The 50,243-nt window shown below is 60.5% G+C and carries 43 protein-coding genes, 1 tRNA gene and 1 pseudogene (1 of these 45 only partly in view); 21 read left to right on the top strand and 24 right to left on the bottom strand.

The window, feature by feature from the left end; all coding sequences use genetic code 11:
- Nucleotides 1-119: 119 nt before the first annotated feature.
- The 3 genes and pseudogenes from SM766_RS18455 to SM766_RS18445 form a co-directional block, all read left to right on the top strand.
- A pseudogene (locus tag SM766_RS18455) lies at nt 120-473 on the top strand (integrase core domain-containing protein); the annotation flags it as partial.
- A 31-nt stretch (nt 474-504) separates the two neighbouring features.
- Nucleotides 505-714, top strand: coding sequence for a hypothetical protein (locus SM766_RS18450; protein ID WP_368948731.1), 210 nt, complete (start codon nt 505-507; stop codon nt 712-714).
- Nucleotides 711-1,085, top strand: coding sequence for an HNH endonuclease (locus tag SM766_RS18445; protein WP_368948730.1), 375 nt, complete (start codon nt 711-713; stop codon nt 1,083-1,085). The genes SM766_RS18450 and SM766_RS18445 overlap by 4 nt, the downstream gene beginning before the upstream one ends.
- 186 nt (nt 1,086-1,271) lie before the next feature.
- Here SM766_RS18445 and SM766_RS18440 read toward each other — a convergent pair.
- The 10 genes from SM766_RS18440 to SM766_RS18395 all read right to left on the bottom strand — a co-directional run bounded on the left by SM766_RS18440 (nt 1,272) and on the right by SM766_RS18395 (nt 12,380).
- Nucleotides 1,272-1,346, bottom strand: a tRNA-Gln gene (locus SM766_RS18440).
- A 106-nt stretch (nt 1,347-1,452) separates the two neighbouring features.
- The gene (locus SM766_RS18435; RefSeq protein ID WP_368948728.1) at nt 1,453-2,457 is read right to left on the bottom strand and encodes an NADPH:quinone reductase; all 1,005 of its coding nucleotides are present in this window, start codon (nt 2,455-2,457) and stop codon (nt 1,453-1,455) included.
- A gap of 200 nt (nt 2,458-2,657) precedes the next feature.
- Nucleotides 2,658-4,325 carry a transcriptional regulator gene (locus tag SM766_RS18430; RefSeq protein WP_368948727.1) on the bottom strand — a complete coding sequence of 556 codons (1,668 nt, stop codon included), beginning with the start codon at nt 4,323-4,325 and terminating at the stop codon, nt 2,658-2,660.
- Between the two features lie 292 nt (nt 4,326-4,617).
- On the bottom strand, nt 4,618-5,478 hold the full coding sequence (locus SM766_RS18425; RefSeq protein ID WP_237028386.1) for an MBL fold metallo-hydrolase: 861 nt from the start codon (nt 5,476-5,478) through the stop codon (nt 4,618-4,620).
- A 284-nt stretch (nt 5,479-5,762) separates the two neighbouring features.
- Nucleotides 5,763-6,923 carry an ABC transporter substrate-binding protein gene (locus tag SM766_RS18420; RefSeq protein WP_368948726.1) on the bottom strand — a complete coding sequence of 387 codons (1,161 nt, stop codon included), beginning with the start codon at nt 6,921-6,923 and terminating at the stop codon, nt 5,763-5,765.
- 47 nt (nt 6,924-6,970) lie between these two features.
- On the bottom strand, nt 6,971-8,860 hold the full coding sequence (locus SM766_RS18415; protein WP_368948725.1) for an AMP-dependent synthetase/ligase: 1,890 nt from the start codon (nt 8,858-8,860) through the stop codon (nt 6,971-6,973).
- Between the two features lie 17 nt (nt 8,861-8,877).
- On the bottom strand, nt 8,878-9,651 hold the full coding sequence (locus SM766_RS18410) for an ABC transporter ATP-binding protein (RefSeq protein ID WP_065272845.1): 774 nt from the start codon (nt 9,649-9,651) through the stop codon (nt 8,878-8,880).
- A complete protein-coding gene (locus SM766_RS18405) occupies nt 9,651-10,418 on the bottom strand; it encodes an ABC transporter ATP-binding protein (RefSeq protein WP_065272844.1) in 768 nt (255 codons plus the stop codon). Before SM766_RS18405 ends, SM766_RS18410 begins: the two co-directional genes overlap by 1 nt.
- Nucleotides 10,415-11,500, bottom strand: coding sequence for a branched-chain amino acid ABC transporter permease (locus tag SM766_RS18400; protein ID WP_065272843.1), 1,086 nt, complete (start codon nt 11,498-11,500; stop codon nt 10,415-10,417). The genes SM766_RS18405 and SM766_RS18400 overlap by 4 nt, the downstream gene beginning before the upstream one ends.
- 4 nt (nt 11,501-11,504) lie before the next feature.
- Complete coding sequence (locus SM766_RS18395; protein WP_065273757.1) at nt 11,505-12,380, bottom strand: branched-chain amino acid ABC transporter permease; 876 nt, start codon at nt 12,378-12,380, stop codon at nt 11,505-11,507.
- Nucleotides 12,381-12,696: 316 nt separating this feature from the next.
- Here SM766_RS18395 and SM766_RS18390 point away from each other — a divergent pair, with 316 nt between their 5' ends.
- Nucleotides 12,697-13,308 (top strand): TetR/AcrR family transcriptional regulator, encoded by a 612-nt coding sequence (locus tag SM766_RS18390; protein WP_368948724.1) that lies wholly within the window; start codon nt 12,697-12,699, stop codon nt 13,306-13,308.
- Here the strand turns inward: SM766_RS18390 and pcaQ are convergent.
- Complete coding sequence (pcaQ, locus tag SM766_RS18385) at nt 13,305-14,219, bottom strand: pca operon transcription factor PcaQ (protein WP_368948723.1); 915 nt, start codon at nt 14,217-14,219, stop codon at nt 13,305-13,307. The genes SM766_RS18390 and pcaQ overlap by 4 nt on opposite strands.
- A 93-nt stretch (nt 14,220-14,312) precedes the next feature.
- On the opposite strand from pcaQ, the gene pcaC reads away from it, so the two are divergent.
- The 5 genes from pcaC (at nt 14,313) to SM766_RS18360 (ending at nt 18,201) form a co-directional block, all read left to right on the top strand.
- Entirely contained in the window at nt 14,313-14,720 is a 408-nt protein-coding gene (gene pcaC, locus SM766_RS18380; protein WP_368948721.1) for a 4-carboxymuconolactone decarboxylase, read from the top strand.
- A gap of 13 nt (nt 14,721-14,733) precedes the next feature.
- Nucleotides 14,734-15,474, top strand: a complete 741-nt coding sequence (gene pcaH / locus SM766_RS18375; RefSeq protein ID WP_274835099.1) for a protocatechuate 3,4-dioxygenase subunit beta — start codon at nt 14,734-14,736, stop codon at nt 15,472-15,474.
- Complete coding sequence (gene pcaG, locus SM766_RS18370; protein ID WP_065272838.1) at nt 15,474-16,094, top strand: protocatechuate 3,4-dioxygenase subunit alpha; 621 nt, start codon at nt 15,474-15,476, stop codon at nt 16,092-16,094. Before pcaH ends, pcaG begins: the two co-directional genes overlap by 1 nt.
- A 12-nt stretch (nt 16,095-16,106) precedes the next feature.
- Nucleotides 16,107-16,937 carry a 3-oxoadipate:acetyl-CoA acetyltransferase gene (locus tag SM766_RS18365; RefSeq protein WP_274868894.1) on the top strand — a complete coding sequence of 277 codons (831 nt, stop codon included), beginning with the start codon at nt 16,107-16,109 and terminating at the stop codon, nt 16,935-16,937.
- Nucleotides 16,938-17,280: 343 nt separating this feature from the next.
- Nucleotides 17,281-18,201: a PHP domain-containing protein gene (locus tag SM766_RS18360; RefSeq protein WP_368948720.1), complete on the top strand. Its 921-nt coding sequence runs from the start codon at nt 17,281-17,283 to the stop codon at nt 18,199-18,201.
- A 34-nt stretch (nt 18,202-18,235) separates the two neighbouring features.
- Here the strand turns inward: SM766_RS18360 and cueR are convergent, their stop codons facing one another.
- On the bottom strand, nt 18,236-18,649 hold the full coding sequence (gene cueR, locus SM766_RS18355) for a Cu(I)-responsive transcriptional regulator (protein ID WP_274830189.1): 414 nt from the start codon (nt 18,647-18,649) through the stop codon (nt 18,236-18,238).
- Between the two features lie 357 nt (nt 18,650-19,006).
- Between cueR and SM766_RS18350 the strand changes: the two genes are divergently transcribed.
- A complete protein-coding gene (locus SM766_RS18350; protein WP_368948719.1) occupies nt 19,007-20,122 on the top strand; it encodes an S-(hydroxymethyl)glutathione dehydrogenase/class III alcohol dehydrogenase in 1,116 nt (371 codons plus the stop codon).
- Nucleotides 20,123-20,259: 137 nt separating this feature from the next.
- Nucleotides 20,260-20,922: a GntR family transcriptional regulator gene (locus SM766_RS18345; RefSeq protein WP_368948718.1), complete on the top strand. Its 663-nt coding sequence runs from the start codon at nt 20,260-20,262 to the stop codon at nt 20,920-20,922.
- A gap of 39 nt (nt 20,923-20,961) precedes the next feature.
- Here SM766_RS18345 and SM766_RS18340 read toward each other — a convergent pair whose 3' ends face one another.
- Nucleotides 20,962-22,056, bottom strand: coding sequence for a M24 family metallopeptidase (locus SM766_RS18340; protein ID WP_368948717.1), 1,095 nt, complete (start codon nt 22,054-22,056; stop codon nt 20,962-20,964).
- Between the two features lie 475 nt (nt 22,057-22,531).
- Between SM766_RS18340 and SM766_RS18335 the strand changes: the two genes are divergently transcribed.
- The 4 genes from SM766_RS18335 (at nt 22,532) to SM766_RS18320 (ending at nt 30,638) form a co-directional block, all read left to right on the top strand.
- On the top strand, nt 22,532-25,642 hold the full coding sequence (locus tag SM766_RS18335) for an Ig-like domain-containing protein (protein WP_368948715.1): 3,111 nt from the start codon (nt 22,532-22,534) through the stop codon (nt 25,640-25,642).
- Between the two features lie 87 nt (nt 25,643-25,729).
- Nucleotides 25,730-27,028 (top strand): TolC family protein, encoded by a 1,299-nt coding sequence (locus SM766_RS18330; protein WP_274830193.1) that lies wholly within the window; start codon nt 25,730-25,732, stop codon nt 27,026-27,028.
- A 140-nt stretch (nt 27,029-27,168) separates the two neighbouring features.
- Entirely contained in the window at nt 27,169-29,469 is a 2,301-nt protein-coding gene (locus SM766_RS18325; protein ID WP_368948713.1) for an ATP-binding cassette domain-containing protein, read from the top strand.
- Entirely contained in the window at nt 29,466-30,638 is a 1,173-nt protein-coding gene (locus SM766_RS18320; protein ID WP_065272830.1) for an HlyD family type I secretion periplasmic adaptor subunit, read from the top strand. Before SM766_RS18325 ends, SM766_RS18320 begins: the two co-directional genes overlap by 4 nt.
- Before the next feature lie 166 nt (nt 30,639-30,804).
- On the opposite strand, the gene SM766_RS18315 is transcribed toward SM766_RS18320, so the two are convergent.
- The 5 genes from SM766_RS18315 to SM766_RS18295 form a co-directional block, all read right to left on the bottom strand.
- A complete protein-coding gene (locus SM766_RS18315; RefSeq protein WP_274832862.1) occupies nt 30,805-31,518 on the bottom strand; it encodes a trypsin-like serine peptidase in 714 nt (237 codons plus the stop codon).
- 440 nt (nt 31,519-31,958) lie between these two features.
- On the bottom strand, nt 31,959-33,071 hold the full coding sequence (locus SM766_RS18310) for an ABC transporter ATP-binding protein (protein ID WP_065272828.1): 1,113 nt from the start codon (nt 33,069-33,071) through the stop codon (nt 31,959-31,961).
- A 10-nt stretch (nt 33,072-33,081) separates the two neighbouring features.
- Nucleotides 33,082-33,969, bottom strand: coding sequence for a carbohydrate ABC transporter permease (locus tag SM766_RS18305; RefSeq protein WP_274830197.1), 888 nt, complete (start codon nt 33,967-33,969; stop codon nt 33,082-33,084).
- Nucleotides 33,962-34,834 carry a carbohydrate ABC transporter permease gene (locus SM766_RS18300; RefSeq protein ID WP_368948733.1) on the bottom strand — a complete coding sequence of 291 codons (873 nt, stop codon included), beginning with the start codon at nt 34,832-34,834 and terminating at the stop codon, nt 33,962-33,964. Before SM766_RS18300 ends, SM766_RS18305 begins: the two co-directional genes overlap by 8 nt.
- A 112-nt stretch (nt 34,835-34,946) precedes the next feature.
- Nucleotides 34,947-36,203: an ABC transporter substrate-binding protein gene (locus tag SM766_RS18295; protein ID WP_368948712.1), complete on the bottom strand. Its 1,257-nt coding sequence runs from the start codon at nt 36,201-36,203 to the stop codon at nt 34,947-34,949.
- 205 nt (nt 36,204-36,408) lie between these two features.
- On the opposite strand from SM766_RS18295, the gene SM766_RS18290 reads away from it, so the two are divergent.
- Both SM766_RS18290 and SM766_RS18285 read left to right on the top strand, forming a co-directional pair.
- Nucleotides 36,409-37,107, top strand: coding sequence for a response regulator transcription factor (locus tag SM766_RS18290; protein ID WP_368948711.1), 699 nt, complete (start codon nt 36,409-36,411; stop codon nt 37,105-37,107).
- Nucleotides 37,108-37,110: 3 nt separating this feature from the next.
- The gene (locus SM766_RS18285; RefSeq protein ID WP_368948710.1) at nt 37,111-38,541 is read left to right on the top strand and encodes a sensor histidine kinase; all 1,431 of its coding nucleotides are present in this window, start codon (nt 37,111-37,113) and stop codon (nt 38,539-38,541) included.
- A gap of 2 nt (nt 38,542-38,543) precedes the next feature.
- Here the strand turns inward: SM766_RS18285 and SM766_RS18280 are convergent, their stop codons facing one another.
- The 4 genes from SM766_RS18280 to SM766_RS18265 form a co-directional block, all read right to left on the bottom strand.
- Nucleotides 38,544-41,369 (bottom strand): Hint domain-containing protein, encoded by a 2,826-nt coding sequence (locus SM766_RS18280; RefSeq protein ID WP_368948709.1) that lies wholly within the window; start codon nt 41,367-41,369, stop codon nt 38,544-38,546.
- A gap of 293 nt (nt 41,370-41,662) precedes the next feature.
- Nucleotides 41,663-43,420 (bottom strand): methyl-accepting chemotaxis protein, encoded by a 1,758-nt coding sequence (locus SM766_RS18275; RefSeq protein WP_274832856.1) that lies wholly within the window; start codon nt 43,418-43,420, stop codon nt 41,663-41,665.
- A gap of 199 nt (nt 43,421-43,619) precedes the next feature.
- The gene (locus SM766_RS18270) at nt 43,620-44,348 is read right to left on the bottom strand and encodes an amino acid ABC transporter ATP-binding protein (RefSeq protein WP_368948708.1); all 729 of its coding nucleotides are present in this window, start codon (nt 44,346-44,348) and stop codon (nt 43,620-43,622) included.
- A gap of 107 nt (nt 44,349-44,455) precedes the next feature.
- A complete protein-coding gene (locus SM766_RS18265; protein WP_065272820.1) occupies nt 44,456-45,118 on the bottom strand; it encodes a GntR family transcriptional regulator in 663 nt (220 codons plus the stop codon).
- Between the two features lie 181 nt (nt 45,119-45,299).
- On the opposite strand from SM766_RS18265, the gene SM766_RS18260 reads away from it, so the two are divergent.
- From SM766_RS18260 to SM766_RS18250, 3 genes are all read left to right on the top strand, one after another.
- Nucleotides 45,300-46,109 (top strand): ABC transporter substrate-binding protein, encoded by an 810-nt coding sequence (locus SM766_RS18260; RefSeq protein WP_368948707.1) that lies wholly within the window; start codon nt 45,300-45,302, stop codon nt 46,107-46,109.
- A 94-nt stretch (nt 46,110-46,203) separates the two neighbouring features.
- On the top strand, nt 46,204-46,875 hold the full coding sequence (locus tag SM766_RS18255; RefSeq protein ID WP_368948706.1) for an amino acid ABC transporter permease: 672 nt from the start codon (nt 46,204-46,206) through the stop codon (nt 46,873-46,875).
- A gap of 64 nt (nt 46,876-46,939) precedes the next feature.
- Entirely contained in the window at nt 46,940-48,088 is a 1,149-nt protein-coding gene (locus tag SM766_RS18250) for an aminotransferase class V-fold PLP-dependent enzyme (RefSeq protein WP_368948704.1), read from the top strand.
- A gap of 61 nt (nt 48,089-48,149) precedes the next feature.
- Here the strand turns inward: SM766_RS18250 and SM766_RS18245 are convergent, their stop codons facing one another.
- A complete protein-coding gene (locus SM766_RS18245; protein WP_368948703.1) occupies nt 48,150-48,647 on the bottom strand; it encodes a hypothetical protein in 498 nt (165 codons plus the stop codon).
- Nucleotides 48,644-49,333, bottom strand: a complete 690-nt coding sequence (locus SM766_RS18240) for a helix-turn-helix transcriptional regulator (protein WP_082996106.1) — start codon at nt 49,331-49,333, stop codon at nt 48,644-48,646. Before SM766_RS18240 ends, SM766_RS18245 begins: the two co-directional genes overlap by 4 nt.
- Before the next feature lie 711 nt (nt 49,334-50,044).
- Between SM766_RS18240 and SM766_RS18235 the strand changes: the two genes are divergently transcribed.
- Nucleotides 50,045-50,243 carry the 5' end (the start) of a hypothetical protein gene (locus SM766_RS18235; protein ID WP_065272815.1) on the top strand. 1,259 nt of this gene lie beyond the right edge of the window, so the window shows 199 of its 1,458 coding nt (coding positions 1-199); it begins with the start codon at nt 50,045-50,047; the stop codon falls past the right edge of the window.

Here is a 50,243-nt window from a genome sequence, read left to right as displayed (position 1 = left end):
TGTGGTTTACGCAAAACCACTGTTGAGACCTGAGACCCGGTTATGGCCACCCGCTGCGCTATTTTGGGGCTGCGCGCGTGGCCATAACCTCTCAGCGGCGCTTCTTCCCGACGTGCTACGGCACGGAATTCACCAGCCAGGCAATCCTGAAGTGGGCCGACAGGAACGGCGTGAATTGGCATTACATCGACCCAGGAAAACCGCAGCAGAATGCCTTTATCGAGTCATTCAACGGCAGCCTGCGGGACGAGCTTCTCAATGAAGAGCTGTTCGACACCCTGGACGATGCCCGTCGAAAGCTGGCGCTGTGGCGCTACGATTACAACAACGTCAGGCCGCACTCTTCGCTGGAGAACAGAACGCCAAAGCAAGCGCGGCAGGCGCTTGAGCTATTTGAGGGCTCCGCGCCTGCCGCGCTTGCCAAACCCGAAACCGACGACTACCAAAATCAAACCCGCAGACTCTCGTCATGAGCGAGGGACCAGCGGGGGGCAGGTCACAAACATGAACCAAACCAAGCATCTCATGGATGACCTCGAATGGGAGAAAACCAAGGTCAAATGGGGTGGCAAAGACTTTTCGCGAGCGATCTGGGTCAAGCCTGGCTACTGGATCGAGCGTGGGAAGATCTATGGGCCTGACTTCGAGCCGGTGCGCGTCAGCGACTATCTCGACGGCAACGGTCCATTCGGAGAAGTGGAGATCATCGAATGAAGGATGTGTACTTCGAGCTTCAAGACGATAGCGAGCTTTGGCTGCTGGACGTCATCAACAATCACTACGAGGAGGCCCTTGCGAGGGCCAACTCCCTCCTAGCGCAGACGGTGGAGGATGAGAACGGGTGCTGGGTAAAAGCCACTCAGGGACGGCCCAAGATGCGGTTCCGGGGGCGGCAGGTGGCGGCGGCGAGGTTCGTCTACTGCGTCGTCAACGGGGCGGTTCTCGACGAGAGGACGATGGTTCGCCATCGCTGCGGGAACGAGCTGTGCTGTCGTCCTGAGCATCTGGTTGAGGGGTCGGCGGCAGACAACAAGCGCGACGACTGGGATCACTGGGCAAACGGTGTGGACTACGACCTGCTCTAACCTGTGGCGATGGCCTCCAGCGGCTAACTGGGGGCCTACCGCTCCACCCTGAACACCCGACGCAAACCATGGGCAACCGCCCTCGTCAGCGACCAGCCAGCGAGCCAACCGACTGGGGCCGAAACCGGGGCGATCTGGGGCCTATGAAACCCGTCGTATGCTTGTTTTCTTAAGGAAAAGGACCGATGGCTGGGGTGGTAGGATTCGAACCTACGATACACGGTACCAAAAACCGCTGCCTTACCACTTGGCTACACCCCATCGGTGAGGCGCTGTCTAAAGTTAGTTGCGGGGGGGTGCAAGAGGGTTTTTGAAAAAATCTGACATCCTTTTTCCAACACCACAGACGCCCCCCCCTTCTCGCCCCTTATTTCATTGGATTTTCAGAAGTTTGCAGCAAAATCACGCCTTTGCGATCACCATCCTCAACGGCTTCATGCGCTGCGGCGGCCTCGGCCAGAGGAAAGATTTTCGCCACGGGAACCGACAGGGCCTCAGCCTCCAGGGCGCGATTCAAACGGGCGATCGCCGCCTCGCGTTGGGTCGGCGTCAGCAGGTAGACCAGAGCCATCTCCAACGTGACCGCCTTGAACATCAGCGGATAGAAGGGCAAGGCGGGTTGCATCGCCTTTGCCGAGCCATAAGCCGTGATCCGGCCGTTCGGGGCGATCACTGCCGCGTCCACCTCGGCGTTGGCGCCAAACTCCACCTCGACGATCAGATTGACGAGCTGGCCGTGATTTGCGGCGATGATCTGGTCGCTGAGGTCCGTAGCGTTGTAATCCAGCACCGCGTCGGCCCCGGCCGCCAGAACACGGTCTCGCGCAGCTGCGGAACAGGTCGCGATCACCCGCGCACCGCCCCATTTGGCCAATTGTACAGCCAGAAGACCTACGGTCCCTGCCCCGCCCTGCACCAGAACGGTTTTGCCGGAAACCTCGCCACCGGAGAACACGGTATGACAGGCGGTCAGCCCCGGAATGCCAAGCGCGGCACCGGTTTCAAAATCGACCGTGTCAGACATGGGCACCGCCTGCTCCTGCGGCAGGCAGATCTCGCTTGCGGCGGTGCCATAGGCGCGCTGCCACTGACCGTTCCAGATCCAGACCCGCTGCCCGACCCGCGCCGGATCCACGCCTTCGCCGACTTCGGTGATGACGCCCGCGCCATCGCTATGAGGAATGATTGCGGGAAAGGGCAGTTCGGTGACACCCGCCCGTGCTCCGGCCCGCGCTTTGACATCGGAAGGATTGACGCCGGAATAGGCCAGCGCGACGCGTACCTCGCCAGAGGCAAGTTCGGGTGCTGGCAGGGTTTCAAGGGACAGGACCTCTTGGGCAGGTCCGAAGGCGCGGTAAACGACGGCTTTCATGATGGGGCTCCATTTTCTGTGTCAGCCCGGAACGACGTCGGCCCGGACCTTTGACAGACAAGGAGCCTCAAGACGGCCACAGACACAAGGCGGTTCCCACAAAAGCGCCGCCCCGATGAACAGAGACCCACAGATTTGCCGGGTGGCAGGCAGCAAGCGCCTCCTCTCGCTTCAGCGTGGTGCTCTGGATCAGAGAAGTATCAGTCCGGGACACCCGCCATTTTCAGCGCATGCCCCCATTCCTCTCCGGCGGGTCCTGCCGCAAGCGGCGTGTAGTTGTGATACCGGCTCATATTGAACATTGGCGCGGCCTTCAGAAGATCCTGAACCGTATCGCGGGCTTCAGAGGTGCGCCCCGACATCTGCAAAGCAATGGCCTTGGTCCCCAGACTGGTCGGATAGGAGGCATTTGCCTCAAGCGACCGGTCCGCAAGCTCAATCGCACGCCCATAATTTCGCGCGGTCAGGTTCGCGACTGCGGATTCCGCGTCGAAATAATAGCGTTGCGGCCCCAGTGGGGACAGCCGCCGCGCAGCATCAGTCAGTTGTACCGCCTCGTCCGGGCGGTCCTGATAGGCCCGGGTGGTACCTTTGAGCAGCAGGGCCAAGGCTTCGTTTGGATTGTCCTTCAAAGCCAGATCATAGGAAGTCTGCGCCAGATCGAAATGGAACAGCAGATGGCTGGAAATCACGCCCTTCAGCGTATGCGCCAACGAGAAAGACGGATCCGCGCTGAGCGCCGAGGTCGCAAGCTGTTCCGCAAGATGGATATCAAGCTGTCGATCGTTGGAAAAACCCTTCTGGATCCGCAGTACATGCCAGAACCCCATCCATGTCAGAGCAAGCGGATGCTGCGGGGCCCGGCTCAGCAGCACGTTCAAAATTTCACGTGCCTTTTCAAAGGAAGCGGGGTTCATGTCCTGCATCAGGGAAATCGCGCCCATTAACAGCGTGTGCCCCTCCAGCCCTGCCAGCGGCTTAAAGCCGATAAGGCGGATCGATTCGCCCACAACCGTTTGACCGATTTGGCGCGTGGCATCTCTCAGGGCCGCGCTTTGTCCCGCCATCAGGTCCGACAACGGCCCCTGGAAGCTGCGCGACCATATCACCTTTTCGCGCACCGCATCGTGCAACTCGATATCCGCATTCATCATCTGCCCGCGCACATGCACCACACCAGACACCAAATAGTTCACCCCAGCCACCTGCGAGACCTCGATCGGGCGGATCCGGTTCGGGTCGAATTGCCGCGAGGCCAGATAAGATGTCACGGTAAAAGCCTGACTGCGTGCAAGGCAGCGAGACAGTTCTTCGGACAGCAATGAGCCCAAGGGCGAGGTGTCCTCGCCCGGGGTGTGTTGCACGAAGGGCAAGACCGCGATCGGAGGCAGAAGATCATTATACTGCATCCGACCGGTTTGCCCGATTTGCCCAGCGCCACCGGTGGGCTGCCCTGTCTGCTTTGCCTCGAAGTCCGCGCGCATCTGGGCCAGCCAGCTTTCGAACCGGGTCTCATGCGGCAGTTCGAAACCCTCCATGAACTCGGCCTGATCCTCGGGCTCAATGAACTCCACCCGTGACAGGTCCAGAGTAACGCGTTCCCGGTTAGCTGTGATCGCCTGGGCCGCTTCCGGTCCCAGATGGCGTTTTAGCGTCGATAATGCCGTCCTCAGGCTGGCCTTTGCTTGTTCAGGTTGAGCAAGGCTCCACAAAGTGTGTTCCAAAAATGCTCTTGTTCGGATACCCGATGCTGAGGTCGCCAAAAGGGCCATCAAGGCCTGATGCTTGGCCCCTAGGGGTACGCTGCTGCCATCCGACAGAAATACACCGAACGCGCCGAACTGATTCAACTTGATCAAATTACACATTAATCCACCTAATCGACCGTGATCGCAGGATCAAATTACAACAATGCGACGCAAAGATGTAGTGAAAAATCACCTTTTCAAATAAATAAAGATAATTGAATTGAAATTTACATGTATCAAGTTTCTTTAAACACGCATAGGAATAGTAACGGAATGAATTGCCGCCAGGCCAATAAGCTGGATTTTCCGAAAAAATTCGGATTTTCCGCCTTTAACCGCGCCCCAGACGACGCTGGGCGCGGCTTCTCTTAAAAACATAGTTTAACTTAGGCCAAATTTACAAGGAGGCAAGTTACAACGGGATAAACCGGTAACCGTCCCCCTTGCGCGCGACCTGACCCAAACCACCCTCTGGTAGATGGTAGCCAATCACCCGCGTCTGCTCGTGAGCCAACTGATCCAGCAAGCTCATGCGGGCGGCAGCGGCCATGGCTGCATCCTGGTCGGATCCCACGTGCCAATCGGGCCTTTCAAAGCTCACGTGGGAATTGCCGATGGCATCGCCAAGCACCATCACGCTCTCGCTGCCGGACCTGAGTTCAAAGGACATATGGCCCGGCGTATGACCATAGGTCGCCCGCGCCGCGACACCGGGCAGGATTTCTTCGCCATCGCGGAACCGGGTGATCTGGTCCTCCAGGATCTCCATCCGCCGAAGCGCCCCGGCGGCCATGGTAGCGCGGGCCTCGCCGATCGTGTCAATGGTGCTGGGGTCGAACCAGAAATCCCATTCCTGCTGTCCGATGAAATGTTCGGCATTGGCAAACAAAGGATCATCGAAATCGTCCAGAACGCCCCACAGGTGATCCGGGTGGCAATGGGTGAACACCACATGGGTGACGTCCTCGGGGGATACGCCTGCCGCCTCCAGCGCGGCGGGCAGTTGCCCCGCGCTGGCCTGGAAGGCCGGGCCGGAACCGGCATCGAACAGCACGACGCGGTCGCCTTGACGCATCAGCGTGACGTTCAGCGGAGGTTCCATCGGATCCTGGGCAACGCCGTGCCGTGTCAGGATGGGCATCAGCTGCTCTGGCGACTGCTCGGGAAACAGGAACCCCTGAGGCAGCACAAGGTTGCCATCAGACAGGGTTTGAAGGGACATATCGCCAATCATCAGCTGATCGCCGCCCGAGGCTGCAGCAGCCGATGCCATACCAGCAGCAGATCCTGCCAACGCCATACTGGCCCCTGCCCCTGCCCCTTGCAGAAATTCTCTTCTGTTCACACCCATTGCACCTGCCTCCCAATAATGCATCTGCGCAAATATCCGGCCGCCATGGCACAGTTATATTCACGTACGCGAATTTATATAATTTGGGGTTTGGCAATGTAAAGCCGGGCGCAGAACACCGGGCAAATACAGACGCGGCTGACAAACAGAAAACCGGCGCGGGTCACCCCGCACCGGTTCATATCAGAATAACTAAAGAGCGCGCGTTACTGGCGGCTCAGTTCTTTCCATTTGCCATCTTCGACAACCGAGATCACGATATCGTCCGCACCACGGTGATCATCAGCCGCATAGGTGATCTTGCTATCGGTCAGCTCATCATAGAAATTGAGGCTCTCCATCCCCTTGATAAAGCTTTCCTGCGTCAGATCCTGCCCCGCGGCCTCAAGCGCGCGAATGACCGTATCCGCTGCGGAATACCCCAGCATGGCAAAGCCACCGGCCGGCTGACCGAACTTTTCCTCATAGGCCTTCATGAATTCGGCCGGCACCGGATCTTCGGCGCGGGCGATCAGGCTGACCCAGCCAGCCGCCGCGTAAAGACCATCGGTCACACCACCAGGAACGGCAGCAACCACATCAAGGAACCCGGCCGACGTGTTGAGGAATTTCACATCGGTCCAGCCCAGTTTCTTGGCGGTGCCGACAACGGTGATGCCCTGCCGCACGCCCAGCGCCAGTGTCACCACGTCACAGCCAGCGGACTTCAGCTTTGTGAGCGAGCCGACAAAATCCAGCTCATCCGGCTTGTGCGAGGTTTCCGCCGCATAGGTCAGGCCCAGCTCTTTGCTTACATCCTCGGTGCTTTCCTGAATTTCCTTGCCGAAATCCGACGGGATATACATCGAGCAGACTTCCTTGGCCTCGAATTCACCGGCCAGATATTTCACGCCCACCTGCACCTGATCGTAGTAGCTGGAGAAGCCGATGAATTTGTTGTGCATCGGGTCCTGAAGCATCTGACGCGCGGCGGACAGCGGGCTGATGTTCGGAATGCCCTTGGGGTCCAGCAGCTTGAAGCCAGCCACGTTCATCGGTGTGCCCAGCGACAGAAGCATGGCAAAGGCCTTGTCGCGGTTCAGCAGCTTGTTGTAGCCCTGCATCGCGCGCGGGATCTGATAGCCGTTGTCCTCGACGACGAACTTGATCTGGCGACCATGCACACCGCCTGCGGCGTTAATTTCATCAAAGCGCAGGTTGGCGCCATTGACCGCCGGCACGCCCACCGCAGCAAAGATACCGCTGAGGTCATTGACCGAGCCGATTACGACTTCGCTGTCCGTAACCCCCTGGGTGTCGGCCTGAACAGCCGTGGCCCCGGCAAGGGCTACAGCCGCCATCGTCAGCGCAGATGTCAGTTTTTTCATTTTCGCTTCCTCCCTAAATAACTGTCCGGCGTTCCTTGTCGCCGCCGCTAGTACATGTCGTCGATTAGTGCCTTGTGCTTCTTCTCCACAAAACTGCGTTTCAGTTTCATCGTTGCGGTCAACTCGTCGTCCTCGGCCGTCAGAAGAACGTTGATCAGGCGGAAATCCTTGATCTGTTCGACCCGTGCAAAGTCCCGGTTCACAGCTTCGACCTCTGCTCCGATCAGCTGTACCACCTCCTCCGCGGCACAGAGCGATGCAAAGTCGCTAAAGGGTATCTTGCGGTCCTGCGCGAATTTCTCAACATTTTCCTGATCGATCATGATCAGACAGGTGAGATATTTGCGCCCGTCCCCGATCACCACCGCATCCGAGATATAGTGGCTGAACTTCAACCGGCTTTCGATTTCGGCCGGGGTGATGTTCTTGCCGCCTGCGGTGATGATGATGTCCTTGATCCGGCCGGTGATGGTCAGATTGCCCTTGTCATCCAGCCTGCCGACATCACCCGTGCGCAGCCAGCCATCGGTGGTAAAGGTCTCGGCGGTCTTTTCATTGTTGCGCCAGTAACCCTGGAAGTTGTTGAGCCCCTTGGTCTGGATCTCCCCGTCTTCCGCGATACGTACCTCGACCCCCGGCACCGCGTGCCCCACCGTTCCCGGCGCGTTGGTGTCGAAAGTGTTGATGGTGGACAGGCCGGCGTTCTCGGTCATGCCGTAGCCTTCGATCAGCGGCACACCGATGGACCAGTACCATTCCAATAGCTCGGGTGAGATCGGCGCGGCGCCGGTTCCGCCGCGGCGCATCTTGTCCATGCCCAGCATCCGGCGCAGATTGCGCAGAACAGCAAAATCCCAGAAGGCATAAGACGCCGCCACGCCCGAAGGGACGGGTTTTCCGTACATCACGTATTGCGCCCGCTTGCGCCCGGCCTTGACCGCCTGATGGAAGGCCATACGGCCAATCGGCGTGGCTTCCTGCGCCAGAACCAGGACCCGGGAGTAGATCTTTTCCCAGACCCGCGGCACCGCGAAAAAGGTCGCCGGAGAGACCTCCTGCATATTGTCGAACACGGTTTCCGGGCTTTCGGCGAAGTTCACCGTGCTGGAAGCGGCGAGCGGGAAATAGACCGACACGTTGCGTTCAAGGATGTGGCACAGCGGCAGAAAACACAGCTGATCGTCTGTCTTGTAGACTTCCAGCGCCCGCGCCCCTGCCTCGGTCGAGGCAAGGATGTTCTCATTGCTGAGCATAGCGCCTTTGGGCATGCCCGTGGTGCCCGATGTATAGATCAGAAGCGCAGTGTCCTCGGGCTGGGATTTGGAAATTTCAGCCTCGAAGGTGCCGGGATGGCGCGCTTCATAGGCTTTACCCAGCTCGTACAGATCCTCGATGAAGAGGCATTTTTCATGATCCAGATCATGCAGCCCTTCGCGTTCATAGATGATGACCTTGGCCAGCCCCGGAACCTGATCGGCGATCTCAAGGTATTTGTCGAGCTGTTCGTCGTTTTCGACAAACAGGAACCGGCTGTCGCTGTCATTGACCAGATAGGCCAGCTGCGAGGCGGAATCCGTGGTGTAGACGCCAGAGGCAATCCCGCCGACACCCTGGATACCCAGGTCGGAGTAAAGCCATTCGCGCCGGTCCTCACTTAAGATCGACACCACCTCGCCGCGTTTCAGACCCAGCGACATCAGGCCAAGGCCAATCCATTTCGCGTGATCCCAGTAATCGTTCCAGGAAAAGGCCTTCCAGATGCCCATATCCTTTTCGCGGTGAGCAGTTCGGTCACCCAGCGCCTGACAACGCAGCTGAAACAGTTTCACGATGGTGTCACAGCCGTCCACCAACACAGGGCGCTGGCCCGGCTCTGCGTTGAACGAAACGCCGTTGAGAACCACCTGCGGGTGTGCGGTCTGTCCAAGGTTTTGCATGTTCATCCCTTCCCCCCTCATCGCCACGTCTTCTTGCGTTTCCAGCGTTTCTCTCCGCGCTGGCCTTCTTCCTGGTGGCCCAAATAAAAGGCCTGGATGTCCTCGGACTGCATCAGGCGGTCGGCGGTGCCGTCCATCACGATACGGCCGATCTCCATCACATAGCCCACATCCGCCAGTTCCAGCGCGATGCGGGCGTTCTGTTCCACCAGCATCATGGTCACGTGTTCCTCGGCGTTGAGCCGCCGCAGAATGGCAAAGATCTCCTGCACCAGAAGCGGCGACAGGCCGAGGCTGGGTTCATCCAGCAGCATGATCTTGGGCCGCAGCATCAGCCCACGCCCGATCGCCAGCATCTGCTGCTGGCCGCCGGACAGCGTCCCGGCCTCCTGGTCGCGCCGTTCGGCGAGGATCGGGAAATAGTCGAACACCATCTCCCGGTCCTTTTCGATCTCGGCCCTGTCCGACCGGGTGTAAGCGCCAAGGCTCAGATTTTCATTCACCGTCAGCAGCGGGAAGACCTCGCGGCCTTCGGGCACGTGTACGATGCCCTGACTGACGATCTTGTGCGGCTCCTGCCCCTGAATCGGTTTGCCATCGAACAGCACTTCGCCCTTTTCAGGATCCATGATGCCCGAGATCGTTTTCAGGAGGGTGGATTTCCCGGCGCCATTGGCACCCAGAACGGTGACGATCTGCCCCTTGTCCACCTTCAGCGACACGCCCCGGATTGCCATGATCGGCCCGTAAAAGCTCTCGAGGTTCTTGATTTCCAGCAAAGGCTCTCCCATCAGACAGCCCCCGCGCCAAGATAGGCCTCGATCACGGCCGGGTTCGACTGCACCTCAGCCGGGGTGCCTTCGGCCAGCTTGGCCCCATCCGCCAGCGCCAGAACGCGGTCGGACACGCCAGAGACCAGCCCCATGTCATGTTCCACCATCAATACGGTGATCCCCATCTGTTTGCGGATATCATCAATCCACCAACGCATGTCCTGCGTTTCCTCAACCGAAAGTCCCGAGGCAGGTTCATCCAGCAACAAGAGCCGCGGCCCCGAGGCCAACGCCCGGCCCAGTTCGACCACCTTGCGCACGCCATATGGCAGGCCAGCGATCATCTTGTTCCGGTAGGGCTGCAGGTCGAGGAAATCGATCACCTCCTCCACGGCCTCGCGGTGGCGGTGCTCTTCGCGGCGCACACGCGGGGCAAAGAACAGCTCTTCGATCAGCGTGGACTTGCGGTGGCGGTGCCGCCCCACAAGAAGGTTCTGCAATACCGTCGCGTGATCAAAGAGTTCAATGTTCTGAAAGGTCCGCGCAATGCCAAGATCCGCCACCTCGTCCGGTTTGCGATCCAGCAGGTTCTGCCCGTCGAAGGTGAAAGAGCCCGCATAGGGTTCGTAGAACCGCGAAATCAGGTTGAACACGGTCGACTTCCCTGCCCCGTTCGGGCCGACGATGGCATAGACCTCGCCTTCCTCGACCGAAAAGGACAGATCGTTCACAGCCACAACGCCACCGAATTTCAGCGTTGCATTCTTGATCTCCAAAAGGCTCATCTCAAACGCTCCGTCTTCAGGTAGGTTTTCTGGCGACGGAACATGTCCTTGCGCGCAAAGGGGAACAATTCGAACCAGGTCCGTATCTTCAGCCAGCGACCGTAGATGCCCATGGGTTCGAACAGGATGAACAGGATCAGGATCATGCCGAAGACGCCGGTTTCCAGCCCCGGGATGGCGACGCCGCCACCGATCACGCTGTCTTTGAGGATCGAAAGACCCTGCGGCAGGAAGGCAACCACAACCGCGCCGAAGAAGGCCCCGTGAATGGAGCCGAGGCCGCCAATCACGATCATCATCAGCAGGGTGATCGAAATCACGATCGAAAAGGTCTCGTTGTTGAAGGTTCCCGCATAGTATCCCATCAGCGCACCAGCCCAGCCGGTGATCATGCAAGACAGGCCAAAGGCGGTCGCCTTGGTGCGTGCAATGTGAACGCCCATAGCAGTCGCCGAGACCTCACTGTCACGCACCGCAGCAAAGGCACGGCCCAAAGGCGAGCGCAGCAGGTTGCGGTAGAACAGTGTGCAGATGATGGTGACGACAAGCACCAGATAGTAGAACCGGGTCGGCATCGACCAGCGTTCAATCTCGAACCCGAAAATGGTGATCATGTCCGGGAACTTGCCCGACACGCCGCCAGTCCAGGGCTCCAGAAGGACGATAATGTCATCGGCAAGGATCGACAGGGCAATGGTCGCAATCGCCAGATAGATCCCGTGCAGCCGCAGGGCCGGAATGGCGATCACGGCGCCGACGATCCCGGTGATGACCCCGGCCAGCGGGAAAGCCAGAATGAACGGCAGCCCCTGTTCGATCAGGATCGTGTTGGTGTAGCAGCCGATGGCCAGAAACGCCGCATGGCCAAGGCTGGCCTGACCGGTCTGACCGGTCAGCAGCATCAGACCCAGACCGGCAATCGCCCAGATCAGCACGTTGGTGACTTCGCCAATATAGAACTCGTTGATCAGGAACGGCAGGCCAAAGGCAATCAGGATCAGAAGGCCATAAACGCAGGCCGTCCACATGTCGGGGAACAGGCGGATATCCTGCTCATAGGTGGTTTTGAAATGAATGCGCATGGGATCAGACCTTCTTCACTCGGACCTGGCTGAACAGGCCGTGCGGACGGAACACCAGCACCGCCAGAAGCAGCGCATAAGGCGCGATCTGCGAATAGCCCGCCGCAAGATACCGTGCCGCGAAGGGCTCGATCACACCCACGATCAGACCACCAGCCAGTGCACCGGGGAGCGAGCCGAAGCCGCCGATGACAGCCGCCGCAAAGGCCTTGATGCCCAAGAGGCCGGCGTTGGGATCAATGGCGCCCTTTGAGGCAAAAAGGATCCCGGCCACGGCAGCGGTTGCACCCGCCAGACCCCAGATCAGCCCCTGCACCCGGCGCACCGGAATGCCCATGAAATAGGCCGCCATCTGGTTTTGACTGGCCGCCTGCATGGCAAGCCCCAGCTTGGTGCGCTGGAAGAACTGGTAAAGCGACCATGTGAGCAGGAAGGTCACCACGATCACCGCGACATCCGCCATGCCCAGCACGACGCCGCCCAGTTGTAGATCGCCCAGCGCGAGCGGGCTTTCCAATGTCTGCGGCTCGTGCCCCCAGATCAAACCAGCCACGAAGCGCAGCACAAAGCCCAGCGCGATGGTCAGGATGACAACCGCAGTCTGGCTCTGCCCGAACAGGTGCCGCAGAATGAAAAAGTCGAGCAGATAGCCAAGAACCGCCATGATCGAAATCGCCAGCGGTGCTGCGACCCAGAATGGCAGGTCCATATATTCTGCGTTGGTAAGGCCAAGGGTCACAAATGCCCCCAGCATCATGAAATCGCCCTGAGCGAAATTGACCGCTTCAGTCGCTTTGTAGATCAGCACAAATCCGAGCGCGATCAGGCCGTAGACACAGCCATTCGCGAGCCCGCTGACCAGGAGCTGCAATACTTCCAAATTTTCCTCCCCCCGCCCGTCATGAGCGGTTCCTAACCCGGTCATTGCCGGGCGAATGCGCCTTATTTTACTGGGTTTTCGCTGCGCCTCCTCAAGCGGCGGAAACCCTTGGCGTCTAAAAACAGACTACTGAGTATGTTTTTCCCCTGTCAATTGCTAAGACCCAGCGTCAAAATGGCAAAATGCGGCTATATTTTGAGCATATGCCCCCCTATTGTTCGCTCCGCGCCCGATGGTGTGCGGCAGCGATCAAGGATGCTAAAATGGCTCAGCCATTCGCGCCGCCCCGCAAGCAGACGACATCAGGCGATGCATCATGTTAGAACAGATCAGCGCATCCAAAAGCGAAATTCTTGATGCAGCGGCCCATTGTTTCATGACGATGGGCGCCGATTCCGCGTCCATCGACGATATCGCGGCCAGCCTTGGATCGACCAAAGGACGGATTTATCACCATTTCCCCTCCAAAGGTGCGCTTCTGGCTGCGGTACAACTGCGCGCAGCACGGTTTACCTATCAAGCGGTGCGCGCGGTGGCAGATGATGCCCTGCCTCCGCAGCTTTGTCTGGAAAGGATGGCCCGCGCCCATGTGATGGAGGTGCTGCGCTCCCTGCCCTACCACAAGGTGATTCTTCAGACCTACACCGGCGCGCGCGCCAAGACCTCCAACGCGTTTGAACGGGGCATGCAGGCGCAGGTGCGGGCAGAGCACCGGCAGTATGCCGAACTCTTCCGCGACCAAATCGCCCGGGGTATCGAGGCAGATATATTCCCGGAACGCAACCTGACGGTCACGGTTGCCGGGCTGATGCTGATGCTCAATTCCCCGGTCTTCTGGTATCAGCCGGATCGCGGCGCCGGGCAGGAGTTCCGCAACACCATCGCAGACGATCTGGCAGAAATGGCGCTGGCCAGCCTGCGCGCCTAAGCCTCGCAAATCTCCCGCAGGGCTGCGCAGAACCGCGCGGCGGCGGCAGAGAGCTGGTGTTCACTGCGGATACACAGCCCCACCGGACCCAGCGTGCTGTCCGTGTTCAGTGGCAGCAATGCCAGAACGCCCTCCTCCAGATCGGCACGCACCACACCATGGCTGATGATCCAGATCGCCCGATGCTTCAGCGTGAACCGGCGCCCAAACGTGGCAGAGACGGTTTCGATCGGGAAACGGGGCACCGTCATCCCCTGCTCCAGAAACATGCGGTCCACCAGCGGCCGGATGATCGACCCTTCCGAGGGCATCAGTACCGGGAACCCCTCAAAGGCCTCACTCGGCACATGCGGCAGCGCCGCCAGCGGATGGTCTTGAGCAACCACCGCCACCACCCGTTCGCGGAACAGCGGGTCGAAATCCAGCCCGACCATGTGATCGGGCGCGGGCAGACGTCCCACCACCACGTCCAGATTGCCCCGCCGCAGTTGATCCAGCAGATATTGATTGTCGCCGGTGCGCACGGAAAACCGGCTGTGGCTGCCTTCGGTCCGCAGCGCCGCCAGGGCATCCGGCACCACCGTTGCCGACACCGTCGGCAAAGCGCCAATAGCCACCCGTGGCCCTTCTGCCTCGTCCAGCCCCTGCAGCATTGCCACCCCGTCCCGTGCCAGCGCCAGACTGCGCCCGGCGTGGTCGCGGAACATCTCACCATAGGCGGACAGGCGGATACCGCGCCCGTGCCGCTCGACCAAGGGCTTGCCGACAACAGCCTCCAGCTCCCGCAGCGTGCGGGTCACCGCAGGCTGGGTCATGCCCAATGCCTCGGCCGCCTGGGTGACGCTGTCCTGCCGGGCGACCTCGACGAAGACCTCAAGATGGCGCAACTTCAGCTGTGACGATAGACGCATACCATTTCCAATATGAAATCATGCAATTCACAGCATTATACAGTCCAATTTAGATATGCGATAGTACACGCCATATGAAAGAGGGAGGACCGGATGACCGACAGCCGTTATGATCAGGGCATGGCCGTGCGCCGCAGCGTGCTGGGAGATGCCCATGTGGATCGCGCCGAAGCTGCCAAGACCGATATGGACGTAGCTTTTCAGGCGCTGATCACCGAAGGCGCCTGGGGCACCGTCTGGGCCTCAGACGGGATCGGCCAGCGCGAACGGTCGATGCTGACCCTAGCTCTGCTGGCGGCGATGGGAAATTTCGAGGAAATCCCGATGCATATCCGCGCCACCGCGCGCACCGGCGCCAGCCGCACCGATGTGATCGAGGCGTTTCAGCACGTGGCGATCTACGCCGGGGTGCCGCGCGCCAACCATGCGCTGAAACTGGCCAAACAAACCTATGCGGAAATGGATGCCGAAGCCGCCGCGTCCCCGGCATCCAAGACCTGAGGAGGATAGGACAATGACGAAACCGACACAGAACATGGCTGAATTCTACCAGCGCGACCGCCGCTGGCACCCGCCAGCCTATGACAAGGACTACAAAACCTCGGTGGCGCGCTCGCCCAAGTTTTCGCTAATCAGCCTGGAAAACACGCCGAGCGAAATCACCGGCCCGCGCTTTGGCCACAGCGATCTCGCCGCCACCGACAACGATCTGATCTCGAACTACGCCAAGCCCGGCGAAAGCCCCATTGGCGAACGGATCATCGTGCATGGCCGGGTGCTGGATGAAAACGCCCGACCGGTTCCGAATACTCTGGTGGAAATCTGGCAGGCCAATGCCGGTGGACGTTATCGTCACAAGAAAGACACCTACCTGGCGCCGATCGACCCGAACTTTGGCGGCTGCGGGCGCACCATGACGGATGAGGATGGCTACTACTATTTCCGCACCGTGAAGCCCGGTGCCTACCCGTGGCGCAACTGGGTCAACGACTGGCGCCCGGCGCATATTCACGTTTCGGTCTTTGGCAGCGGCTTTGCCCAGCGCCTGATCACCCAGCTCTATTTCGAGGGTGATCCGCTGATCAAAACCTGTCCCATCGTGGCGACGATCCCGGATCCGGACGCCATCGACCAGCTGATCGCGCGACTGGACCGCAACGCGACCATTCCGCTCGACACCATCGCATACAAATTCGACATCGTGCTGCGCGGTCGTCGTTCGACCCTGTTCGAAAACCGTCTGGAGGGGAACTGATGCAACAGAAGCTTGATTATCTGAAAGAAACCCCGTCGCAAACCGCAGGCCCCTACGTCCATATCGGCCTTGCGCCGGGCGCTGCCGGTTTCCAGATCTACGATCAGGAACTGGGTCAGGACATCGCAGGCCCCAATGCCGCAGGCGAGCGGATCCGGATCGAAGGACTAGTCATCGACGGCATCGGATCGCCGGTGAAGGACGTGCTGCTGGAGGCTTGGCAGGCCAATGCCGCCGGTGTCTATGCCCATCCCGAACATCCCGGCGAGGTCGAAGAGGGTTTTCGCGGCTGGGGCCGCGTGATCACCAACTTCGAAACCGGTGAATGGGCGTTTGAGACCGTCAAGCCCGGCCCGGTCATGGGCCGCAACGGTCAGATGATGGCGCCGCATATCAACCTCTGGATCGTGGCGCGCGGCATCAATATCGGCCTCAACACTCGCCTTTACTTTGACGACGAGGCCGCAGCCAACGCGACGGACCCGGTGATCAACCTGATCGAGTGGGAGAAACGTCGCGAAACCTTGATCGCCAAGCGCAGCGAACGTGATGGGCAAACGGTTTATCGTTTTGACATTTGCCTGCAAGGTGACGATGAAACCGTATTCTTCGACATCTGAGGAGGGACAGAGTTGAGCAAACCCTGCATTATCTGCGTGGCCATTACCGGCTCGGTGCCGCGCAAAGAACATAACCCGGCGGTGCCGATTACCATCGCCGAGCAGATCGAAAGCACTCAGGAAGCTTTTGAGGCAGGCGCCTCGATCGCCCATTGCCACGTGCGCAACGACGATCAGACGCCGACCTCGGACCCGGAGAAATTCGGCCGTCTGCTGGAAGGGCTGAACAAACACTGCCCCGGCATGATCGTGCAGCTGTCCACTGGTGGCCGCTCCGGCGCAGGCAAGGAGCGCGGCGGTATGCTTTCGCTGCGTCCCGACATGGCGTCGCTGTCGGTGGGGTCCAACAACTTCCCCACCCGCGTCTACGAGAACCCGCCGGATCTGGTCGACTGGCTGGCCTCCGAAATGCGCACCTATGAGGTAAAGCCCGAGATCGAAGCCTTCGACCTCAGCCATATCCATCAGGCGGTGAAGATGAGCCGTGAAGGCGCCATTCCGGGCAAGCTCTATGTGCAATTCGTCATGGGCGTGAAGAACGCGATGCCCGTGGACAAGGAAACCTTTGATTTCTACGTCCAGACGGTCAAACGTCTTGCCCCCGATGCCGAATGGTGCGGTGCCGGCATTGGCCCGGGTCAGATCATGCTGAACGAATGGGCGATTGCCGCAGGCGGTCACACCCGCACGGGTCTCGAAGACAACCTGCGCATTGATCGCAACACCATGGCGCCGTCGAACGCGGCCCTGGTCAAACGCGCGGCTGACCTGTGTGAGAAGTACGAACGCCCCGTTGCCACCTGGCAGCAGGCGCGGGAAATTCTGGAACTGCGCCCGGCCTGAGCCTGGCGCAGCCTGTTCACGCGGAGTTGTTCTTGAGGTCTGTTTCTCGCAGGCCCGCTTCATACCGCATATACAATAGGCAACGGTCCGGTCTGATCAGGCCGGACCGTTGCGTCACCTCTGCCGCCCCCCTTGCGGGTCCGGCGTCCTCGGCCTACATCCCCCCCTGCGCGCGGCACCCCGTTTCTCTCGAGCCGCTCCTCCCTCGGCGCTGCCTATTCTTAGGCAGGGGGTTGCCGCGCGCGTTCCTTCTCCTTCTGGTGTCACCATCCCTGCTCTCCCCTGTCACAAAACCATTGCCAAAGGCCGCTACCAGCCGGGGAACACGGACAGGAGACACCCCATGCTGCACCCCGCTTTTGCCGCCCCCGGAGAGTTTTTCCGCGGCAACCTGCATTGCCATTCCAACAGGTCGGACGGGGTTCTTGACCCAGCAGAGGTCTGCCGCCGCTACAAGGCGGAAGGCTATGATTTCGTTGCGCTGACTGATCATTTCGTCGGGCGGTTTGACTATCCGATCACCGACACGCGCGACTTCAGGGACGCGGTCTTCACCACCCTGCCCGGCGCCGAACTGCATTCCGGCGCCATGGAAAACGGTGAGCTGTGGCACATTCTCGCCGTCGGCCTGCCTGCGGATTTTGCGCCGTCCCACTCGCCTGACTTTCACCCCGTCGAAGGCCAGGAAACCGGGCTGCAGATCGCCCGGCGTGCGCGTGAGGCCGGGGCTTTCGTGACCATTGCCCATCCCCATTGGTCGGGCATGACATTGACAGATGCGCGCAGCATCGAAGCGGCCCATGCGGTGGAAATTTACAATCATACCTGTGCCGTCGGCACTGATCGCGGCGAAGGCAGCCATGTCGCCGACCTTCTGCTCTCTGATTGGCGCGACCTGAACCTCATCGCCACCGATGACGCCCATTTCGCTGGCCCCGATCATTTCGGCGGCTGGGTCATGGTCAAGGCAGAAGCCAACGAGCCTGATTTGCTGCTGGAGGCTCTGAAGGACGGAAATTTCTATTCTTCACAAGGGCCCGAGCTGAAGGCTGTGGCGCTGAACGGCGGGCATATCGATGTGGCCTGCAGCCCGGTCTCTTCGGTCATCGTGCAGGGGCATGGCTCTGCCGCAACTCTGCAGCATGGCACCGCGCTGACACAGGCGCGTATTCCGCTCGACCGTCTGAAAGACAGCCCATGGCTGCGGGTTACCGTGATTGACCGGTCTGGCAAGCGGGCCTGGTCCAATCCGATCTGGCGCTGACGGGGATCGCACCGACAACGCGCAAGAACCGGCGCTACTCCGCGCCGGTTTCCTTTGCACAGAATTCGCCGGACAGATCTTTCAGAATTGGACAATCTGGCCGGTTGTCCCCAGCGCAGCAATGCACCAGTTCGGTCAGTGTATCGCGCATCGCCTGCAAATCGGCGATCTTGGCTTCGATCTTGCCGAGATGCTCCTGCGCCAGATGTTTCACATCGGCGCTGGCGCGGCTTTCATCCTCATAGAGCGCCATCAGCATACGGCAGTCTTCGATGGTAAAGCCCAGAGCCCGCGCCCGCCCCAGGAAGGCCAGCTTATGCAGGTCGGTTTCGGCAAAACTGCGATAGCCGTTGGCGCTGCGCATGGGTTTGATGAGGCCGATATCCTCGTAATACCGAATGGTTTTGGCAGGCAGCCCTGAACGGGCTGCAACATCTCCGATATTCATGCTGGTGCCTCCTTCATCCCGGTGTCGCATAGGGCGCTACCGCAGTCACCCCTTTCATCTATAGTCGGTCATCGCCCGTACAAGCATCACCAGACAGGCAGGCGTAAAAGGCATTGCAGATCTTCCCCTCCGAAACGGCCGCACAAGCCCGGATGACGCAGAGCTACACGCAAGCGCCGGTTTTCTACAATACGCCCTCTTGCCGGTGAAAATCCGTGCAACAGGGGTGCTTGCGCCCATAGGGTGGCGAATGTAACGCTGGCAAAAGCAGGGCCAAAAGGTCCGCCAGCGCATGACACCCCATGCCACAGAACACCCGGCCCGTCGGCCGCCAGACAGAAGCGAAGGAACCCAAACATGATCCGCACCCGTGCCGCCGTTGCCGTTGCTCCCGGCAAACCGCTTGAAATCATGGACGTGAACCTCCAAGGCCCCAAAGCGGGTGAGGTTCTGGTAGAGATCAAGGCCACCGGTCTATGCCACACCGACGAATTCACCCGCTCGGGCGATGACCCCGAGGGCATCTTCCCCGCCATCCTGGGCCACGAAGGCGCAGGCGTGGTGATCGAAGTCGGCGAAGGCGTCACCAGCCTGGAAGTGGGCGATCACGTGATCCCGCTTTACACACCTGAGTGCCGCGAATGCGAATACTGCCTCAACCCGAAAACCAACCTCTGCCAGTCGATCCGCACCACACAGGGCGCCGGCCTGCTGCCCGATGGCACCACCCGCTTCTCGATGCTGGATGGCACCCCGATCCATCACTACATGGGCTGCTCGACCTTCGCCAACCACACGGTTGTGCCGGAAATCGCGCTGGCCAAGGTGCGCAAGGACGCGCCCTTTGACAAGATCTGCTACATCGGCTGCGGCGTCACTACCGGCATCGGCGCGGTGATCAACACCGCCAAGGTCGAAATCGGCTCCACCGCCATCGTGTTCGGTCTGGGCGGCATCGGTCTCAACGTGATCCAGGGCCTGCGGCTCGCGGGCGCCGACCAGATTGTCGGCGTGGACCTGAACCCCGGCAAGGTGGAGATGGCCACGCATTTCGGCATGACCGATTTCGTCAACCCCGCCGAAGTTGAGGGCGATCTGGTCGCGCATCTGGTCGAACTGACCGGCGGCGGCGCCGATTACACCTTTGACGCCACCGGCAACGTGCAGGTCATGCGCACCGCGCTGGAAGCCGCACACAAGGGCTGGGGCGAAAGCATCATCATCGGCGTGGCACCTGCCGGAGCCGAGATTTCCACCCGTCCCTTCCAGCTGGTCACCGGCCGCAGCTGGCGCGGCACCGCATTCGGTGGCGCCTCGGGCCGTACCGATGTGCCGAAGATCGTCGACTGGTACATGGACGGCAAGATCGAGATCGACCCGATGATCACCCACAAGCTGTCGCTGGACGAAATCAACCACGGCTTCGACCTGATGCACGAAGGCAAATCCATCCGCGCCGTCGTGGAATTCTGAGAAAGGCCAGCCCAACCCGGTTACCAATCAGCGCCGTGGGTCCCTTGGGCTCGCGGCGTTTGCTTTGCGGCTTTCACAGCTGAGCAGAAGCCCTGTATAGAGAGGCCGGTTCACCGCAAGACAGATGAGGCAGAGGCGTGAAGTTTCAGGCCACGGATATTTCACAGACAGCCAGTGCTGCGACGGTCATCTTTGACGCGCTGCGCAAGGCCATCATACAGGGCGATCTTGCCGATGGCGACCCGCTGCGCCAGGAAGAGATCGCCAAGGCGTTTCACACCTCCCGCTTTCCGGTGCGCGAGGCCCTGACGCGGCTGGAACAGCAGGGGCTGGTCAGAACCCAGCGCTACAAGGGCGCGGTGGTCGCCACCTTGTCGATGCAGGAGGCGGGCGAGGTTTTCGATCTGCGGGCCAAGCTGGAAGCCGATGTGATCCGTCAGGCGGTTCCAAACATGACACCGGTGACCCTGAATAACGCCGAGGCCTGTCTGGAGCAGTTTGCCACCTCGGACGATCCTATGATCTGGGGGCAGCTGAACCGGAAATTCCACGGCGCGCTTTATAGTGTCAGCGGCATGCCCTACCACATTCAGGTCATCGAAAACGCCATGGACCGGGTAGACCGCTACCTGCGCGCCCAGCTGGTGATGAGCGGCGGCGTTGATCGCAGTACCGAAGAACACCGGGCCATCCTGCAGGCCTGCGCGGCAGGAGAGGCCGAGACCGCTGCGCGGCTGACCTTTGCCCATATTCAGGATGCCAAGGCCTCGCTTCAAGCGCAGCTGCAATCGGCAACCTGAGACCGGGTTGGGGCCTCCCCCAACCCAAGAGTTTCCCGATCAGCCGACGATCATCAGCTCCTTGGGGAAGGAGGTCAACGTACGGCAGCCGTCCTCGGTGATCAGCACGTCATCCTCGATCCGCACGCCAAACAGGCCCGGCCCGTAAAGGCCCGGCTCATTGGTGTAGACCGTGCCGGCGGGCAGCTCCTGATGATTGCCACGCATGATATAGGGTGCTTCGTGGACATCGCGGCCAAGCCCATGCCCGGTCTTGGTGCGGATCCGGTCGGCATAGGGCGAGGCTTCCAGCACGCCGGTCACCACATCATCAATCTCATGCGCCGTGACCCCGGCCCGCGTCACCTCCAGCCCAGCCAGATTGGCGCGCAGCACCGTGTCATAGACCGCGCGACCGTCTTCACTGACCTCGCCAACAAAAACGGTGCGGGTGATATCAGCGCAGAAGCCGTCCTTGCGGCCGCCGAAATCGAACAGCAGAGCATCACCGGACTGAACCTTGTAATCGGCGCGCGCGTGCGCGTGGGGGCGCGCGGAATTGTCCCCGGCCGCAACGATAGGAGTAAAGGCCAGGTCGTCGGCGCCTTCGGCAAACAGAGCCTGGATCAGCGCACTTTCGATCTCTTTCTCGGTCTGGCCGACACGCACGCCTTCCAGAACCCGATGCAGCGCACGCTCTGACAGGCTGATAGCCGCCTCAAGCGCAGCGATATCAGCCGCCGTCTTGATCATCCGTAGTCCCGAGATCTGACGTTCGGCATCGATGATTTCGACATCGGGCATTGCCTGTTTCAGCGCGTGATGCACAAAGACCCGCATCACCTGCCCTTCGACGGCCAGCCGGGTCATCGGCAGATGCGCCGCCAGCGCCGCAAAGGCCCCGGCATAGCCATCCTGATCGCGCCAATCAAAAACCGCCCCATCAAAGCCGACCTGCTCCCAGGAGCCAAGTTCAAGGTTCGGAACGATCGCGGCCGGTTTGCCTTCGGCGGGTATCACCAGAACGAAAGGTCGTTCATGGCTCATGAAACTGTGACCGAGGGCCCGCGTGAAATTCGGCCCGGGCACCAGTGCGATGGCCTCCACCTTTAAGGCAGCGGCAAGTTGACGGTAGTCAGCCAAGAGTTGCGTCATCGATTTCGGACCTCGCGCGTTGATGATGTCAGACCAGTGGGGGCTGTTCGTTGCAGCAATGCCTCCGTGATAACATCGAAAATTTGACATTGGAAACAAGGCGTTCCCCGCTCGCCCGTTTTCGGTATCAAACTGCGCCCCCGTCCCCGCCCCTGCATCCTCGCGCCCAGAGACATGAGACCGCCTCGGGACTGCCAACATCCTGCAAACGCCTCACAAAGCCGTTAACCATTTGGTAAGAACTGGCGCAAAAACGCTACAAAGTTTAATAGAATTGAGCCAAATGCGGCGGCAAAGCCACTATTCCCACCGCTTGAAAGAGTTTCATGTTACTTAAAATGTAGACATAAGACCCAAAATTGACGCATTATGCCCACAATAAGGCCGCAAAGACGGCCATTGGGCAAGACGATACAGGCAATGAACCAGGTGACCCGCTTTGGCGGCGTTGTCCGGTCTATAAGCGAGCAAAAAAATGAGTAGTGTTGGATATATTTCCCGCGATATGACGGGAACGACCGTACAGGGTGTGTTTGCTGAAGGTACGCCGGCCCACCTGAACGTCTCTCAAACAAAAGACATTTCACTGAACCTTGGCCGATCCGCGGTCGAAAGTTACGCACGGCATGGCGCCGATCTGCATATCGTGCTGGCCGATGGCCAGACCCTCGTGCTGGACAACTTCTTCAGTTACGGCGCGACCGGTGGCAAGAACCTGTTCCTCAGCGCCGATGGCCAGTTCATCGAGGTTGTGCTGGAGGACAAGGCCGATGGCATGCTGTTTGCCAGCTACGAAACACTGGACCTCTCCGGGAAATGGAGCGCCTATGACGAGTTGGTGTTCCTGGATGTCGACCGCATCGAACCGGTGATCGCCCCGCTGGCAGCGCCCCTGCTGGGCGGTTTTGGCGCCGCCGGTGTCGCAGCGGCTGGGGTAGTCGGCACCGCCGTATTGGTCACAGACGACAGCGAGACTGGAACGCCTCCGGGCCGAGGCCGGGTGCCCACGGTGGACGACCCCGATGCGGTCTACCCTATCGCCGGCTCGACCAACGATCCGGTCGTGATCACCGGCACCGGCACCCCAGGCTCTGAGGTGCGGGTTCTGATCGGCGGCCATACGGAAACAGTGACCATCCGCGATGACGGCACCTGGACGGCGACAATCGCGATCAACGATCTGCCGCCGGATGGCAATTATGATACCACAGTCGAAGTCACCGACCCGGACGGGAATGATTTCAACCTAGACGGGCCGACGGTGATCATCGACACCACCCCGCCCGAGGCCGAGGTCACCAGCGGCACCCAGTCCACCGGTGATATCGTCAATGCGATCGAGCAAGCCGATGGCCCGGTCATCACCGGCAACGGCGAGCCCGGCGCCCGTCTGAACGTGCGGATTAACAACGTTACCCAGCGCACCACGGTCAACGACGATGGCACCTGGTCTGTCACCTTTGATCCTGCCGATATTCCCACTGGCGAATACGAGACCGCCGTGCGGATCCGAACCACAGATGAGTTCGGCAACCGCAATACCTATCACGATGTGCTGGTGGTCGACACCGTTGCGCCGCCCATCGGCATCGACACCGTCGAAGGTGACGACAAGATCAACTTCGTCGAACTCTTTGACGGCGTGCGACTGACCGGAACCGGCGAAGCTGGCGCCTCAATCTCTGTTGATTTCCAGGGCGTTACGCGCACTACAACCGTTGCAAACGACGGCACTTGGTCGGTAATCTACGACGCCGAACATATCGCTGACGGCGTCTATGACAGCACCATATCTGTGACCTCAGCCGATGCAGCAGGCAACAGCGCCACCGAAACCCATACGGTGCACATCGACACCGAAAACCGCGTCACGATCAACACTCAGGTGGGTGATGATCATACCATCAATGCCTCCGAGCAAGCTGCTGGCGTGACCCTGACCGGCATGGCCGATCCGGGCGCAACAGTTGCTGTCACCTTCCAAGGTATCAGCCACACAGTCACCGCCGCAGCTGACGGCAGCTGGTCATCGGCCTTCTCCCCGGCAGAGATCGGAATCGGCACCTATGATGCCACCGTTTCGGCCGTTGCAACGGACACCGCTGGAAACGTCTCAACCGTCACCAAAACCATTGGTGTCGACACCGAAACCGCGGTGACAATTGATCCCGGACTGGCAGGCGGTGACAATATCGTCAACGCTGCCGAAGCCGAAGTCGGCGTCACCCTGACCGGTGTCGCAGAGCCCGGAGCGGAGGTTTCGGTTGCCCTAGCGGGCGTCACCCGCGACGCATTGGTGGATGCCTCCGGCAACTGGAGCGCAACCTTTGAACCGGGTGCCATCCCTCCCGGTGAATACGACAGCGCCGTCACCGTGGCGGCCACGGATATCGCCGGAAACACCGCCTCCGCCTCCTCTGCCTTGCGGGTAGATACTGTGGCTGGCACCGTCACTATATCGCCGGATCCGGTGGAACTCGACGATATCATCAACGCCACCGAACGCGCGGATGGCGTCGACATTAGCGGCACCGCCACCCCTGGCCTGCTGGTTACCGTCGGGCTTGGCACTGCCAGTAACCAGGTTGTTGCGGATGTGAACGGTAACTGGAGCACCACTTTCCTGGCGGGTCAGATCCCACAGGGCAACGCAGAACTGCCGATCACTGCCTCCATTGTCGACAGCGCCGGAAATACCGCCAGCGCAACGGATACAGTGGCGCTGGACACGCTGGTCGACCCCTTGACGGTTGCCCCGGACCAGACCGCCGACGATATCATCAACCTCGCCGAACGCGCGGCGGGCGTCACTCTGCAAGGCACCGTGGAACAGGGATCCACCGTTCAGGTCACGATCGCAGGCGTCACCCATGCGGCGACTGTGGATGCTGCCGGCAACTGGAGCGCCGATATCGCCGGTGCAGACCTGCCCGACGGCGATTATACCGCGACAGCAACTATCACCGCGACGGACGGGGCAGGAAACGTCCAGTCCCTGACCGAAAGCTTCACGGTCGACACCAGCTACACTACGCCGGATGTGGATGCAGTGACCTTCTCCAGCAGCGATGTGCGCCGGATCAGTACCGAAGGCGCAACCGACAGCTACACGGTGAATGCCCTTAATAGCGATGGTTCGGTCACAGCCCCCACCGCAAGCGTCGATCAGGACCCGGTGTTCGGAACCGAGTTCACCTTCTCGACCCCAGTGTCGGACGGCACCCATCTGGTGATTACTAGCGAGGATAGCGCTCAGAACGCATCCAGCACGCTGGTCGTTCTGGAGGACAATGCGACCAACAGCGGCGCGCTGGATCATGCGGGGCTACCGCAGTTCAATATCGATGCTCTGAACCTCGACTATGCTTCCGACGTCTCGCTCAGCCTGACCGAGGCCGACATCAAGGCGCTGTCGGGCAATTCCGACACTCTGACCGTGCATGGCGGGGCGGATGACACGCTGACCGTTGCCAATGCATCGGCCGCAGGCGTCGAGGCCGTCGATGGACAGATCTACAACGTCTACACCGTCGGTGACGATGGCACCAAACTGCTGGTGGACCAGGACGTCAACGTTCTCATCTGACGACATGTTCCGGCGACGGGTTTTCCCTGCCGCCGGAACCAACGACAAGCCGAAAACCGGCGACGCAGAAGAAGGGCAAAGGGCAGGATGCACTTGGGACGATCCGCTGGAGTGATTGCGCTGTTGTGCAGCCTGTCGGCCTGCGCAGAGCAATCGCCGTTCCTGCTGGGCGGCGGTGACGATGCCGTTGCCGGAACCTCCAGCAATTTTGCGCAGACCGAGGGCGAGAACAGCTCCGAGGTGATTTCGGCCCTGATGCAGCGCAAGTCCCTGCTGGAACCCAACAGCGTCTATCGCCGGGTTGGGGATGCGGCGATCGAAGCGTCCTCCCGCGCCTCCGAAGCCGAGTTGATCAGCGCCAAACTGCGCGCCGAGGCAAAATCCAAGAACTGGCTGCCCACCATCGGTCCCTCTGTCAGCCTGACGGACCTTGGTGATCTGGTGGCCGGGATCCTGATCGAACAGATCCTATTCGACAATGGCCGCCGCAAGGCAGAACGCGCCTTTGCCGCCGCCGACGTCGAGGTCGCAGCGGTCAATCTGTCAATCGACATCAACACGCGGGTCCAGACTGCAGTTGGTCTATACTCTGCAGGTCTGCGCGGCGACGAAAAGGCCGCTTATCTGGACCGCGCCATCCGCCAGATGAGCGAGTTCCGCCGCATCGTGAAAGGCCGTGTCGACGGCGGGCTGAACGATCAGTCCGATCTCAACGTGGTGGACAGCAAGATCAGCGGGCTGCGCACGGCGCGGGCCACCGCGCAGGACGCCGCCGCCACCGCGCGGGCCGAGCTTCAGGCCATGACCGGTCAAAGGTTCCCGGAAAAACCTGCCCGTATGGATCTTGGTACCCCTCCGCAACAGACCGCCTTTCTGGACGTGCTGAAAGCCCAAGCCGAAGCCGATCGCGCGATTGCCGAGGCTAAGGCTGGCCGCGCGGGCCTGTTGCCGCAGATCGCTGCTGCTGGGAACGCCACCACCGATGGGTCCGGCGCCGGTCTGACCCTTGATCTGGCGACACCTCTTGGCCTTGGCACGCCTGCCGCGCTTAAGGCGCTCGAAGCCAGCAAGGAAGCCGCCCGCCGCACCATTGGCGAGGCCCAGGAAGACGCCCGCCGCACCTATTCCCGGCAGATGCAGCGTCTTGCCTCATATATCCGGCAAGAAAGCGAAACCGCTGCCCTCGCCCGTGCCAGCCGCGAAACGTATAAGCTGTTCAAATCTCAATACGAAGCCGGTCAGCGCCCGGTGATGGAGGTCGTCTCCATCTACGAAGAGCTGATACGCCGCGAACAGGCACATATCGAAGCCAAATACGAAGTCATCCTGATCCAGTTGGAACTGTCGCGGGATATGGGTCTGTTGGCAGATGGGACTAAAATATGATCAGGTTCCCCGGAAAATTCAGAAGACCCAAGAAGGCGGCCAACGCAGAGCCCCCGGCACAGCCGGTGCCGATCTCCCCTGCTCCGGAACTGTCTGCGTCTTTGTCCCCTCCCCCCTTCACCGCCTCTGCACCGGAGCCGATGACTGTCAGCCCTGCGCTGGAACCGGCAGCCGACCCGCTGCCGCTGCACCGCGAAGACATGCAGATCGCCGCAACCGGCGCCCCTACCCCCGCGCCGTTGGGCGACACTGCTGAAGATGCGCCGCTACAGCCGGAGATCGCCCCAGAAAATGCAGATGGTGCCGCCGAACAGGCAACCAAAGCACCGGCCGCCGGTGCTGATGAGCGGATCCGGCACCGGGCCGAGCTGATTTCCACGCTTGCCGCCCTCAAAGGCGCCGAAACTCAGACCAGCGATATTGCCAGCTCCCTCTGGCGCGACGGCAAGGGCGACACCTCGCCCAATGTTCTCGCCAAGGCGCTCGGCTCTGCAGGGCTCAAGGCCCGGCTGCAAAAGACGAAGAAAATCACCCCCGGCCTCTGGCCCGCACTGGCGATGATGCAAGGCGGGCAATGCGTTCTGGTCCTGGAGCAGACCGGTCAGTTTCTGACCATCTATGACACCAGCTGCCCCGACAACCGCACCGAAGTGCCTCTTGGCGACTTCAGCCCCTATTTCACGGGCCAGGTTCTGACTGCCCGTGCCTCCGTGTCGCAAATGGCCGCACGCCATACCCCGCAGCTGGAAAACAGCCATTGGTTCTGGGGCGAATTCCCCAAATATCGCCGCCAGGTGGGCGAAATCATGCTTGGCTCGCTGGTGGCCAACGTGCTTGCCGTCTCGGTCGCGTTGTTTTCGCTGCAGGTCTATGACCGCGTCGTGCCGCACCAATCCCATGCAACGCTGTCGGTTCTCGCCATCGGCGCCTTTCTGGCCATCATGCTGGAGGCGCTTCTGAAAGTGGCCCGTGCCCGGCTGACGGATACCGCAGGCCGCCAGATCGAACTCTCGGTGCAGCACAGTCTGATGCGCCGGATCATCGGCATGCGCTCGGACAAGAAGCCCCTGCCGCCCTCAGGCCTGTTTGCCGCGATGCGCGATTTCGGCTCGGTCCGTGAATTCTTGACCTCCTCGACCATCTCGACGCTGGCCGACATTCCCTTCATCGCGGTGTTCCTGCTGCTGGTTTCCTCGATCGCTGGGCCGATTGTCTGGGTGATCGTGCTGGGCGGGCTGCTGATGCTGCTGCCGGCCTATTTCATGCAGAAACGCATGATCGCCCTGACCCGTCAGACCCAAGGCGCCAATGCCAAGGCCGGGCGCCTGCTGCACGAGGTGGTGACCGAACTCGACACTCTGAAAACCCAGCGCGGCGAGGACCGGGTTCTGCGGCTCTGGGATGAACTGAACGTGCTGTCCTCCCATTCCTCGACCGAGCAGCGCCGCCTGTCCAGCGCCCTCACCTATTGGTCTCAAGGTGTGCAACAGGCCACCTATATCGTCGCCGTGGTGCTGGGCACGCTGATGGTGTTTGCCGGGGAATTCACCGTTGGCACCATCATCGCCACCGGCATCCTGACCAGCCGCACGCTGGCACCGCTGACGCAGTTTGCCGGCACGCTGGCGCGCTGGAGCAACGTCAAGGCCGCCCTCGAAGGGCTGGAGGCTATCGCCACCGCGCCCCAGGAAAACGACAGCCAGCGCAGCTATCTGCGCCGCGATACCCTCACGGGCCGGTTCGACCTGCGCGAAGTGGTATTCCGCTACGATCCCGATGCCGCCCCAACGCTGGACGTGCCTGCTGTAGCGATCCTGCCCGGCCAGCGAGTTGCCATCCTTGGCGTAAACGGCTCCGGCAAATCCACCCTGCTAAAGCTGCTGTCCGGTCTTTACGCACCTGAAAAAGGCCGCGTGATGGTCGATGGCACCGACATCAGCCAGATCGACCCGCGCGATCTGCGCCGCAACATCGGCTATCTCAGCCAGGATGTGCGCCTGATGGCGGGCACCCTGCGCGATAACCTGAACCTTGGCCAGCTGGAACGCGACGACAGCCGCATGATGGAGGCCCTGGATTTCGCCGGACTCGGCGCCTTTGTGCGCAGCCACCACAAGGGGCTGGATCTGGAAATCGGCGATGGTGGCGGCGGTCTGTCGATCGGCCAACGCCAGTCCATCGGATGGGCACGCCTGTGGCTGCAAAACCCTGCGGTTGTCCTGCTGGATGAACCGACGGCGGCGCTGGACCAGACGCTGGAGCGCACCATGGTCAGCCGCCTGGAAAGCTGGCTGGAGGGCCGCACAGCAGTCATCGCGACCCACCGGATGCCGATACTGTCGCTGACCAACCGGACCCTGATCCTGCAGGCCGGGCGCATGGTCGTGGACGGCCCCCGCGATCAGGTACTTGCCCATCTTGCGGCGGGAGATAAGAAATGACAGCCACCAGCCACTTTGACCTGATGGAAAGCTCGCGCAGTTCAAGCCGGATTATTCATCTGGTTGGGGCGGCGCTGGTGATCTTCCTCACCTGGGCGGCCTTTGCCTCGGTCGATGAAATCGTACGCAGTGAAGGCCAGGTCGTATCCTCATCCAGGGCCCAGATCGTACAGAACCTCGAAGGCGGCATTCTGGGCGAATTGTTCGTCCGCCAGGGCGACGTGGTGCAGGCCGGTCAGGTGCTGGGCAAGCTGCAGGACACAAAATTCCGTGCTGCCGCTGACGAACTGCAGGAGCAGATCGACGCGCTGGAGATCAAGCAATACCGGCTTGAGGCAGAGATGAGTGGCGCTTTTGAGTTCAATGTCCCGGCCCATCTGACCCAGCGCTCTCCTGAAATTCTGGCCTCTGAACGTGCGCTGCTGAAGGCGCGCCAGACGGATTTCAACAGCCGCCGGGAAAGCGCGCATGCCATCATGACCCAGCTGAACGAAGAGCTGGAGAACCTCAAACGGCTTTACAAAACCAACATCGTGGCCCTGACCGAGGTCAACAAGGCGCAGAAATCGGCCACCGATGCCGCGGCCAAATACAATGAAATCGGCACCCAGAACGAGCTGGACCTGGCCGAGGAATACTCCGAAGCCCTGCGTAAGCTGGCCTCGCTGCGCCAAGAGCTGCGTCTGGCGCAAGACCAGCTGAACCGGACTATTATCACCGCGCCGATGTCGGGCATCGTCAACAGCCTGGCTGTGACCACCATCGGCGGCGTGGTGCGCCCCGGTGAAGAGATTTTCGAGATCATCCCGCTGGGTGAAGAGCTGTTCGTCGAAGCCCGCGTGAACCCCAAGGACATCGCCAGCGTGCAACCCGGCCAGGATGCCACGATCAAACTGTCGGCCTATGACTATACGATCTATGGCGCGCTGAAGGGGAAAGTGGATTTTGTTTCGGCGGATACCTTCGAGGATGATCGCAACCCGCGGGCAGAACCGTTTTACCGGGTGACTGTACGGGTCGACAGATCCGGCTTCACCCAGCGCCAGCAATCCATCGAGATCCGCCCCGGCATGCGCGCAACGGCAGAACTTCAGACCGGTTCCAAGACGGTGCTGAATTACCTTCTCAAACCGCTCTACAAATCACGTGAAGCGTTTCGCGAGCCCTGAGACTGCGGCGCCTTTGCCGCGCATATCTGTATGGATCAAATATTTCGGGACCATCTGTCCCATAGGTGACCTGCCCTAGCCGGCCTCCCCTCTGCGCAAGTCCCGACCTCATTCTGCAGGCGGGCATACGCGAAATTTCTTTTCGCGTGCTGGCACAGTTTCCGGATCAACCGGCGCGTTGCATCAAAGTCCGCAGCGTACCGTCCAGAACCGACCCGAGGGATACCCGTCTGGATCCGATGGCCGCCTTTGACGAAATCACCGACACCAGTCGCGGTGCATGACCTGCCGTGACTTCGAACACCGGCGAGCCGGAAGCGCCATAATCAACCCGGCAGGACATCACCAAAGTCTGGTGCTGTTTCGCCAGAACCTGGCATCCGCGCTCCAGGCTGGGTCTGGTTGCCCGGTTGTGCGAATAGGACAGTACCCCGACGACATCCCCCCGGTTCGCATGCCAGGACAGGCGCAAAGGCTGAATTTGCCGGGCGCTGATCGGACTGTCGAGCCGCAACACCGCCAGATCGCTGCCGATCTGGGCAACACCGCCGCTCCCTGCCCGGTACCCCGGATGCAGAACCGCTTTTGTCACCTTGCGAGAGGCTTTTGCCCGCTGCCCATTGAGGCCAGCCTCGAACTTGATCGTCCGGGGATCCACCCTGCGCCCTGTAGACGGATCATACAGGCAATGGGCCGCTGTCAGTACCAGATTGTTGGCAATCAGGGATCCGGTGCACATGTTGCGTCCGGCAATATTCAGGCGGCCGACGGCCTCCCAGCCCGGCATCGAATTGACGCTTGGACGAAGCTCATCGGCTTCGGCGCCGCCGGACAGCCCGAAAGACAGGCAGACCGCCGCTATCGCAGCTCTTAGTCTCATTGTCATCCACTCCACTTTCCACACCTGCATCCTGTTGGAGGCCTGCGGCTGGAATGCGGCTCAATCTTGCGTGGACTGGACGAAATGATGGACAGAATATGACGCGGTAAACAAACCCTTAACCCCCCGGCTTTTCCCTCTTCAGCATGAACAATTCCTTTGGAAAAGCCTAATAAAGCTTGCGGATTGTCCGAAAATTTTAGTCAAACGCCCAAAAAATATGAGTGAATTCTTCGTCTATAGGGCGTGAAATAGGGGGGTGAGAGGAAACTTCTTGTCAATAAAGTCGCGAATCCGGGGGTGAATCGCGGGGAATGTGGCGAATCTTGGCCCGCTTCCACCCCGTTTAACGGGCCAGGTTCAGGCAGTCGTGCCACGCCCCCGCCGCATTGCGTTAAGATATCGCAACATGGACGGGCGGGAGGCTCTGCAGGGAAAAATCAACCGAGGCGAGCACCAGTCTGCGGGTCGAACAGGACCGCCCGCTCCATACTGACGGCAAAGTCCATGGTACCCTCAAGGATCATGGCGTAACCGGACGTCCCGCGCGCGAGCACTTCCTTCCCGTTCCAGGTCAGAACACAAAGCGTGTCTGCGCCGGTCGCCTCGGTCACGTCGATCTCGCAGGGCACCACCTGCCCCGAGGCTGCAATGGAGGACTGGGTGATCATCTCGGGGCGCAGCCCCAGAACCAGTTTCTGCCCCATCCGTCCCTCAAGCTGTGCGGCATGGGCGGAAAGGTCCAGGACAACGGTCTGATCCACCCCTTCTGCCCGCACGGTGATTTCCGCCACCGGACCGCGATCCGAAGGCTGCGGCACCACCTCGATGAAGTTCATCGGCGGCGATCCGACCAACCCCGCCACGAACATATTCGCGGGCTGCTCGTAGATTTCCGCAGGGCTGGCCAGCTGCTGTACCTCACCATCCTTAAGAATGGCGATCCGGTCAGCGAGGGTCAGCGCCTCGATCTGGTCGTGGGTAACATAGACCATGGTGGCGTTCAGCCGCTTGTGCAGGCGCTTGATCTCGGTGCGCATCTCAAGTCGCAGCTTAGCATCCAGATTGCTGAGCGGTTCATCAAACAGAAACACCTCGGGATCGCGTACCAGCGCCCGGCCCATGGCGACCCGCTGCCGCTGACCGCCGGACAATTGGCCCGGTTTGCGGTCCAGCAGGTGGTCCATCTGCAGCATCTTCGCGACCTCCAACACCCGCTCCTTGCGCTCAGCCTTGGGCATGCCGCGCATCTCAAGTCCAAAGGCGATGTTTTGTGCCACTGTCATGGTCGGGTAAAGCGCGTAGGACTGGAACACCATGGCGATGTCGCGGTCCTTGGGGTGCACATCGTTGACCACGCGCCCGCCGATGCTGATTTCGCCCTCGGTCACGCTTTCCAACCCGGCGATCATGTTGAGCAGCGTGGATTTCCCGCAGCCCGAGGCACCAAGCAGCACAAGAAACTCTCCATCCTGAAGATCGATCGACACGCCTTTCAGAACTTCGACCGTGCCGTACCGCTTGACCGCGTTGTTGATTGTCAGAGACGCCATGTGACTATCCTCATCCTTTGACCGAGCCAGCGGTAAGTCCGCGCACGAAGTAGCGGCCCGCGACGATATATACGAAAAGCGTGGGAGCTGCGGTGATCAGCGCCGCCGCCATGTCCACATTGTATTGTTTGACCCCAGTGGTGGTGTTCACCAGGTTGTTCAGCGCCACGGTAACGGGCTGTGCGCCGCCGGTGGTAAAGCTGGCCCCGAACAGGAAGTCGTTCCAAATCTGGGTGAATTGCCAGATCACCGAGACCACGATGATCGGCGGCGACAGCGGCAGAATGATCCGCCAGAAGATGGTGAAGAACCCGGCGCCGTCGATGGTGGCCGCACGCACCAGCTCATCCGGGATGGTGACATAATAATTGCGGAAGAACAGCGTGGTGAAGGCCAGGCCATAGACCGAATGCACCAGGATCAGCCCGTAGACCGTGTTGGTGATGCCAAGCCGTCCCAACGTCTGCGCCATCGGCAGGATCACCACCTGAAACGGCACGAAACAGCCGAACAGGATCAGGGCAAACACCAGATTGGCGCCGCGAAAGCGGAACTTGGTCAGGGCAAATCCGGTCAGCGCCCCCAAGAGGGTCGAAATCGCCACCGCAGGTAGGGCCATCCGCACGGAGTTCCAGAAATAGGGTTCAAGCCCGGTGCATTCGACGCCGATGCAAGCCTCGCTCCAGGCGTGGCGCCAAGCGGTAAAGTTCAGCTCGTGCGGCAGGGCCAGCAGTGATCCGCTGCGGATCTCTTCCAGCTCTTTCATCGAGGTACCAACCACCACATAGGCAGGCAGCAGAAACCAGACGGCGAACAGGATCAGCACGGCCCAGAGAAGCCCCCGCAGCAGCATCTGCTGGCCGGGCCGGGCCGTGGACAGGCTCAGGTGATCAGACATGTTTCTTGCCTCGCAGCTCGGAGTAGAGATAGGGCACCATGATCGCGGCAACCGTTGCCAGCATCACCATGGCCGAAGCCGCGCCGACCCCGATCTCGTTGCGGCGGAATGTCATTTCGTACATGAAGTTGGCCGGAAGGGTGGAGGCGTAGCCCGGCCCGCCCCCGGTCAGCGACACAACCAGATCAAAGCTCTTGATCGCCAGATGCGCCAGGATCACCACCGCGCTCATGAAAACAGGGCGCATTGAGGGCAGTATGATGCGCAGGTAGATCTGCCAGGGAGAAGCGCCATCAAGGCTGGCCGCCTTGATGATGTCCTGATCGACGCTGCGCAGGGCAGACAGGAACAGGGCCATCACGAAACCGGCGCTTTGCCAGACGGCGGCCATTACCAGCGCGTAGACCGCAAGATTCTCATCGACGATCCAGCCGAACCGGAAACTCTCCCAGCCCCAACTGCGCACCACGGTTTCCAGCCCCAGCGAGGGGTTCATGATCCATTTCCAGGCAGTACCGGTGATGATGAAGGAAATCGCCATCGGATACAGGTAGATCGTGCGGATGAACCCTTCGGCGCGGATCTTCTGGTCCAGCAATACCGCCAGAAGGCAGCCGATGACGGTGGCCGCGATGATAAAGAGGGCGCCAAAGACGAACAGGTTGTCGATGGCCACCGACCAGCGGTCCATCTGGAACAGCCGTTCGTACTGGCGGACCCCGGTCAGGGTATAATTCGGCAGCATCTTCGATTTGGTCAGCGACATATAGCCGGTCCAAAGGATGAAGCCGTAGACAAAGAACAGGATCGCCGCAAACCCCGGCGCCACAACAATCTGCGGCAAGAGGCGTGCCAAACGGTCCATCACAGTGGCAGAGGGACGGGTCACAACGGAATTCTTTCGCTAGACTGCGGGAGGTGACGCTGCGCGGCCCAGTTTTGTCGGGGCCGCGCAGCAGATCATGCAGCGCAGTGGCTTACATCGCCAGCTTGATGGCTTTCACCAGCTTTTCGGTCGCCTCGGTCGAGGACATGTCCGAATTGAAATGCGCGGTCACCACGTCGATGAAGGCACCGCGGATGGCGCCGGCCTGCGCAATTTCATGCGCCATCGACCCCATCAGCGTGCCGCCTTCGGCCGCTGCAACCATATCGTCCATGGATTTGATCGCGCAGGCATCGAATTCGCCGCGCGGTACATCGGTGCGGGCCGGGATCGATCCTTTGTAGAGGTTGAAGGTCTCTTGGAAGTCGGTGCCGAGGATCAGCTCAGCCAGCAGCGCCTGCCCTTCGACATTGTCATCCCCGCTGACGTTGAACATGGCAAAGCTGTCAGAGTTCAGAAGGTAACCGCCATCGGACGGGGTCGACGCGCAGATGTAATCCTTGCCCGGCTCCAGACCCGCCGCGGCGAATTCGCCCTTGGCCCAGTCGCCCATGATCTGCATCGCAGCCTCGCCGCGCATCACCATGGCTGTCGCCAGGTTCCAGTCGCGGCCCGGGAAATCGGGGTCCACGTAACCGCGCATCTTGCGCATCTGGTCGAACACCTTGACCATCGTGTCCGATCCCAGCGCCTCCATATCGAGATCGACCAGTGCTTTTTGGTAGAAATCAATGCCGCCGACGCCCAGAACCACGGTTTCGAAGACCGTCGCATCCTGCCAAGGCTGACCGCCATGGGCCAGCGGGATGATCCCGGCGGCCTTCAGCTTTTCTGCAGTCTCGTTGAATTCATCCCAGGTCTTGGGCACATCGGCGCCGACCTTGGCCAGAACCTCGGGGTTGGCCCAGATCCAGTCGACCCGGTGCACGTTGACCGGCACGGCCACGTACTGGCCATCGTATTTCACGATGTTCTGGATGGTTTCGGGCAGCACCTTGTCCCAATCCTGCGCCTCGGCAACAGCGTTGAGATCGCCCAGCGCGCCTGCCTCGGCCCATTCTTGAATGTTCGGCCCCTTGATCTGCACCGCAGCCGGGGGATCGCCTGCCAGCACGCGGGCGCGCAACACGGCAGCCTGCGCATCACCGCCACCGCCAGCGACGGGCGCATCCACCCAGGTGCCACCGCGCGCCTTGAAAGCTTCCTGAAGCGCCTGAACCGCCTTTGCCTCACCACCGGACGTCCAGTAATGCAGCACCTCGGCCTTGGGTTCAGCCATCGCGGGCGCGGCAACGGTCACGGCCAGCATCGAAACAGCGCCCAAAAGCGCCTTTGCAACGTTTTTCATAATATCCTCCCAGATCATGCCTGTCTCCTCAGGCACCTGATGGCTCACTCTACCGGACCTTGTGCCCGCGCGGTCCATTCAATTTGTTGCGATTTGTTGCGTTCTTCCGCACAGTCGCCCCCCGTGAGATACAAACTGTTACATACCCCGGCGCTGATCTCGCTATGATGGCGGTCCGGACATACGACCAAGGATACCCTGCCCCGTGCCCCGCGTGCATATCGTCGAAGATGACAGCGAGATTTCCGATCTTCTGTCCACCTATCTGTCAGGCCGCGGTTTTGACTGCTGCGTCTCTGCCTCCGCCGAAGCCGCGCAAGAACTGACGCCGCAGGAGTTCGACATCTACGTGATCGATGTCATGCTGCCGGGACAGGACGGGCTGTCGCTGTGCCGCTGGCTGCGCGAGCGATCAGAGGTGCCGGTGATCATCCTGTCGGCCATAAAAGGCGACACCGAACGCATCATCGGGCTGGAACTGGGCGCAGACGACTATCTGGAAAAGCCTTTCAATCCCCGTGAACTTCTGGCGCGGATGAACGCGCTGCTGAGGCGCAGCAAGGGACCCGGCGAGCGTAGCATGCTCACCGGACAAGTGCGGTTCTCCGGCTGGATGCTGGATTGCGCGCGGCAGAAGCTGCACAGCCCCGCAGGCATGCTGGTACCGCTCAGCTCAACCGAGTACCAGCTGATCACCGCGCTGATTTCCGCCCTGCCCGATCCGGTGTCGCGCGATGTGATCGGCCGCGACATCTTTGGCGTCGAGCTTGGCCCCGAGGACCGGCGTGTCGATATCCTGATCAGCCGCTTGCGCAAAAAACTCTCGGCCGCGGCGCCGGACGCGGATTTCATCAAGACCGTGCGCAACCGGGGTTATCAGTTCTCGGCGCCGGTCAGCGGCTGACGGATGCGGTTGCGCTCCCTCCTGATCCAGGGTCTGGGGCAATTGCCCGGATCTCTGGCCCAGCGCCTGCCACTGTTGGTGGCGCTGTCCTTTGTGGCCGGGATCGTGGTGGCGGGCTGGACCTCCTACCGCATCTTTGACCGCCGCTCTGCGCTGCTGATCGCCGAAACCTCGGGGCCTGCGATGCTGCAGATCCTGCGGCAGGCAAGTGGGCCCGATGGCGCAACGTCGGGCAGGTTGCCGCCCTATGAATGGCAGCGCACGCCCAGCGGCTTTACCGCCGAGGCCGCCCATACGGTGCCGCTGATCCTGATCCTCGACGGTCGCCGCCTGCGTGCCGCAGCTGTGTTCGACACGCCGCCGAAATTGCCGGACATCCTGCGCGCGGCCAGTGAACCGCAATCGCCCGAACGGCGTCTGGGCGACCTCTCGCGCGCGATCACCCGTCAGGACAGCGGCGCCACCCTGTCGCTGTTCCAATCTGACGGAACGGTGCTGTCGATTGCCGCCCCCAGCCTGTGGCGTCCGCGTCTGGAAGAAACCAAGGTGGCGCTGATCGGGCTTGCGGGTTTCCTCTTGGGCATGGCCGCCATCATCCCGCTGGCGCTGAACCTTGCGGCGCCCTTCCGGCTTTTGGCCCGGCGCGATCCAGCAAAGCTGCCGCCACTGGCGTCAAGCGAGGCCATTCAGGTACGCGACCGCATTGATCTGCTGAAGGAACGCTTTGCTGAGGAGCAGGCCCAGAAGGTGCGCGGACTGGCGGCGATTTCACACGATCTGCGCACGCCCGTCACCCGGTTGCGCTTGCGCAGCGAGCTCTTGGAGGATGAAGAGCTGCACCAGCGCTTCAGCGCTGATCTGGACGAGATTTCCGGCATTATCGACGGCGCCCTTGATCTGCTGAGCATCCGCCACCAAAGCGAACAGAGCCACCAGTTCGCCTTGGCGAGCCTCGTCGAAAGCCTGGTGGATGATTACCGCGACACCGGGCGCGCGGTGCGGTTTCTGGGCCAGCCGCCCCTGCGCCTGCCAGGGGTGCCCACCGTCTTTGGCCGCAGTGCTCCGGTAGACATATACACCGGCGGGCAAAGCCTGATGCAGGGGCAGCCGGACAAGCTGCGCCGCGCGCTCAGCAATCTGATCGACAACGGGCTGACCTATGGCACCGAGGTCTCGGTGTCGATTTCGGGAGCCGGATCCGAGGCGCTTGACGTCATTGTCGAGGACGACGGGCCGGGCATTCCCCCCGACCGGATTGCCGCCATGCTGCGCCCGTTTTCCCGGGGGCATATCGGCGGTGGCGGCGTTGGACTAGGGTTGGCGATTGCTCAGGAAATCGCCGAGCTGCACAATGGGGAGCTCTTCGTCGAGAATACCCGGACCGGGCTAAAGGCAACCCTGCGACTGATGAGGGGACCAGTCCTGCCAGAGTGACATCAGGCGGCTGGCAGGTGTTGCAGGTCCCGCCTCTTCAGAGACTGGCGTGCCAGATCTCCATAACCGGTGCGAACATATCCGCGGCCCTCTTCACCCGTCAGCCCGTGCACGGCGGCCAGTTCAGGGAAGAGATAGAGCAGTTCGCGCAGATCCTCGGCAGAGAGTCCGCGGATCGCTTCGGGGCCAGGCCAGAAGGTTTCGGTCGCGATGCCTTCGGCAAAGATCACCTCGTGCCGCTCGGTCATCAGGTGCACATAGGTGACCGGTCCCGTCACCTCTGAGAGCTGGCCGCAATTCTCGTCGACCTCTGCAAGCAATTTAGCCGACAGGAAGCTTTCGCCAAACGGTGTCTCCCGGTCAAAGGTACGGCGGTTGACCAGCAGGCGGTGTTGCGGCGACAACAGCATCGGTCGCTCTGGCCGCAGCAAGCCATCCGGGCGCAGGCAATAAGGGCGCAGCTCCGGTCGCAGCGCCAGTTCGGCCGGGCTCAACTCGCGTTTACCGACCCAGATCACCGGCTGAAAACCGTTGTCGGCGGTCTGCAGCAAATCCCCCACCCGGATCCGCCCGGCAGGCACAGCGCCGCGGCTGGTGGCCAGCAGGACCTCTGGCGTGAAACAGGGAATGCCCGCAGACATCAGCTGGGCATGGGATGAGATATCCCCGGGGGCAACGCCGCTCAGCACCAGTTTCTCACCGCCCGGGAAAGACAAAAGCGCGTTGCCGAACCCATCGTCCGTGACGGTGACATCAATCGTGCGGATGGCCCCATCCGGCCCGGTGCCACCGGTCAGCTCAGAGACATCAAGCTGGTCGTTGAAGAACGAGTCGCTGTCATCGTCCGCCATGTCGAAGTCGCCAATGGTATCGACGCCGCCCGAGGTGGTCAGCACCATCTGGTCATAGCCGGCGCCGCTGGTGATGGAATCATCCCCGGCACCCATCTTGATGGTGTCATCGCCCGCGCCGGAATCGATCTTCACGCCGCTGGCATCCGCCGAAGCATCAACCACATCGGCCTGATCCGTCAGGGTCAGCGCTTCGATCTCGGAAAAGGTAATCGTGTCGGCGCCGTCGGTAATCGTCCCGGCTTCATTGCCAGTGTAGGTGACCGAAACGCCCGTAGTGACAGCCGACATATCGACTGTGTCGTAGTCAACCCCGGCCTCGCCGCCCGTGAGGGTGTCATTGCCAAAGCCGTCGGACATCTGAAAGACATCCGCATCGGCCTCACCGAACATCAGGTCATCCCCGGCGCCACCTACAAGCAGGTCGTTGTGGTTGCCACCGTACATCGTGTCGTTGCCGTCGCCGCCTTCCAGCGTATCGTTGCCATCGGTTGCAACAATGCTGTCGTTGCCGACGCCGCCGACAAGACTGTCATCCCCGGCCGAGTTCTTGAGCGTATCGTCGCCCTCGCCGCCGATCAGCGTGTCATTGCCAAGACCCGTGGTCAGGTAGTCGTTGCCAAGACCGCCTTCGATGTAGTCGTCGCCATCACCACCCGCGATCGTATCCGCGCCATCGCCACCGATCAGCGTGTCATTGCCGGTGCCGCCATCCATGGAATCGTCACCGGTACCACCATCAAGGCTGTCGTTGTCATTGCCACCGTAAAGGGTGTCGTTGCCCTCTCCGCCTTCCAAGGTATCGTTGCCATCGGTCGCAACGATGCTATCGTTGCCAACGCCGCCGACAAGGCTGTCATCCCCGGCCGAGTTCTTAAGCGTGTCATCGCCTTCGCCACCGATCAGCGTGTCATTGCCGATCCCGGTGGTCATGTAATCGTTGCCAAGACCACCTTCGATGTAGTCGTCGCCATCGCCACCGGCCAGCGTATCCGCACCATCCCCGCCGATCAGAGTGTCGTTGCCGATCCCACCTTCCATGAAATCGTTGCCAGCCCCGCCATCAAGGCTGTCATGACCTTCCTCCCCGAACAGGGAGTCATCCCCACCCTGGCCAAAGACCACATCGTTACCATCACCTGCCAGAACCGTGTCATTGCCTTGTTCGATGGTGGTGACGACGGCATCGTCGATCACATCACCCGATAGTGTGAAACCGGCCAGGCCGTCGCGCGTTTGCAGGGTGAACTCGATCGAGGAACGGTCTTCGAATCCGGCCGAGAACCAGGCGTCCTGATCGGTGTAATCGTTCAGCTCAGTCCCGGTCGCGGTGACCATATTTCCGTCGATCGAGGTGTTGAGCGAGGAATCCGCCGACACCCCGAAGGAGGTGAAGCTGTTGCCATCAATGATGACCGCCTCGGCATCGCCCGCGTAGCTGTTGTCATCCACATCGTTGAATGTCGCAGTCGAATTCAGGTAGATCGGGTCGCCGGTTACTGGGTCAAAGAATTCCAGGCGGAAGGTCGCCCGGTCCCCCGGCTGATCACCGTCCAGCAGGACCTCTGCGCCCTCTGCATAGCCGAATTCGACCCACATGTTCGGGTTGGATTTCTCGACCAGAACCAACCTACCCCAGACCGTGCTGCCGTCCTCCAGGGTTGCGATGTCGCTGAAAACGGCGTTGTCGCCAGAAGAACCGGTCCAGCCATCGTGAGACACGCTTTGAAGGTTGCTGAGCTTCAGCTCCAACGGGCTGGCATCGATACCCTGGTCGAAACCGTCGCCCATGTCGCCAAAGATAATATCGTCGCCGCCACCGCCGTCGATGACATCATCACCCTCTTCACCGGCGACCGTATCGTCACCGAGATCGGCACTCAGTGTGTCATCGCCGGTGGTGCCGCCCATGTGGTCGTTGCCCTTAGTGCCGGCAAGGGATGCAACGAGGTCGGATAACCAGTCTGGTTCAGCCATGGTGTTTTCTCATTCTCATGCGGTTCGGGTCAGAGGCAGTACAGGAAACGGTTTACAAAGGTCCGCAGTAGCACCAGCGGCAACATCTACAGACATGTCGGTAAAAAAACGTAAATCAGCGCCAAGGTCTTTGTATTCGGCTCAGTATCCATCGGCACTGCGTAGGGGCAGATCCGGCTCATCACAGGTTCTGAGATGCCGCTTGCGGCGCCTCCCCGAAATACACACCCCGACAGCCTGCGCAGCTGCCGGGATGTCTCGCTTTAACAAGGCTCGCATCGCCAAGCCGACGCTCAGGCCGCTTGCTGTTCCGCGTCCGAAGTGCCTGCGAAACGCTGCAACAGGTCGGTCAGACGCGAGGATTCGCTCTGCATTTTCTGGCTTGCCCCGATCGTTTCGTGGACCATAGCCGCGTTCTGCTGCGTGACCTGATCCAGCTGTGCAACGCCGACGTTGATCTCTTGCAGGCCCGAGGCCTGTTCGGTGGCAGAGGAGGCGATGGAGGACACCAGCTCAGAAACCTCGGTGACGCTCTTGACGATCTCGCTCAGCGTGTCACCGGTTGCCTCTACCAGGCGTTCGCCCTCTGCAACCTGCTTAGCGCTGCTGCCGACGAGTTCCTTGATATCATTGGCCGATTTGGCCGCCAGATGGGCCAGACCGCGCACCTCGGAGGCGACAACAGCGAAACCGCGGCCCGCTTCACCCGCCCGCGCAGCCTCGACGCCAGCGTTGAGCGCAAGCAGGCTGGTCTGGAAGGCAATATCGTCGATGACGGTGATGATCTTGGTGATGCTTTCCGAGGTTTCTGCGATCGAGCTCATCGCCGCCTTGGCCTCCTGCATGACCTGACCACCGCTTTCGGCGCGGGTGCGCCCGGCCTTGGCCTGCTGATCAGCAGCCTGTGCCTGTTCTGCAGCCGATTGTACGCTGGCCGACAGCTGCTCCAACGCGGCAGCGGATTCTTCCAGAGTAGCGGCTTGGGTTTCGGCACGCTGCGACATTTCATCGGACATCGAGGACAGGCTGCGGGCGTTCTGATCCACAGCGCCGGCACTGATCCGCAATTCCTCGACAAGATCGCCCAGCGCCGAGGCCAGATCGTTGAAGTCGATGCACAGCATTTCATAACTTTCACCCAGATCGACCCAGTCGCCAGAGGGAATGCGCTGCTGCATGTCACCACCCTTCAGTCGCGCCATCGACGAACTGAGGATCTGGAACAATTCCACCCGGCGTGCATTCTCGTGCTGGTTTTTCTGCTCGGTCACCTGCGCTTCGGCAAGCCGGTCACGCAGCCCGGCAAGATTGCGGGCAATCTCTCCGACTTCATCGCCGCGATGGGTATCCGCGATTTCGCTGCTGTAATCCTCGTCCATCAGCCGCTTCACCGCACGAGCGGCTTCGACGATGGGACGACTAAGAAGCACACCGAACACCAGCGCCATGATCAGAGCACCGGCCATGGCGGCAACACTGATACCGAGCTGCAAAAGCCGACTGCGCTCAATCAGTTGAGTGATTTCGGCTTCGACCGCCTGTGTGCGCTCACCCATCGTGTCTTGCAGGCCATTCACGGTATCACGCAGGAGGGCAATGGCCGGAACGATCTCGGCATAGGCCAGATCCCGCCGTTCTTCGGGTGCAGCCCGTTCAAGAGCCGCGGTCGTTGCAGCAAAGCTGTCCAAGGTCGGCGTCAGAGTCATCACGGTCTTGAAGACATCCGGTTGCCGTGCGCTGGCGATGGAAACATCGACGAAACGACCTTTGGCGGCTTCGACTTCGGCAACGACCTCTTCGATGTTGCCGCGCAGACCGGCCAGACCGGCATTATCGCCGCCGGTATAGGCCAGAAGATCGGCCAGCCCCTGTTCGATATCTTCTTTCATGTCGTCCAGGCTTTTCAGCTGAGCGACCACGAGGCGGGATTGATAGATGCTTTCGGTGAGACGGTTACTTACGAGCCAGGATGTCACGGCAATGGCCGCAAGCATGGCAACAAAGGTGCCGCCCAATAAGAAAACCTGAGTGCGCAGAGAGAAACGGTGCATAGTTACTTACCTATTTGGAGCCTTCACAGAGCGCTCATAGCCGTGCTGTTGCAGGACAACACACGCCCTGGAGATCTTCACGCTAGGTAAAATTAATGTATATCCGGTTACCCCCGCCCCTTTGGAAAGGTGAATCAAACGGAAAACAGGTTCAATTTTCCGCATTCATTCCGTTTTCTGAGCAATCGGACGCCCCCCCTCAATGGCCAAGAATTTGGTTGAGGAAACCCTGGGTCCGTTGGTGTTGTGGCGCAGAAAAAAACAGCTCTGGCGTGTTTTCCTCGATGATTTTTCCCTCATCCATGAAGATCACCCGATCCGCCACCTGCCGGGCAAATCCCATTTCATGGGTTACGCAAACCATGGTCATTCCGGTTTCTGCCAGCTCGATCATGGTGTCCAGAACTTCCTTAATGACCTCAGGATCCAAGGCCGACGTCGGCTCGTCAAACAGCATCACGCGGGGCCGCATGCACAGGGCCCGGGCGATGGCCACCCGCTGCTGCTGACCACCGGACAATTGCCCGGGATATTTCTCTGCCTGGTCCTCGATATGCACCTTTGCCAGAAAACTGCGGGCAGTGGCCTCGGCCTCCGCTTGCGACAAGCCCCTCACGGACATTGGCGCCAGAATGCAGTTTTCCAGGATCGTCATATGCGGGAACAGGTTGAAGTGCTGAAAACACATACCAACCTCGGACCGCACCTGCCCGATGTTCTTCAAATCCGAGGTCAGCTCGGTGCCATCGACGACAATCTGCCCTTCCTGATGGGCCTCCAGCCGATTGATGCAGCGGATCAGCGTGGATTTACCCGATCCTGATGGCCCAGCGATGACGATCCGCTCACCCTTCTTCACCGTCAGGTCGATCCCCCTTAGCACGTGAAAGTCGCCATACCATTTGTTGAGACCGGAAATCTGGATCACGGCCTCTTCGCGCGTCTCAGTCTAGGCCGGATTGGTCAGTGTCGGATTGGTCATGTTCTGCCTCTGAAAAGCCTTTGAAGTGCGGCGCGGGCTGTGGCGCCAGTAGTTCATTCTGTGTCCGCCTCACGGCCCGATACCCGCAGGTAGCTATCCTCCCCGGCCAGCACGAAACGCATCAGCAAGAGCTCCACATCCGCGCTCCTGCGGCTCTTGAAAGTCTCCAGCATGCGGCGGTGAAAGGCGACCAGTACCCGGTGCGCCTGGGTGTCGCGCAGGGTTGCCATGCGGACCGCCTGTATCTGCACCATGTAGCGCTGGATCGTGTCGCGCAGCTCGGCATTCGGAACCGCCATGACCCAGGTCCGCCGGATATCCTCGGAGGCGCGGTAGAGCGCCTCTATGTCTCCTGTCTCAAGCGTGCTTTCAGACAGGGTAACGGCCTGCTGCATCCGCTCGAAATCATCAGCCGTCAGCTCATGCGTGGCGAGTGCGGCAGCCCGTGGCTCCAACAGGCGTCGCAATTCAAAGATTTCCAGAATCTGTCGCGGCTCCAGCGTTGGCAGGGTGAAGCCCCGGGTGGTGCTTGCCAGATAGCCCTCGTGCGTCAACCGCATCAGGGCATCGCGCACCGGCATCCGCGACACCTCGAACTCCGCTGCAATGGCGGTATCCACCAGACGGTCATCGGGGGTCAGTTCACCGCGCTGAATGCGCCCCAGATAGGCATCATAGATCACATCCTTCATGTGCCGCTTAGGTGTATCCGACATGTGAGCCCCTACTTTCGTATACAGAAACAACAAACTAATCCCTTTATACACAGCCATATAAGGCCTGAAAAGGTTTATACTTAAAATAAAAGCTTGAAGCCGTATACTGATTCTGACTACCGTAGACGATAAGCGCGGAGCCCAATCAACCGCGCAGTTTGCTTCAACAAGGGGGTTTCCCATGACTTTCAGAACTCGAATGCTTACCGGACTGGCCGCAGCGGCCATGGTCGCGGTATCCGGCCTTGCGGCAACCGCGCAGGAGACACTCAAGATCGGCTCTTACCCGGCCAACCCGCCTTGGGAGTACAAGAACGAAGACGGCAAGTTCGAAGGCTTCGAGGTCGACATCATCAACGAAATCGCCTCTCGCATCGGCGCCGAAGCCGAGATCAGCGGTCTCGACTTCCGGGCGCTTTTCGTCGCTACCGCATCGCGTCGGGTGGATGCGGTGATTTCCTCGCTCACCATCACCAACGAACGGCTTGAGGCGCAATCCTTTACCCAGCCTTATTTTTCCGGCGCTCTGGGTGTGGGGACCAAGGACGGCGCAGGCATCGCCAGCGTTGCGGACCTTGGCGGCAAGCGGGTCGGTTCCATCGCGACCTCCTTCCCTGAAAACTGGCTGAAAGAGCGCGAAGGTGAAATCGGCTATGCGTCCTATTCCAGCTACGACAGCACCGCCAACATGCTGACGGATCTGCGCAGCGGTCGTATCGACGCGGCCGTCAATGACATCGTCGGCCTGCGCTATGCCTTCAATCAGGAACACATGACCGGCCTGTCCATTGCGGCCGAGATCCCGACCGGGGACAAATTCGCCATCATGATGCCCAAGGGATCGGAACGCCTTGAGGCCTTCAACGACGCGATTTCAGAGATGAAGACCGATGGCACCATGGCGAAGCTTTACGAGAAATGGTTCCACGTTGCGCCCAAGGCCGACAGCCTGACCGTGACCCCGCTGCCGGTCCCGACCTCGGCAGACTAAACGTTGGGCGCAGCGGGGGGTGGGATCGCCCACCCTCGCTGCGCCTGCCGGGCCAACCCTTTGGCCCAACGTCCTACAGACAGCAGAGTATCACATGGAAATTTTCGATATCTTCTTCAATCTGGACGTGATGCAGCGCGCCTTTCCCATCCTGATGCGCGGCCTGCTGAATACGCTGTTTCTGGGCGCCTCCGCGATCCTGGTGGGTGGCAGCCTTGGCGTGCTGATCTGTCTGGTCCGGCTTTATGCCGCGAAACCCTTCCGGCTGCTGGCCACCTTTTACATTGATCTTCTGCGCGCGATCCCCGTGCTGGTGGTGCTGATCCTCGTCTACTACGCCCTGCCCTTTGCCGGGATCGTCTTTTCTTCTTTCGTCGCGGCCACCATCGCCCTGTCACTGGTGCTGGCCGCCTATACCGCCGAGGTGGTGCGCGCGGGCATCGAAGCGGTACCAAAGGGCCAGTTCGAAGCCTCCGAGGCGCTTGGCCTTTCGTTTCTCACCACCATGCGCAAGGTCGTGCTGCCGCAGGCCTTTCGCATGATGATCCCGCCGCTGGCGTCTTATTGTGTTGCCATCATCAAGGACACCTCGCTGGCCTCGGTGGTGGCGATGGATGACCTGCTGAAACAGGCAACTGATGCGCAGGCGCTGTTTGCCAACCCGACCCCGCTGTTGCTGGCTGCGGCCATCTATGCCGCGTTCCTGTGGCCTCTGGTCCGCTTCACCAGCTGGCTCGAACAACACTATAAACGTGGCTACCGCTAATCCCCGGCTGAGCCATCCTAATCCCGGCGCCTCCGGCGCCCAATCCCATTCCACGGAGAAGACCATGTCCGCAGTTTCCGGCGGCGGCGACGCCTACCTGTTGTATCATTCCATCGGCCACTACCCCGAAAAAGAGACCGACCTGTCCCGCGGGTTGAATGATTTTGCCCAGACCTGGGCCGCCTTCGACGACGGACAATGGGGCGAGGTCCTGCACAAGCGCCAGCAGTTCATTGACCTTTGGGAACAACTGATCAAGGCGCCGCAAGGCACCCTTACCACAGCCGAAAACGTGACCGCCGCACTGATGTCGGTGATCGGTGCCCTGCCTGCCGAAACACTGAAAGGCAAAAAGGTCCTGGTGGCCGAGGATGGCTTTCCGTCGCTGCATTTCCTGCTCAGCGGTCTTTCGGAGCGTTACGAGTTCGACCTGCAGACCGTTGCCATGCGGCAAGGCGCCCATTGGGTCGAGGATGACGATATTCTGGCCGAATGGGACGAAAACGTCGGTCTGGCCCTGCTCACCTGGATCAGCTCCACCAGTTCACACCGCAGCGACATTGAACGTCTGGCTGCCCATGGCCGCAAGATGGGCAGCCTGATCGGCGTCGATATCACCCAAGGCGCCGGATTGCTGCCTTATGACGTGGCCAAACCCAAGGCCGATTTCGTGATTTCTACCAGCCTCAAATGGCTCTGTGGCACGCCAGGCGCCGGTATTATCTACGTGGATGAAGGCCTGCTGCCGCAGTGTGAGCCGGACCTGCGCGGCTGGTTTTCCCAGGACAACCCATTCTCCTGGGCGCTGGATGCCTTTTCCTTTGCCCCGGATGCACGCCGGTTCGACAATGGTACCCCCTCCTGCCTGCCTGCCATCGCCAGCCTGCCCGCGCTGCAATGGCGGATGCAGCAGGACGATGCGGCTTTCGTGGCCCACAACCGCGCCCTGTCGCAGCAGCTGTGCGACGGGCTCACCTCTCTTGGCTTGAGGCTGGCCAGCCCGCTGGATCCTGACAAGCGTGGCGGCAGCCTGATGGTTTCCCTGCCGCAGGACACCCCGGCGCCGGAGGTGCTGGAGCATCTACGCGCCCAGCAGATCTATATGGATGCACGCGGTCAGATCCTGCGCATGTCCCCGGGAACCATCACCACCGAAGCAGGCGTTTCGCGTGCCCTGCAAGCGCTTGGCAGCCTGTTGGCAAAGGCCGCCTGACACCACGCACGCCTCACCGCCGCCGTGTCCACGGGCGCGGCGGCGGCCCTGGTCGGCCCTGTCAGGTCGGAAACCCGTAATCCTGAACGATCTTCCAAATGGTGCTGTTAACGTCCTGAAGCGTGGCGATCGTGCGTTCGATCTCTTCTATCGCGCGATCATCGACATCACTTGTCTGCCCGATCTTCAGCCGGTCCTTGCGGTCGGAAATGCGCATCAGAATTGTCCGCGCCATGCCCGCGTCCTTGTCAAAGGAATAGATGCAGTGATTGTACCTGTTCCGCAGGGCAGACTGGCGCATCATCAGCTTGGTCGCCTCCAGCACCCGCCCCCGCAGTTCTCGGTCACAGCGCTCCAGCTTGACCAGGCGCTCGACCAGTTCGACCCGGGCGCGGGTGGTGTTGAGCGTCAGAAAGATGATCAGCGCCGCTTCGGTATCCGTATCGGTCAGCCCCGCAATCAGATGGATGAACAGGCTTTCGGTATTGGTCCAGGTGTAGTTGAGGCGACCGACCAACATCAGCAACTGAGAAAAGTTCTGATCGGCCGCCAGGGTCATCCGGTCCGAGCCTCACTAAAGTATAGCCCGGCAGCCTCGGTCCGGTTCCGCACGCCCAGCTTCTTCATGATATTGTGCATGTGCAGTTTCACCGTGTGCTCCGAAACCGCGAGATCGGCCGCGATCAGCTTGTTCTGCTTGCCCCGCGCCACAAGACGCAGGATCTCGTTCTCGCGCGGAGTGAGGTTCGCGTCGGCGCAGCGGCAGCCGCCGGTGACTTGCTCGCTCACCCGGGAAGATGCCTGGGGCCGCACCTTGGCCAATAGCGCGTTTGGAACGCAGCCCTGATCAAGAATCAGCAACCGCAGCATCGACAGCCAGCAATCAAGCTGCAGGTTCATCGGCAGGAACCCGAAACGGCCTAGCTCCTGCCGTCCGCGCACGTGCCGGTAGAACTCGGCAGCGACATCATCGTCGTGATAGGCCAGAACCACCCGTTTCGGAGCCAGCAGTTTGACGGCCTCAAGGCCCTTTTCGATATCCTCTTCGATGACCTCCTGCTCGACAAGCGCAAGGGAGGTTGGACCGGGAACAGTCATGCCCTCGGAATGTTCGAGAATCTTCAACTGGTCGATGCTCTTCAGCCGAATAAGCTGAACACCCGCATATTCTTGCTTGATCACACGGGCACATTGTTCGGACAGGGTCGCCCCCCCGCCTAGGATCGTAATAGACTTTACACTCATAACACTACTCCACAACCCATCGAGGTCGGGACCGACTGCTCAACAGTCCGGCTTCAAATGTTGCAATATTTTTACATCGGGTGTCTGTCGCAATCCTCAACAGCAAGGGTGCGGTTTTTGTCGCCGGTAATGTCAGCTTCCCCCATCGGGATGGCCCCCCGGCGCTGTTAGGCGCGACCACCTCTGAATAAACATTACACAAATCGAACCAAGAGGTGAAATTCTAATTTATATTAACCTTTAGACTTAACGCGAAGCCGCCTGCCCCGGGGCCGAGCGCCCTGCACCAGGAAAATCTTAACGTTATATTAACTAACATTTTTTCAGTCGACGCGACGCTGACCATCCTCTTGACAGCCGCTGACCTGGGTCCTTTGCGGAAAGGGCTTGCTTCTGCTGAAATAGACCGAATCGGTAGTAGCCCCCTGCCCGACTTTCCGAATCCCACTACAAACTTTGCCCATTTGTTCTAAGCGGAAAGAAACCACGCCGGTTCGAGCATTAATATTTCATCCAGCTATTTTTTCACCCGGTCCACGCGCACTCTGGTCCAGCGCTTATTGCAGCGCCCGGAATGCCAATGCCTGCTGAAGGCGGCGTTCCCCGAAGCCAGCTGGACACACATGCCCGGCTGAACTCAACCGCCCGGAGATGGCCGTTTTAGAGATGACTGACGGTCGCAGCGGGCAAACCGACAAAGGACCCAAAGCAATGTCTATCAAAAACAATCAAACCGCGCTCGGATGGTTCAACAACAGCCCGGTGACCTATAACGACAACGGCGATCAGGAACAAACCCAGGACCAGGATCAAGGACAAGGTCAGGGGCAAGCCCAGGGCCAAGGTCAGGGTCAGGCGCAGTCCCAGGAAAGCCTCAACCTCAACGGTAATGGCAACGGCAACCTGAACC

Origin of the sequence: Pseudophaeobacter sp. A-200-2, assembly GCF_041008815.1 — a bacterium.
GTDB lineage: Bacteria > Pseudomonadota > Alphaproteobacteria > Rhodobacterales > Rhodobacteraceae > Phycobacter > Phycobacter gallaeciensis_A.
Note: the sequence above shows the minus strand (reverse complement) of the source record. Positions and strands in the feature narration are given on the sequence as shown.

What these genes read in the sequence shown, in the direction of transcription:
- SM766_RS18430 (WP_368948727.1), bottom strand. Translation starts at nt 4,325, where the DNA reads ATGTGTAATTTGATCAAGTTGAATCAGTTCGGCGCGTTCGGTGTATTT.
- SM766_RS18240 (WP_082996106.1), bottom strand. Translation starts at nt 49,333, where the DNA reads ATGAGTGTAAAGTCTATTACGATCCTAGGCGGGGGGGCGACCCTGTCC.
- SM766_RS18360 (WP_368948720.1), top strand. Translation starts at nt 17,281, where the DNA reads ATGCTGCACCCCGCTTTTGCCGCCCCCGGAGAGTTTTTCCGCGGCAAC.
- SM766_RS18425 (WP_237028386.1), bottom strand. Translation starts at nt 5,478, where the DNA reads ATGGCATCGGCTGCTGCAGCCTCGGGCGGCGATCAGCTGATGATTGGC.
- SM766_RS18280 (WP_368948709.1), bottom strand. Translation starts at nt 41,369, where the DNA reads ATGGCTGAACCAGACTGGTTATCCGACCTCGTTGCATCCCTTGCCGGC.
- SM766_RS18350 (WP_368948719.1), top strand. Translation starts at nt 19,007, where the DNA reads ATGATCCGCACCCGTGCCGCCGTTGCCGTTGCTCCCGGCAAACCGCTT.
- SM766_RS18315 (WP_274832862.1), bottom strand. Translation starts at nt 31,518, where the DNA reads ATGAGACTAAGAGCTGCGATAGCGGCGGTCTGCCTGTCTTTCGGGCTG.
- SM766_RS18250 (WP_368948704.1), top strand. Translation starts at nt 46,940, where the DNA reads ATGTCCGCAGTTTCCGGCGGCGGCGACGCCTACCTGTTGTATCATTCC.
- SM766_RS18450 (WP_368948731.1), top strand. Translation starts at nt 505, where the DNA reads ATGAACCAAACCAAGCATCTCATGGATGACCTCGAATGGGAGAAAACC.
- SM766_RS18415 (WP_368948725.1), bottom strand. Translation starts at nt 8,860, where the DNA reads ATGCAAAACCTTGGACAGACCGCACACCCGCAGGTGGTTCTCAACGGC.
- SM766_RS18445 (WP_368948730.1), top strand. Translation starts at nt 711, where the DNA reads ATGAAGGATGTGTACTTCGAGCTTCAAGACGATAGCGAGCTTTGGCTG.
- SM766_RS18410 (WP_065272845.1), bottom strand. Translation starts at nt 9,651, where the DNA reads ATGGGAGAGCCTTTGCTGGAAATCAAGAACCTCGAGAGCTTTTACGGG.
- SM766_RS18255 (WP_368948706.1), top strand. Translation starts at nt 46,204, where the DNA reads ATGGAAATTTTCGATATCTTCTTCAATCTGGACGTGATGCAGCGCGCC.
- SM766_RS18335 (WP_368948715.1), top strand. Translation starts at nt 22,532, where the DNA reads ATGAGTAGTGTTGGATATATTTCCCGCGATATGACGGGAACGACCGTA.
- SM766_RS18330 (WP_274830193.1), top strand. Translation starts at nt 25,730, where the DNA reads ATGCACTTGGGACGATCCGCTGGAGTGATTGCGCTGTTGTGCAGCCTG.
- SM766_RS18340 (WP_368948717.1), bottom strand. Translation starts at nt 22,056, where the DNA reads ATGACGCAACTCTTGGCTGACTACCGTCAACTTGCCGCTGCCTTAAAG.
- pcaQ (WP_368948723.1), bottom strand. Translation starts at nt 14,219, where the DNA reads ATGCGTCTATCGTCACAGCTGAAGTTGCGCCATCTTGAGGTCTTCGTC.
- SM766_RS18295 (WP_368948712.1), bottom strand. Translation starts at nt 36,203, where the DNA reads ATGAAAAACGTTGCAAAGGCGCTTTTGGGCGCTGTTTCGATGCTGGCC.
- SM766_RS18320 (WP_065272830.1), top strand. Translation starts at nt 29,466, where the DNA reads ATGACAGCCACCAGCCACTTTGACCTGATGGAAAGCTCGCGCAGTTCA.
- SM766_RS18400 (WP_065272843.1), bottom strand. Translation starts at nt 11,500, where the DNA reads ATGCGCATTCATTTCAAAACCACCTATGAGCAGGATATCCGCCTGTTC.
- pcaH (WP_274835099.1), top strand. Translation starts at nt 14,734, where the DNA reads ATGACGAAACCGACACAGAACATGGCTGAATTCTACCAGCGCGACCGC.
- SM766_RS18275 (WP_274832856.1), bottom strand. Translation starts at nt 43,420, where the DNA reads ATGCACCGTTTCTCTCTGCGCACTCAGGTTTTCTTATTGGGCGGCACC.
- SM766_RS18435 (WP_368948728.1), bottom strand. Translation starts at nt 2,457, where the DNA reads ATGAAAGCCGTCGTTTACCGCGCCTTCGGACCTGCCCAAGAGGTCCTG.
- SM766_RS18260 (WP_368948707.1), top strand. Translation starts at nt 45,300, where the DNA reads ATGACTTTCAGAACTCGAATGCTTACCGGACTGGCCGCAGCGGCCATG.
- cueR (WP_274830189.1), bottom strand. Translation starts at nt 18,649, where the DNA reads ATGAATATCGGAGATGTTGCAGCCCGTTCAGGGCTGCCTGCCAAAACC.
- pcaG (WP_065272838.1), top strand. Translation starts at nt 15,474, where the DNA reads ATGCAACAGAAGCTTGATTATCTGAAAGAAACCCCGTCGCAAACCGCA.
- SM766_RS18310 (WP_065272828.1), bottom strand. Translation starts at nt 33,071, where the DNA reads ATGGCGTCTCTGACAATCAACAACGCGGTCAAGCGGTACGGCACGGTC.
- SM766_RS18305 (WP_274830197.1), bottom strand. Translation starts at nt 33,969, where the DNA reads ATGTCTGATCACCTGAGCCTGTCCACGGCCCGGCCCGGCCAGCAGATG.
- SM766_RS18325 (WP_368948713.1), top strand. Translation starts at nt 27,169, where the DNA reads ATGACTGTCAGCCCTGCGCTGGAACCGGCAGCCGACCCGCTGCCGCTG.
- pcaC (WP_368948721.1), top strand. Translation starts at nt 14,313, where the DNA reads ATGACCGACAGCCGTTATGATCAGGGCATGGCCGTGCGCCGCAGCGTG.
- SM766_RS18390 (WP_368948724.1), top strand. Translation starts at nt 12,697, where the DNA reads ATGTTAGAACAGATCAGCGCATCCAAAAGCGAAATTCTTGATGCAGCG.
- SM766_RS18420 (WP_368948726.1), bottom strand. Translation starts at nt 6,923, where the DNA reads ATGAAAAAACTGACATCTGCGCTGACGATGGCGGCTGTAGCCCTTGCC.
- SM766_RS18265 (WP_065272820.1), bottom strand. Translation starts at nt 45,118, where the DNA reads ATGTCGGATACACCTAAGCGGCACATGAAGGATGTGATCTATGATGCC.
- SM766_RS18405 (WP_065272844.1), bottom strand. Translation starts at nt 10,418, where the DNA reads ATGAGCCTTTTGGAGATCAAGAATGCAACGCTGAAATTCGGTGGCGTT.
- SM766_RS18300 (WP_368948733.1), bottom strand. Translation starts at nt 34,834, where the DNA reads ATGGACCGTTTGGCACGCCTCTTGCCGCAGATTGTTGTGGCGCCGGGG.
- SM766_RS18245 (WP_368948703.1), bottom strand. Translation starts at nt 48,647, where the DNA reads ATGACCCTGGCGGCCGATCAGAACTTTTCTCAGTTGCTGATGTTGGTC.
- SM766_RS18285 (WP_368948710.1), top strand. Translation starts at nt 37,111, where the DNA reads ATGCGGTTGCGCTCCCTCCTGATCCAGGGTCTGGGGCAATTGCCCGGA.